Raw genomic sequence first — 57542 nt, forward strand, 5'->3', positions numbered from 1 at the left:
TCCCGGCGCAGCGGCTCCACGACCTCCGAACCGGCGGTGGCACGGGCATTCTCCCGGCGGGCCCGGGTGGCGAAGGCGGCGAGCCCGGCCAGCGCCAGCAGCAGCGCGCCGAAGGCCAGCAGCACCGGCTTGGTGACCGCGAACGGGTTCGCCGGCTCGGCGACCGTGGCCACGGTGTCCGGCGGCATCCGCAAGGTCAGGTCGATCGCGTCACCCTTGCGCAGGTCGGTCTGCTCCAGGAACAGCACGCCGTCGGCCTCGACACGCACGTCGGCGCACGGCCGGGTGTTGCCGGGCGGACCGAGTTTGCAGTCCACGATGGCCATTTCGAAGCTCGGGCTGATCAGGGAGACGCTGATCGAGGCGATGTCGTTGTTCACCACGCCGAGCCAGCGGAACTCCTGCGCACCCGGTGCGTCGGAGACCATGTTGTGGATCGCGTACCCGAACTTCGACTCGCCCGGGTCGGCGTCGACAGTGAACTGATCGTTCGCGATTTTCGTGGTGCCCGCGCCGGTGGCCGTGATGTCGGTGATCTCGAAGGTCCGCACCACGTCGTCCTTCAGCTGCAAGCGCAGCGGCAGCGTCATGGTGAAATCGCCGCCGGGCGGCACCGTGATGGTCTCCTCGACCCGCAGCACACCGTCCCGGGTCAGCGTCAGGTCGGCGACGATGGTCGCACCGGGCCCGGCGGGTTGACCGAAGGCCGGCGGTGCGGCGGCGATCATCCCCAGGCCGGCGAGCGCGAGCGCCCCGGCTCGGAGCCCCCGAAATGTCAGCATGAACGCCCACTTTAGACAGGTTGCTATTCTGCGTCAGCGGAGCGTGACGACGAAACTGAGACGAGGGGGTACGGGGGAGTGAATCAGCCGCCGTACGGGCAGGGCCCGATTCCACCTGGTGGGCAACGTTTTCCGGCGCCCGGATACCGTCCGCAGCCGCCCGGCTACGGCAATCCGCCCGGTCACGGCTACCGTCCGCCCCCCGGATACGGTCCACCGCAGGGTTTTCCCGCGGTGCGACCGCATCAGCAGCCGCCCGCCCGCCGTCCACCGATTCCGCCGCCGCTGCCCTACGGCCCCTCCGGCGGCGCCCCGCGACCGCCGCGCAAACAGCGCGGCGGTGGCGTGCTGGCCCTGCTGCTCGCCGTAATCGTGCTGGTGACAGGCGGTTTGGTGCTGGTGGCGGTGCGCAGCGGTGACGGCGCCGATCCGGTGGTGGCCGCCGACGCGAACCCCGGCACCGCCGGGGACAACCCCCTGCTCACCGACCAGGACGCCACCCTGCTGCCCGCCAAGTGCGCGTACACGCAGTGGAGCACCGACGTCGACACCGCCCGCGCCTTCTTCGAAACCGCGGCCGACTGCCTGCACGACGCCTGGCAGCCGCTGCTGGCCAAGCAGAGCGTCACGCTGGAGGCGCCGACCCTGAACGTCAGCGCCAGCACCGAGGGCATCACCACCCCGTGCACCGGCGCGACCAGCAGCTTCGCCGCCTTCTACTGCCCGGCGAACAAGACCATCTACATGCCGATCAGCCAGTTGCAGACCGAGATCTTCAAGAACAACTGGGTGGTCTACCTGTCGGTGTTCGCGCACGAGTACGGCCACCACGTGCAAGCCACCTCCGGCATCCTGCGCCGCGCCAACGCCGAACGCGTCGACGCGGGCGTCCGCAGCGCCCGCGGCCTGGAACTGTCCCGGCGGGTCGAACTGCAGGCCCAGTGCTTCAACGGCATGTACCTGGGGTCCTCCAACGAGGGCGGCGCCCTGTCCAGCAATCAGATGAACGTGGCCCAGCGCGACGCCAACGGTCGCGGCGACGGCCCCACCGACGCCCGCGACCACGGCACCGCCGAGAACAGCGGCGACTGGTTCGAACTCGGCGTCGACAAGAACCGCACCGCCCAGTGCAACACCTTCACCGCACCGGCCGAGTCCGTCAGCTAGGTCAGCGAACGCGGTCGTAGACCGTGGCGATTTCGCCCAGCTCGCCCGTCTCCTGCCGGGTGAGGGCCCAGGCCGTGCCGGGCAGGCCGTCCTCGAACAGGCGCGCGCCGCCGCCCGCGATCTCCGGGCAGATCAGCAGGTAGAGCCGGTCGAGCAGGTCGGCGGCGAGCAACGCCTGGATGACGCTCGCACTGCTGTTGACGAGGATCTCGCCGGCGCCGGTGGCCTTCAGTTCGGTGATGACGTCCGCGGTGGGCGCGTTCGCGAGCCGGGTGCGTTCCCAGGGCGCTTCGGTCAATGTGCTGGACAGCACCACCTTTTCGGTATCGACCAGCCACTTCGCGTAGCTGCGGTCGCGCGGGTCGGCGTTCTCGTCGGCCGCGACCGTGGGCCAGAAGCCCAGGAAGCCTTCGGCGTTGCGCCGGCCGAGTACCGCTGTCGTCGCGTTCTCGTGGATCCGGGTGAGGTGATTCCGGGCGGTCTCGGTGGTCGCGTAGCGGACGATCGCCCCGGCGTCGGCCGGTCCGCCGGGGCCGCTGTAGCGGCCGTCGAGGGTGAGGGCGATGTTCGCGGACACAATGCGTGTGGTCATGACTGTGCTTCCTTTTCCATGGTGTGTGCCGTTGCGGCGCTGCCGAAACGACGAACGCCCAGCACCGGGCGGGGGCTGGGCGTTCGGTGTGCTTCGAGTCAGTGTGTGTTGCCGAAGACGCTCTTGTTGGACGTATGTCCGTGCACGCCCTCGGCGTACGCGGTCTCCGCGTGCAGGGCGAAGTCGATGCCCGAGGTCTCGTCCTCCTTGGTGATGCGGAAGCCGATCGTCTTGTCGATGAGCTTGCCCAGGACGAAGCTGACGGTGAAGGCGAAGGCCGCGACCGCGAGCACGCCGACCAGCTGCTTGCCGAGCTGGGCCAGGCCGCCGCCGTAGAACAGGCCGTCCACGCCACCGGTCATGACCTGGTTGGCGAGCAGGCCGATCAGGAGGGTGCCGACCACACCGCCGACGAAGTGCACGCCGACCACGTCGAGCGAATCGTCATAGCCCGCCTTGAACTTCCAGCCCACCGCGAACGAACACGCGATACCGGCGATCAAGCCGACAGCGATCGCGCCCAGGGTGTTCACCGAACCGCAGGAGGGGGTGATCGCGACCAGACCGGCCACCACACCCGAGGCCGCGCCGAAGGTGGTCGGGCGGCCGTCGCGGATCTGCTCCACCGCGAGCCAGCCGAGCATGCCCAGACAACCCGCGACCAGCGTGTTCAGGAAAACCGCCGCCGCGGTGCCGTTGGCCGACAGCGCCGAGCCCGCGTTGAACCCGAACCAGCCGAACCACAGCAGGCCCGCGCCCAGCAGCACGAAGGGCAGATTGTGCGGGCGCATCGCGTCGACCTTGAAGCCGATGCGTGGGCCGAGCACGATGGCCAGCGCCAGCGCCGAAGCGCCGGAAGCGATCTCGACGACCAGGCCGCCCGCGTAGTCGAGCGCGCCGAAGTTCAGCAGCCAGCCGTCCGGACCCCACACCCAGTGCGCGATCGGCACGTACACCGCCAGCGTCCACAGCGGCACGAACACCATCCAGCCGGCGAACTTGGCCCGATCCGCGATCGCGCCGCTGACCAGGGCCGCGGTCAGGATCGCGAAGGTCAGCTGGAAGGTGACGAACAGCAGCTCCGGCACCGTCCCCTTCACGGTGTTCGGGTCGATGCCCGCCAGCGCGAAGTGCTCCAGGTTGCCGATCAGGCCGCCGCCGGCGTCCTCACCGAAGGCCAGGGTGTAGCCGGCCAGCAGCCAGACCACCGTCACCAGCGGAATCGCGATGAAGCTCATCATGAGCATGTTGAGTACGCCGGTGGAGCGCACCATTCCGCCATAGAAGATGGCCAGGGCGGGCGTCATCAGCAACACCAGGGCGGTGCTGATGAGCAGCCACGCGGTGGCAGCTGGATCGATTGCGGACACGGAAACTCCCTTCACGCGGAATGCGTTGCAAGGAAATTACCGAATGCTCACCTGTGGTCCACGCCCTACCAGACGATTGTCTCAGTCGGGCGTGTTCGGTTCAGGCCCGGGATTTGCGGGCCAGCGTGCGCAGGCCGCGCTTACCGGGGACCGGCAGGTCGTCCTCCAGGGTGATCCACTCCGCGGTGGTCAGCCACAGCTGCTGGACCCGCGCGTCGGCGGTGTCGTGGAACAGCCGGCGGCCGCGGTCGTCGCGCAGTTCCCGGGCCAGCGTCGACCAGCGGGGCGGGCGCCCGTGCTCGGTGCGGTACTCCGCCAGGAACCCGGCGACCATGGTGCCGATCGTGTTCACCGGCCGCAGCGAGACCCGGTTGCCGTATTTCGCGGCATGAAAACGCCGGGCGGCGCACAGCGACTGCGGGTTGGCGTTGGAGGCGATCCAGCCGGCCCGCTGGGCCCGCTCGATCAGCCACAGATGCTTGACCGCCGTGGGCGCGATCTCGCCGATCCGCTCGGCGATGAGCGCCATCACCGGTTCGGAGGACAGCACGTCGCGGCGCGTGGGGCCGGTGTCGTGCGCGGTCCAGTGCTCGTGCGCGAGGCGGGCGAGGACCTTGCCGAAGTCGTCGATGCTGCGCTGGGCGCGGCGGCCGAGGCGTTCGATCCGCTCGGCCTCGCGGCGCATCTCGTTCTGCGCGGTGAGGGTGCGGATCGCGGCCATGGTCGGCACCTGGCCGCGTTGCAGGAGTTCGAGGATGGCGGCGGCGGTCGCGGGGTCGGCGGCCGCGGCGACCGGCAGCGAATCGCGCTTGAGTGCGAAGTCGTGTGGGCTGATCGCTCGGCTGAGGAGGACGGCCGCGTTGCGGTCCCCGGCGAAGTCGGTGCTGGAGAGCCAGGCCGCGGCGATGTCATCACAGGACGGCACGGGAGAGATTCCTCCGGGGGCGTTTCGGTGCAATCGGAACGAGCAATAGTTCAGGTTGTGCCCCGGCCGGGATGAGGGACCGGCCGGGGCCACCAACCTGATGAAGGTTTGGCTACCGAAGTTGCCGACTGCCACGGTAGCCAGCCGATTGCGTGATGTCATGGGTGGTAATGGATTCGTTACTTCCCAAATTTCCGGCATTAACGGGGCGTGAGTTCGGATAATTGCTGATCGGGTAGGTGCTTTGCCGGTGTAATTCGGATATCGGCCGTCCGTCACGCTGTGGTTGCTGACACATTGCTACTTCTCGCGGTGCGGAGCGGGCCGGAAGAAGGTGCCGCGCATGTAGTGATCTGCATCACATAGGCGGTCGTTTTCGCTGGCCCGATCCGGGGTGCCCTGGCGGGTGTGGGTTTTGTCGGTGGTCGCCGGTAACCTCTGGCCGTGGCTCTGTACCGGAAGTACCGACCGGCAACGTTCGCTGAGGTAGTGGGTCAGGAGCACGTCACCGACCCGATCAGTACCGCGCTCGACACCGGGCGGATCAGTCATGCCTATCTGTTCTCCGGCCCGCGCGGCTGCGGCAAGACCTCCTCCGCCCGCATCCTCGCGCGCTCGCTGAACTGCGCGGAGGGGCCCACCTCCCGGCCGTGCGGCGTCTGCCCGTCGTGCGTGGCGCTGGGCCCGGGCGGGCCGGGCAACCTCGACGTCATCGAGCTCGACGCCGCCAGCCATGGCGGCGTCGACGACACCCGCGAGCTGCGGGACCGTGCCTTCTACGCGCCCGCCGAGTCGCGCTATCGCGTCTTCATCGTCGACGAGGCGCACATGGTCACCACCGCGGGCTTCAACGCGCTGCTCAAGATCGTCGAGGAGCCGCCCGCCCACCTGATCTTCATCTTCGCCACCACCGAGCCGGAGAAGGTGCTGCCCACCATCCGCTCGCGCACCCATCACTATCCGTTCCGGCTGCTGCCCCCGGCCACCATGCGCGGCCTGCTCGGCAAGATCTGCGAGCAGGAGAACGTGGCGGTCGAGGAGGCGGTGTACCCGCTGGTGATCCGCGCGGGCGGCGGTTCGCCGCGCGACAGCCTCAGCGTGCTCGATCAGCTGCTGGCCGGCGCCGGTCCGGAGGGCGTCACCTACAACCGCGCGGTCTCGCTGCTCGGCGTCACCGATGTCGCCCTGATCGACGACGCCGTCGAAGCCCTGGCCGCCGACGACGGGGCCACGCTGTTCGACACCGTCGATCGGGTCATGGAGGCCGGGCACGATCCGCGCCGCTTCGCGGTCGACCTGCTGGAGCGCTTCCGCGACCTGATCCTCATGCGCGCGGTCCCCGACGCCGTCGAACGCAACCTGGTCACCGGCCCCGGCGATGTCCTCGAGCGGATGGGCGGCCAGGCCCAGCGCCTCGGCGCCGCCACCCTGGCCCGCTACGCCGAACTGCTGCACGCGGGCCTCGGTGAGATGCGCGGCGCCACCGCCCCCCGGCTGCTCCTCGAAATCGTCTGCGCCCGCATGCTGCTGCCCTCGGTCTCCGACGCCGAGTCCGCCACCCTGCAACGCCTGGAACGCCTCGAACGTGGCGTCGCCACCGGCACCCCACTCCCCGCGGTCGCCGGCGGCGCGCCCGTGCCGGCCGAAGCCGCCCCCCGCCGCCCCGCGGCCGCCGCCGACCCCAGCCGCCGGCGCGGCGCCGAAGCGCTCGCCGCCCTGCGCGCCAAACGCGAAGGCCCGGCACAGAACGCCGACCAGTCGCCCGCCCGAGGCTCCACTCCGCAGCAGGCGACCCCCACGCAAGGCGCCCAGCAGGGGGCCGCCGCGACAGGTGGGCAGGGCTCCACAGCGGGCGGTCACGTCGCCAGCCAGGGAAGCGCGCAGGGTGCCAGCCAATCGAACGCGCACGGGTCCAACGCGGCCTCCGCGGAAGGCGCTGCCGATACACCACAGCAGGGGGCCGCTGCCGCTCCCGCGCAAGGAGCCACCGCCTCCACAGGTGGGCAGGGCTCCACAGCGGGCGGTCACGTCGCCAGCCCGGGAAGCGCGCAGGGTGCCGGCCAGCCGAACGCACACGGGTCCAACCCGGCCGTCGCGCAGGGCGCTGCCTCCGGCACCCCGCAGCAGGGGGCGGCGAGCGAGCAAGGAGCGCACCAAGCCTCCGCTCCGGGCACACACGGTCCTGGCGAAGCGCAGAGTTCCGGCGTATCGCCCGCGCAGGCTTCCGCCGCGAATTCGCAGAGTTCTGACTCTGGCGCGCAGCAGGCTTCCGCGGGTGGGCAGGCTCCGCAGCAGGCTTCCGCGAGTGGGGAGGGCTCAGCGCCGAGCGCCGCGCAAACTTCCGCCTCGGTGGGCGATTCAGATTCGGTAGACGCACCGCGCTTTGCCGGGGGTGATCCGCAGGACCACGTCCAGAGCGCGGCGGCGCAGGGCTCCAGCGCCAGTGACATGCAGGCTGCTCCGCAGGAGCCGGTGCGGGAGGCCCAGCAGGGCTCCGGTCCGGCCGCGCAGGGCTCCGCCCCTGGTAGCGGCCAGGATTCTGCGTCGGTTGCGCCGAGTGCTGGGCAGCAGGGTGTGCAGAGTGGGGGTGACTCGCCTATTGCGCAGGGTGCTGAGCAGCAGGCGGTGCAGGGTTCTGCGCCGGTATCGCACGCTGCGGGGGAGCAGGTGGGCGATGGAGTGCCACAGCATAATGCCGGGGCGGAGCGGGCGGTTTCCGCGGAAGCGGAAGTGACGCAGACGAGTGCCGCGGCGCCGCAGTCGCCGATCGACGGGACAGGCGCGGGGCCGGAGTCGGCGGCCGCCGCACTCGCGCCCGAGCCGGTGTCAGCTCCGGCGATGGGTGCGGAATCGGATGAGTTGTTGCGGTCGGTGGAGGCCGCGTGGGCGGATATCCGGGCCAAGGTCCGGGAGTTCGGGGCGGCGGTGCAGGCGTTGCTGTCCGGTGCCTCGGTGGCGCGGATCGACGGTGACGTGATCGTGTTCGCGCATCAGCACGCGCCGCTGGCGAAGCGGCTCTCGGAGCCGCGCAATATCGAGGCGGTGCGTTCGGCCGTGCGCGCGGTGCTCGGGCGCGAACACGATATTCGGTGGGAGGCGGGCGCCGCGGTGGCGCGCCCGGCGGCGGCCGCCACCAAGGCGCCGCGTGCGGGCGGGCAGCCCGGTCAGCCGGCGCGGGGTGGTGCCGCCGCGAGCGGACCGGCGGCCCCGCCGCGCTTCTCCCGCCCGAGCCAGGCCAAGAACGTGCAGGCCGGTGCGGCGCAGCGTTCGGGTCCGGAGGTGAAACCGTACGGCGACGACGACATCCCACCCCCGGACTTCCCCGATCTGCCGGACGACCCGGGCCCTTTTGATTCCCCGCCCGAGCCGGGCGGGGAATCGGTCCAGGACGCGGTGCCGCGCGACCTGACGCCGGAGGAGGAGCAGGAGTTCATCGCCGAGGCGGCCGTGCCGGTCGCCCCGGAGGATCGGCGCGACCCGGACGAGGTCGCTCTGGAATTGCTCCGCGCCGAATTGGGCGCCACCCGTATCGACGGCTGAGATCCCGCTGGACCCGGGCGCGCCGGTTCTCCGGCGTGCCCGGTCGGCGGTGAGCCCGGCGCCACATACCCAGACGGTTGACAAGCACCGCCGCGAGGACGTTAAGTTAACCGGAGTTCGCACAGCGCGTAGTATGAACGGGTGGCCGTCGACTCTGGTATGGCGAGGCTCTATCGTGAGCAGTTGCGTGCCCGAATTTGTACAGCGTTATGCGGCACGAACGACGAGCCTGGAGCGTTATCAGCGCGTGGGCTCGGCAAGCGTCGCCAAGTGAATGAAGACGGTCGGTCGTAGCGCCGGTCGGTGCACAGAGCGCTCGGACGGGTGAACTCCCGGCCGCGGCACCCCAAGGAAGGAAACACTCCACATGACCACAGAGGCCTACATTTACGAGGCCATCCGCACCCCGCGCGGACGCGGCAAGAAGAACGGTTCGCTGCACTCGGTCAAGCCGATCGACCTGACCGTGGGTCTGATCCAGGAGCTGCGGAACCGTTTCCCGAACCTCGATGAGGACCAGATCTCGGACCTCATCCTGGGTGTGGTGAGCCCGGTCGGCGATCAGGGCATGGATATCGCCCGCACCGCCGTGACCGTGGCCGGCCTGCCCGACACCGTCGGCGGCTTCCAGCTCAACCGCTTCTGTGCCTCCGGCCTCGAGGCCGTCAACCTGGCCGCGCAGAAGGTGCGCTCGGGCTTCGACGACCTGGTCATCGCCGGCGGCGTCGAGTCGATGTCCCGCGTGGCCATGGGCTCCGACGGCGGCGCTTGGGCCCTGGACCCGGCCACCAACTACGACACCTACTTCGTCCCGCAGGGTGTCTCGGCCGACCTGATCGCGACCATCGAGGGCTTCTCCCGCGATGACGTCGACGCCTATGCCGTGCGCTCGCAGGAACTGGCCGCTGCGGCCACCACCGGCGGCTACTTCGCCAAGTCGATCGTGCCGGTCAAGGACCAGAACGGCCTGATCGTGCTGGACAGCGACGAGCACATGCGTCCCGGCACCACCGCCGCGGACCTGGGCAAGCTGAACCCGTCCTTCGCCCTGGTCGGCGAGATGGGCGGCTTCGACGCGGTGGCGCTGCAGAAGTACCACTTCGTGGAGAAGATCAACCACGTGCACCACGGCGGCAACAGCTCGGGCATCGTCGACGGCGCCGCGCTGGTGCTGATCGGCTCCGAGGAGGCCGGCAAGGCCTCGGGTCTGACCCCGCGCGCCCGCGTCGTCGCGACCGCCACCTCCGGCGCCGACTCCACCATCATGCTGACCGGCCCGACCCCGGCCGCCAAGAAGGCGCTGGCCAAGGCCGGCCTGTCCATCGAGGACATGGACCTGGTCGAGATCAACGAGGCCTTCGCCTCGGTCGTGCTGAAGTTCCAGAAGGACCTCAACGTCCCGGACGAGAAGCTCAACGTCAACGGCGGTGCCATCGCGATGGGCCACCCGCTGGGCGCCACCGGCGCGATGATCACCGGCACCATGGTCGACGAGCTGGAGCGCCGCAACGGCCGCTACGCGCTGATCACCCTGTGCATCGGCGGCGGCATGGGCGTCGCGACCATCATCGAGCGCGTCTAACCCAACCGACGCTGACTTTCACAAGGAGACAAAGAGCTGTGACCGAAAACAACATGATCGGTTGGGAGCAGGATTCGGACGGCATCGTCGTTTTGACGATGGACGACCCGAACCAGGGCGCCAACACGATGAACGAGCTGTACAAGAACTCGATGAGCGCGACCGTCGATCGCCTCGAGGCCGAGAAGGACAGCATCACCGGCGTTGTGGTGACCTCCGCGAAGAAGACCTTCTTCGCTGGCGGCGACCTGAAGAACATGATGAAGGTCGGCCCGGAAGACGGCCAGGGCCTGATGGACGAGCTCTTCAACATCAAGGGCGCGCTGCGTCGCCTGGAGCAGCTCGGCAAGCCGGTCGTGGCCGCCATCAACGGCGCCGCCCTCGGTGGTGGCCTGGAGATCGCGCTGGCGACCCACTACCGCGTGGCCGCCGACGTGCGTGGCCTGAAGATCGGCCTGCCCGAGGTCAAGCTGGGCCTGCTGCCCGCCGGCGGCGGTGTCACCCGCACCGTGCGCATGTTCGGCCTGCAGAACGCGCTGATGCAGATCCTGCTGCAGGGCAACGAGTTCAACGCCACCAAGGCCAAGGAAGTCGGCCTGGTCAACGAGGTCGTCGGCTCGATCGAGGAGCTGGTCCCCGCGGCCAAGGCGTGGATCAAGGCCAACCCCGAGGGTGGCGTGCAGCCCTGGGACAAGAAGGGCTACAAGATCCCCGGCGGCACCCCGTCGACCCCGGCCTTCGCGGCGAACCTGCCCGCGTTCCCGGCCAACCTGCGCAAGCAGATCAAGGGCGCGAACATGCCGGCCCCGCGGGCCATCATGTCCGCCGCGGTCGAGGGCTCGCAGGTCGATTTCGACAACGCGTCGCTGATCGAGTCCCGCTACTTCGTCGGCCTGCTGACCGGCCCGGTCGCGAAGAACATGATCCAGGCGTTCTTCTTCGACCTGCAGTCGATCAACAACGGCGGCTCCCGTCCGAACGATGTCCCGAAGAAGGACATCAAGAAGATCGGCGTGCTCGGCGCGGGCATGATGGGCGCGGGCATCGCCTACGTCTCGGCCAAGGCCGGCTACCAGGTCGTGCTCAAGGACGTCACCATCGAGGCGGCCGAGCGCGGCAAGAACTACTCCGAGAAGATCGAGGCCAAGGCCCTCTCGCGTGGCAAGACCACCGAGGAGAAGTCCAAGGCGCTGCTCGATCTGATCACCCCGGCCGCGGATCCCGAGGCCTTCGCCGGCGTCGATTTCGTCATCGAGGCCGTCTTCGAGAACACCGAGCTCAAGCACAAGGTGTTCCAGGAGATCGAGGACATCGTGGACGCGGACGCCCTGCTGGGCTCCAACACCTCGACTCTGCCGATCACCGGTCTCGCGGCCGGCGTGAAGCGCCAGGAAGATTTCATCGGCATCCACTTCTTCTCGCCGGTCGACAAGATGCCGCTGGTGGAGATCATCCGCGGTGAGAAGACCTCCGACGAGGCGCTGGCCCGGGTGTTCGATTACACCCTCGCGATCCGCAAGACCCCGATCGTGGTCAACGACAGCCGTGGCTTCTTCACCTCGCGCGTCATCGGCACCTTCGTCAACGAGGCGATCGCCATGCTCACCGAGGGCATCGATCCGTCGACCATCGAGCAGGCCGGTCTGCAGGCGGGCTACCCGGCCGCGCCGCTGCAGCTCTCGGATGAGCTGAACATGAAGCTCATGCTGAAGATCGCCAAGGAGACCGAGGAAGCGATCGCCAAGGGCGACGCGACCATGGGCCGCAAGCGGCACCCGGCGATCGACGTGATCGAGTACCTGGTGAACGAGGGTCGTCCGGGCCGCCTGGAGAAGGCCGGCTTCTACGAGTACGACGAGGCGGGCAAGCGCACCGGTCTGTGGCCGGGCCTGCGTGAGCACTTCAAGACCACCGCCGATTTCGGTGTGCCGATCCAGGATCTGATCGACCGCATGCTGTTCATCGAGGCGATCGAGACCCAGAAGTGCTTCGACGAGGGCGTGCTGACCACGACCGCCGACGCCAACATCGGCTCGATCTTCGGCATCGGCTACCCGGCGTGGACCGGTGGCGTGCACCAGTTCGTCGTCGGTTACCCGGGCGGCCAGGCCGGCTTCGTGGCCCGTGCCGACGAGCTGGCCGCGAAGTACGGCGAGCGTTTCCAGGTGCCGGACTCGCTGCGCAAGTAATCCCGCAGTAGCACCAACGGCGTAGCCCGCCACCACGATTCGTGGTGGCGGGCTTTGTCGTTTCCGGAAATGTCGTCATGACATCGTCATGTTTATCCGTGCGATATTCCGGGTAACTCGATTTTCGAAAAATCCCTGGTTAGAGGGTTTTCGGTATGTGCGGTATGGTTCACCTCGCGCTTATCACGGGACAGTAACGAGGGAGAACAAAAGTGGGTATTCGTGCCCTTTGTGTTGCCGGTGCTGCCCTGGGCGTCGCGCTCGCGGTCATGCCGTCGGGGAATGAGCCCACCGTGCACGGCTATCTGTCCGGCCCGGCCAGCCGGCAGGCGCAGTGCGCCGCGGGCGCCACGTCCTGCGGGCAGATCTCCTACGAGCCGCAGAGCGTCGAGGGTCCCAAGGGGCAGCGCAACTGCAGCGCGGGCCGGCCGGACTTCGCCGAACTCGACGACGACGGTAAGTCCTGGGCCGTGCACGAGGTCAGCGGCACCGTCGACTTCACGTGGACGCTGACCGCGCTGCGCCGCACCCTCAACTACGAGTACTACATCGGCGGCCGCCGCGTCGGATTCGTCGATGCCGGCAATGTGGTCCCGGATTCGACGACGCAGACCCACAAGATAGATCTGAGCGGTTTCAGCGGCCGGCAGAAGCTGCTGGCGATCTGGAACGTCGGCGACAGCGACGATGCCTTCTATTCGTGCGTCGACCTGGACCTCGGTACCGCCGATGTGCTGCCGCCGAGTGCGCCGACACTGCATCCGCCGGTCTGATCCGGATTCGGCATTTAATTGGATTATCCAAAATAACTGTTTCCTCCAATTACCCGAATTACTTGCCCCGGTAATCGTGAAAGTCCTATGGTTCACACTGCGTTGATCACAGGACAGTAACGTCGGCCCCTTGCTGTTCCTCCGCCCATCCATATCGATGAGGAGAACACGAGTGGGATTCCGTACCCTTTCCACCCTCGGTGCTGCGCTGGGGCTGGCTCCGCTGCTGATAGCGGTGCTGCCGGCCGCGACGGCCTCCGCCCACGGTTACGTTTCCGGGCCGGCCAGTCGCCAGGCGCAATGCCAAGCCCGGACCGTTTCCTGCGGGCCGGTGCAGTACGAGCCGCAAAGCGTGGAAGGCCCCAAAGGGCAGCGCAATTGCAGTGCCGGTCTGACGAACTTCAAAGAACTCGACGACGACAGCAAACCCTGGACCGTGCACGCGGTGCGTGGCTCCGTCGATTTCACCTGGACGCTGACCGCGCTGCACCGCACCGCGAGCTACGAGTACTACATCGGCGGTACCCGGGTCGGCTACTTCGACGAGGGGAACAAGGTCCCGTCGTCGAATACGCAAACCCACAAGGTCGACCTATCCGGCTTCAGCGGGAAGCAGAAGTTGCTGGCGATCTGGAACATCGGGGATACCAGCAATGCCTTCTACTCCTGCGTCGACCTGAATATCGGCGGCACCTCCACCCCGACGACGACCCGGCCGACCACGCCGCCGACCACGACCCGGCCGACGGATCCGACCACGACGCCGCCGGCCACCACGCCGCCGGCCACCACGCCCAGGCCCACCGACCCGACGACGACGCGCCCCACCGCGCCCCCGACCACCACGCCGAACCCCACCCAGCCCGACCCGGGCGGTTCGGCCTGGCGACCCCATGCCAGCTATAAGGTCGGCGACAAGGTGACCTACCAGGGCGTGACGTACAGCTGCCGGCAGGCGCACACTGTGCACGACCCGAACTGGACGCCGCCGAACACTCCGGCACTGTGGCAGCGGTCCTGATCAACCGCTGACCGAACAAGAGCCCGCCCCGTGTCTGTGGGGGCGGGCTTTTGTGCGGTCCAGGGCCGAAAACCTAAGGGGCGCGCAGTTCTTCGGTGGCCTGGTAGTACGCGTCGGTGGCGCGTTCGAAGTAGTCGAAGAGGACCGCGAGTTGCTCGGCGGTGTAGCTGCCGAGGATCTCGCCGACGGCGCGCCGGACGGGTGCCAGCACGGTGTTCAAATCCTCTGGCGTGCCGACCAATTCGACGGTGACCTTGCGGCGGTCGCCGGGAACGGGGGCGCGGCGCACGTATCCGGCCGCTTCCAGACGGTCGATCAGCCGGGTGGTGGGGCCGGTGGTGAGCCCGCTGCGGGTGCCGAGTTCGCCGGGGGTCAGCGGCCCGGAGAGCTCCAGAATATTCAGCGCGTACAGGTCGGTGGCGCCCAGGCCGACCGTGCGCGCGCCGGCTTGTCCGTGCATGACGACCGCGCTCAGGTAGCGCCGGTACACCTCGCTCGCGTCCGCGCGCATCTTCGGTGTTGACACGGGATACCTCCTCTCGTAATCTCTTCCTCAACGAAGAGACTTCTTAAAAGAAGAAAGCTCTTCTAAGCAGAGAATCTATCACGGAGGCATCATGACCAGCGAATACCGCACCGCCCAGCAGGCAGACACCGCCGCGATCCGAGCCGTATTCGACGAGGTGAACGCGGCCTGGGCTGCCGCCGATGCCGAGGCCTACGGCGCGCTGTTCACCGCGGACGCCACCTACACCGCGTTCTTCGGCACGCAGTACCGCGGCCGGGCCGACATCGTGGCGTCGCACCGGGCCCTGTCCGGCAGCTTCCTGAAGGGCACCGAGCTCGCCGGTGAGCTGATCGAGATCCGTTTCCTCACCGCCGAGGTCGCCGTCGTCATCGCCCGCGGTGACACCTACAAGAGCAAGCGGCCCGAGCGGCTGACCAAGGTGCAGACCTACACGCTGGTCCGCCGCGACGGCCGCTGGCTGATCGCCGCGTTCCAGAACACCAAGCGCAACCCGCTGCTCGAGTTCGTCACCTTCCGCACCACACCCGCCGCCCGCCCGGCCGCCCAGCGCTGAACCCGCTCTCTCCAGAGGAATCATCATGAATGCCACCGATATCCAGACCCCCGCCGCGCCGAAGTCCCGCCGCCGCACGCTCACTCGCGTCCTCGCGGCCACCGTCGTCACACTCGGCGTCGCCGCGGGCGGCGGCTACCTCTGGCTGAACCAGACCTCCGACGTGCACAATCTCGGCGCTGCGGAATGCGCCACGGTGCCACCCTCCGGTGCACCCACCGGCCAGGCCCTCGCCGAGGTGTGCGACCTGCTCGACCGGCTCACCGGCGCCTGGGCCCGTGGTGACGCCGACGCCTACGGCGCCCTGTTCACCGCGGACGCCACCTACACCAGCTACGTCGGCACCTACTACGCCGGCCGCGCGGATCTGACCGAGGGGCACCGGGCGCTGTTCGCCGGTTTCCTGAAGGGCACGAAACTGGCCGATTCCTATCTCGGCGTTCGCTTCTACGGCCCGGACACCGCGGTGGTCACCAGCCGCGGCGACACCTACACCGGCGACCGGACCAGTCCCGAAGACCTGTCCAAGACCCAGACCTACACCCTGGTGCGCCAGGACGGACGCTGGCAGATCGCCGCGTTCCAGAACACCCAGCGCGGCCGGGTGCTGGAACGGGTGTCGTTCCTGGTGGATCCGGACAGCAGGCCCGCTGCCGAACGCTGAAATCTCCACCCGTCGGCAGCGGTACCGCGCTACGTTGGAATAAGCGCAGACAATACGGACACACCGGTGCCTCTGCGGTGAGTCCCGATGTCGGCGCGCGTAACCACGATCGCCGAGGTCGCCGATTCTATGTGAGTTCGAGGTGGTCACATGAATCCACAGACGCGTTCGGGTGCTGGGGAGCCCGAGGCGCAGGCCGCGGATTCGCGTTCCCGCCGCAGCACCGACACCCAGCGGATGGAACCGGTCGCGATCGCCGAGGACCTGGCGGGCATGGGGTTGTCCGGGGCGGTGGAGATCGGCCGGGGCGGATTCGGTGTGGTGTATCGATGCCTGCAGGTTGCGCTGGAACGGGTGGTCGGCGTCAAGGTGCTGTCCTCGGAGATCGACGACGAGAGCCGGGAGCGGTTCCTGCGCGAGGAACAGGCGATGGGCCGATTATCCGGGCACCCGAATATCGTCGACATCCTCCAGGTCGACGTCACCGCCTCCGGGATGCCGATCATCGTGATGCCCTTCTGCACACACGGCTCCTTCGAGCAGCTCATTCGCGATCAGGGCCCGCTGACCTGGTCGGATTCCCTGCGAGCCGGGGTGAAACTGGCCGGCGCGATCGAGAGCGCGCACCGGGCCGGGATCCTGCACCGGGATGTGAAACCCGCTAACGTCCTGCTCAGCGCCTACGGCGAACCCCAGCTCACCGATTTCGGCATCGCCCGCATTCCCGGTGGCTTCCGGACCTCGAGCAGCCTGATCACCGGCTCGCCGGCGTTCACCGCGCCGGAAGTGCTCCGGGGTGACGAGCCGACCGTCCGTTCCGATATCTACAGCCTCGGCGCGACCTTGTTCGCCCTGCTCACCGGGCATGCCGCCTTCGAGCGGCAGGCCGGGGAGAAGGTGGTCGCGCAGTTCCTGCGGATCACCACCCAGCCCGTGCCCGACCTGCGCGACCAGGACATCCCGCCCGACGTGGCCGCCGCGATCGAGCAGGCGATGTCCACCGATCCGTCGCAGCGCCCGGCGTCGGCTTTCGAATTCGGTGAACTCCTGCGGGCGGTGCAGCGGGCGCACGGGGTGGTGCCCGACGAGATGGCGCTGCTGGATCCCGCGGCGCTGCCGGACGAGATCGACTTGGCGAAGGGGGAGCCCGCACCGAGCGGGCCGGAAGGCACGGGCAGCCGACCGGCGATCACCCGGCGCAGCTGGCCGCTGACGCTGCGGCCGGCGGTCTCCCAGCACCCGACCGGCGTGGGCCCGACCTTGCCGCCGACCGCGGCGACCAAGTTCCGGCCGCCGACCCCGGCGCGGGAACCGATGCTGCGGCCCCGCCTGCTGGATACGCTGCGCGCGGGCGGGCGGCGCCGGCTCGCGGTGCTGCACGCGCCCGCGGGTTTCGGCAAGTCGACGGTGGCCGCGCAGTGGCGGACCGAGCTGACCGCGGCCGGTGTGCCGGTGGCCTGGCTCGGCGTCGGCCGCGACGACGACAACGAGGTCTGGTTCCTGGCACATCTGATCGAGGCGATCCGCCGGGTCCGCCCCGATATCGGGGTCGGGCTGGATCAGGCGCTGGAGGAGCGGCCCGCCGACGCCGTCGCCTACGTCGTCGCCACGCTCATCGACGAGATCCACGGCAGCGGCGAGACCATCGTGGTGGTGGTCGACGACTGGCACCGCATCGACGACCCGGGCGCGCACCGGGTGATGGAGTCGTTGCTGGACAACGGATGTCACCATCTGCGCTTCGTGGTGACCAGCCGGGAGCAGTCGGGGCTGCCGACCAGCCGGATGCGGGTGCACGACGAATTGGTCGAGATCGGGTCGGCGGCGCTGCGGCTGACCCTGGCCGAGACCCGGTCGGTGCTGGTGGAGCGGCACGACTTCGAGCTCACCGACGCGCAGATCGAGCAGATACACACCGCGACCGACGGCTGGCCCGCCGCCATCCAGCTGGTGAGCCTGGCGCTGCGCGGCAACGCCGGCGCCGACCAGCTGATCGCGACACTGTGCGAGGGGACGCACGGGATCCGGGAGTACCTCGCGGAGAACGTGCTCGACACCCTCGAGCCGCGCATGCTGGATTTCCTGACCGCCATCTCGGTCTCGGAAAAAGTCTGCGGCTCACTGGCTTCCGCGCTCTCGGAGGACAGCGAGGGGGAGCTGCTGCTGGTCAAGGCCGAGCAGCGCGAGCTGTTCCTGCACCGGATCGAGCACGACCCGGAGTGGTTCCGGATGCAGCCGCTGTTCGCCGAGCACCTGCGCGGGCGGCTGGAGCAGACCGATCCCGCCAAGCTGAAGTCCCTGCATCGCAAGGCCTCGCGCTGGTTCGCCGAGCATCAGCAACTGCGCAAGTCGGTGGATCACGCGCTCGCGGCCACCGACCTCAAGCTGGCGCTGGATCTGCTCGAGGGCGGCGGCATGGACCTGATCGACGGGTCCCGCCTGGCGACGCTGCTCGGTACGGTGTCGAAACTGCCTGCCCAACAGGTGTCTTCGCGATCCAAGCTGCTGATGGCGGTGGCCCGGGCGAATGTGAACCTGCAGCAGTCGGGCGCGGCGCGTACCGCCCTGGGCCGCCTGTCCAGCATTCTGGCGCGCGGGTCGGCCACCGATGCCGAGGTGGCGCAGCAGCGCTGCGAGGCGGCGGTGCTCGCGGCCTCCGATCAGATCGCGGGCGATCACACCGAGGGGGTGCTGGATCGGGTCGCGGACTGTCTGGAGCGCCCCGACGATCTCCCGGCCTGGACGGTGTCGACGGCGGCGAACCTGACGGCCTTCGTGCGGCTGTGCCATTTCGACTTCGACGGTGCCCGCGAGATCCAGGAGTGGGCGCGGCCGTACCACGAGCGGTCCAAGGATCCGCTGGGCGCGGTGTTCGGATTGTGCTCGCAGGGTGCGGCGGCCTACGAGCAACTCGACATCGGGACCGCCACCGAGCGTTTCCAGCAGGCCTGGGACACCGCGCGCGAGCAGGCCGGGCCGCGGTCGCACGCGGCGCGGGTGGCGGCGACGCTGCTCGGTGAATTGAACTATCGCCGGGGCGATCTCGACGCGGCGGACCGCATGTTCGACGAGAGCCACCAGCTGGTCACCCGGGTCGGGCCGGTCGACTTCCTGATCGCGACCTTCGTCATCGGCGCCCGGGTGAAAGCGGTGCGCGGTGATCTGTACACCGCCGCGGCGCGGTTGGACGAGGGCGCGCGGATCGCCGAGGACAGCAGGCTGCCCCGGCTGGCCGCGCACATCCAGGCCGAGCGGCTGCGGCTCGGCCTGGTCGAGGCGCCGGGGGAGGGCGAGCTGGACCGGCTCGGCGTCTTCCACCATTCGCACCGGCTGCGCGGTGTGGCCGCGCTGACCGCCGAGGCGGAGGAGATCGCCGCCATCCGCGGCCTGCTGGTGCGGCGGCAGCTGCGTTTCGACGACAGCGCCGTCCGCCGGGCCCGCGCCCTGCACGGGTGGATGGACGAACAGGCCCGTCCCCGTGCGGAATTGGACACCGCGCTGCTGCTGGCCGAATGCCTGGCCGCCTCCGGCTGGGTCGGCGAGGCCGCCGGTCTACTGCTGCCGGCCGCCGCCAAATGCGCCGAGCTGGGCTGGACCCGGCCCCTGCTGGACGCGGGGCCGGGTGTCGTCGCCATTCTGCGGGTGCTGCGCACCGACATGCATCGGCGGCCGAACGAGTCCGAGGAGGTCACCCTCCCCGCACTGTTCCTCGCCGAACTCCTGGACTGAGCGCTACGGGGTCCACCAGGGGCGCAGCGGCAGGCCGGACTCCCCGTCCGGGCCGAGCTTCACACCCAGGACCTGGTGCAGCTGGACCACATTGCGCTGGAAACCGAGCCGCGAGCCCGCCATGTACAGGCCCCACACCTTCGCGGTGCTCTCGCCGACCTCGGCGACGCAGGCGTCCCAGTTCGCGACCAGGTTCTTGCACCACTCGTGCAGGGTGAGCGCGTAGTGCTCGCGCAGGTTCTCCTCGTGCATCACCTCGAGCCCGATGTTCTGGATCTCGGAGATGATGCGCCCGGACCCGATCAGCTCGCCGTCCGGGAACACGTACCGGTCGATGAAATCGCCGGCCTTGGTGGTGCGGGAGTTGTCGGGGCGGGTGATGCAGTGGTTCAGGAACAGGCCGCCGTCGCGCAGCTTGCTCTTGATGAACTCGAAGTAGAACGGGTAGTTGTGCACGCCGATGTGCTCGGTGAGCCCGATCGAGGAGACCGCGTCGAACCCGGTCTCGGCGATATCGCGGTAGTCGGAGTGGCGCACCTCGGCCAGCTCGGACAGACCCTCCTCGGCGATCTTGGCCTGCGCCCACTCGGCCTGCTCGGCGGACAGCGTCGCGCCGATCACGGTGACGCCGCGCTTGGCGGCGTAGCGCACCATGCCGCCCCAGCCGCAGCCGATGTCGAGCAGCCGGTCGCCCGCCTTCAGGCGCAGCTTGTCGAAGACGAGGCGGTACTTGTTCTCCTGGGCCTGCTCGAGGGTCCAGCTCTCGTCCTCGTAACACGCGCAGGTGTAGGTCATGGACGGGCCCAGCACGTACTCGTAGAACGTGTTGGAGACGTCGTAGTGGTGGTGGATGGCCTCGGCATCGCGCGTCTTGGAGTGCCGCAGGCCTTCCAGTGCGATCCGGCGCCAGCGCGGCAGGGTTTCCTGCGGCGGCGGCGCGACGGGTTTGAGTCGCTCCCAGCCCAGCGAGCGCGCGATGGTGACCAGCGCCAGCGCGGACGGGCGATGGAACCTCAGGCCGTTCAGCGCCTTCAGGATTTCGTACGGGTCACCCGGGTGCACGCCCTCGGCGACCATGTCGCCGGAGATGTAGGCGCGCGCCATGCCGAGATCGCCGGGCGCGGTGGCCAGATAGTTGATACCGCGCGCGGTTTTGATATCGAGCGCGAGCTCCGTGTCCGCCGGACCGGTGGAACTGCCGTCGTAGGCGGTGAGCCTGATCGGCATCTGGCCTTCGATCAGGGTGTCGAAGATTTCAGCAATGCTGAGTTTGGTTCCGAGATCGGTGAAGACATCGGAACGGTCCTTGAATGTCGTCATTTGCGTTGCACCGCCTTCGCATACAAATCCAGCAGCCGCTGGTCCGGGTCGTAGCGTTTCTTGAGCTCGGTGTAGTGCTCGCCGCCGTACAGGGCCGCGAATTCATCTTTGTCGTAATAAGCGTCCGAGTACAGCGACTTATGCCCGTCGAACTCGGTGACTTTGTGCTCGATGGCCCGGTTGGCCGCTCCTTCCGGCCGGCCGGGCACGGTGGGCACCGCGGACCAGAACCCGGCGTTGACGTAGGTGCGGTTGGGCTCCAGCGGGTACAGCGGCCACGGGCGGGCCGTCGTGCCCTCCGGGGCCGCGTCGCGTAACCGCAAGGGGCACAGCCACAGTGGTTCGATCGGGATGTCCTTCAGGAACCACTCGACGAAGTCGGCGGTGCGTTCCACCGGCACCTCGATGTCCTGCACCACGCGTTCGCGCGGGGGATTGCCCTGGCGCGCCTCCAGCTTGTCGCCGATGTGGTACTTGTGATCGAGGGCGATGAGTTTCCAGTAGAAACTGCTCCGGCGGTAGCGCTTCGGCCAGAGTCTGCGGATCTTCGGGTTCTGTGTGCCGAATGCGCGCGAGCACCAGAACCAGTCCGTATCCCAGCGCCACAGATAGTCGTGAATGGTGAGGCGGTCGGTCTTGATGCCCGCGTCGTGCTGGATGGAACGGTAGAAGATGTCCATGTCGGTGTAGTCGCTGACCGGGCCCGGTTCGTCGGTCTGCCGGCCCAGCGTCAGATAACTTTCCTCGGCGGTGAACACCACGCCGTCCAGATAATCGACCCGTTCGCCGTCATAGGACCGTTCGGTGACGATTCGCGCCAGCGTCGATTCCAGCTCGCGCAGGTCGTGGAAACGTATGTGACGTAACGCGACGAACGGCTGCACGGCTTCCAGTTCGATTTTCAGCCGCACCGTGTAGCCGAGCGTGCCGTAGGAATTCGGGAAACCGCGGAACAGGTCGGCGTGTTCGTTGTCCGGCGTCGCGGTGATGATTTCCCCGGCGCCGGTGAGCACGTCCATCTCCAGCACCGATTCGTGCGGCAGGCCGTTGCGGAACGAGGTGGATTCGATGCCGAGACCGGTGACCGCGCCGCCGAGGGTGATGGTCTTGAGCTGCGGCACCACCAGCGGCGCCAGGCCGTAGGGCAGCGTGGCGGCTACCAGTTCCTCGTAGGTCGTCATGCCCGCGACGTCGGCGGTCTGTGCTTCCGGATCCACCTGGATGACCTTCGCCAGGCCGGATACGTCCAGGCCGGGTGCGGGGTTCTTGGCCCGCGCCCGGAACAGATTCGATGTTTTTTTGGCAAGCCGCACGTTGGCGTCGGCGGGTATGGCGCGGTAGCTCGCGAGGAGCCGATCCACACCCGCCTGATGTGCTGCGAAACCCGATTCGTTCAGACTCACTGCCACCCTTCGACGCTAGTACGCACGATGGCCGACAGCCACGGAAAGCCGCCGACGGGCAAGAAATGTCACGCATATGTTGCACCGGGAATGTTTTCGACTTCCCACCGGTTCACCGAACCCGGTTCCTGGGCGGCCCCTGGGCGGCAAGCACCGGGCGTGACAGGGCAGGATAGGACGGACATTCAAGACCGGACAGAGGAGCTCATTGTGGGACAGGTCAGCGCCAGCAGTTCGATCGCCGTCGCGGCGGAGCCGCAGCGCGTGCTCGACGCCATCGCGGACTACCAGACGGTGCGTCCGCGCATCCTCAGCTCGCACTACCACGACTACAAGGTGGTCGAGGGCGGCACCGGCGCCGGCACGGTGGCCGAGTGGACCCTGCAGGCCACCAAGGATCGCTCGCGCAACGTGCAGGCCGTGGTCTCGGTCTCGGACTCCATCGTGACCGAGCGGGACAAGAACTCGTCCATGGTCAACACCTGGACCGTCACCCCCGACGGCACCGGCTCGCAGGTCACCCTGCGCACCACCTGGCAGGGCGCCGGCGGCGTCAAGGGCATCTTCGAGGGCATCTTCGCCCCGCTCGGCCTGAAGAAGATCCAGGCCGAGGTGCTGGAGAACCTGAAGCGCGAGATCGGCTGATCCCTCAGCGCGGGCGCACCGGCCAGCAGACCTCGGTGCGGTAGGCGCTCGGGTCGGCGGTGTCCCCGGGCGAGGTCGGGTACAGCTCGCGGACGGGTTCGGTGAGCGCGGTGTCGTGTTCGGCGACGTAGCTGCCGAGCGCGCCGTAGGTGCGGTCCAGATCGTCGAAGGCGCCGCTGTGCACCGCGACGGCGAAGCGCCGCGCGGGCAGTTCGACGACGGCCAGGCCGTCCGGCACGTCGAAGCGCGCGTCCGGCGGGATCGGGACGAACGCGACGACTCGGCCCCGATCCTCGGCGAAGAAGTCCATGGCGTAGGTGGCGCCGGCGACCCCGGCGGCGCCGACGCCCGCGCCGGCCAGCGTCCGGTACAGCGTGCCGAAGGACGCGGCGCACCACGCGCCGATGTCCGCGCGGGCGACGTCACCGGCCACGGCCAGCGCGGAAAACGCTGGGACGGAACGATATTCGACGCTGACCGGCGCGGACGGCGTGAGCAGCGCGCGCAGCGAAGCCACCACATCGCGGGTGCGCAGCAACTGCGCCTCCATCCGTTCCAGGTGCGCCCGCAGCGCGGCGTCGCGGGAGCCGGCGTCCGCGGCGTCCAGCACGGCCTTGATCTCGGGCAGCGGCATCTCCAACTGCCGCAACCGCCGGATCAGATGCGCCTGCCCCACCTGCTCGGTGGAGTAGCGCCGATACCCGGACCCGGCGTCCACCGCCACCGGTTCCAGCAGCGCGATGTCGTGGTAGTAGCGCAGCGTTTTCACGCTGAGATAGCTGAGCCGGGAGAACTCACCGATCGAAACGGTCGCCGTCATGGGTCCAGCGAACACCCTGCTCGCCGCGAGCGTCGAGTGGCCACGTTCAGTAGAGGACGAAGGCCAGCAGCAGCACGGTCTGCAAAGCTCCGCGCCACCACGAGTACCCGTACCAGACCCCGGGCGTGACCTCGCGGATCTCGTCGTACACCGGCGGCGTCGGCGAGGGCAGGTAGTCCAGCGCCCAGGTTTCGCGGCCGTCGAGGTAGCCCGGCGCGCGATAGACCTCGGCCCGCCAGGCCTCGACTCCCGCCCCGGTCACCCGATTCATCAGCCAGCCGCCGTCGGGCCCGGTGTAGAAGGTCTTGCCGATCCAGGCGCCCGCCGCCGTGCCGCTCGTCGCCGCGGGCCGCACCACCCAGCCGTTCTTCACGCCCTGCGGTACCGCGCCCGCCTCGGCGGCGCGGAAGATCGCGTCCTGCTGCTCGGCGGAGCAGTGGAAACGCAGGGCGGCCACGGTCGCCGCCTTGTCCTGCGGCTCCAGCACGCAGCCCGCGCCGTAATCCACGGCGGGTAAGACCTCGCCCGCGCCCGAATCCGCCGCGGCCACGCCGCTCGGCAACATCAGGGAAAACGCAAGCGCCCCAAGGGAAACAATCCGGGCTGTACTCATAATCCGACTCCGAAAACCGCGCTGTACTTCGAACCGATCGCAGGATATATGCCCTGCGGAGGGCGTCTGAACCTCGAACATCGGAAGGACTAGGCTCGGCGGCAGACAATTTCCTCGACGCGAAGGACAAACCGTGCAACCCGGTGGTCAGTTCGATATGCAGCAATTACTCGCGCAGGCGCAGCAGATGCAGCAGGCGGTGATGGAGGCGCAGGCCGAGATCGCGGCGTCCGAGGTCGAGGGTCAGGCCGGCAACGGCCTGGTCAAGGCCACTATCAAGGCGACCGGCGAGGTGGTCGCGCTGACCATCGATCCGAAGGTCGTCGACCCGGAGGATGTCGAGGGTCTGCAGGATCTGGTGATCGGCGCGATCAACGACGCCATGGCCAACGCGCAGCACCTCGCGGCCGAGAAGCTCGGTCCGCTCTCCGGCGGCATGGGCGGCGGCATCCCCGGCCTCCCCGGATTCTGAGGTAACCGTTGTACGAGGGTCCGGTCCAGGATCTGATCGACGAACTGGGCAAATTGCCCGGCGTCGGGCCGAAGAGCGCGCAGCGCATCGCCTTTCACCTGCTCTCGGTGGAGCCGCCGGATATCGACCGGCTGACCGCCGCATTGCAGAAGGTGCGCGACGGCGTGCAGTTCTGCGTGGTCTGCGGCACCGTCTCCGACAACGAGCTGTGCCGGATCTGCGCGGATCCGCGCCGCGACCGCACGATGATCTGCGTGGTCGAGGAGCCCAAGGACGTGCAGGCGATCGAGCGCACCCGCGAGTTCCGCGGCCGCTATCACGTGCTCGGCGGTGCGCTGGATCCGCTCAGCGGCGTCGGCCCGGATCAGCTGCGTATCCGGGAACTGCTGGGGCGCATCGGTAATCAGCAGGACGGCGTCGATGTCAGCGAGGTGATCATCGCGACCGACCCGAATACCGAGGGCGAGGCGACGGCCACCTATCTGGTGCGCATGCTGCGCGATTTCCCCGGGCTGTCGGTCACCCGGCTGGCCTCGGGCCTGCCGATGGGCGGCGATCTGGAGTTCGCCGACGAACTCACCCTGGGCCGGGCCCTGTCCGGCCGCCGTGCGCTCTAACTGAACATATTGCTACGGAACCCTTTCGGGGGTTGCGCCGGTTCGCCGGCGCGTTACTGTGCGGGTGATGAGCATCGAATTCTTGTTGACCACGCTCGTCATCTGCGCGACCCCGGGCACGGGCGTGCTGTTCACCTTGGCGGCGGGCCTGTCCCGGGGCACCCGCGCCAGCGTGATCGCGGCCTTCGGCTGCACCCTCGGCACCGTCCCGCACATGCTCGCCGCCATCACCGGGCTGGCCGCGCTGCTCAACGCCAGCGCCGTGGCCTTCCAGACGCTGAAGTATCTCGGCGTGCTCTACCTGCTCTACATGGCGTGGAACACCTTCCGCGACAAGGGCGCGCTGGCCGTCCCGGAGCAGCAGGCCGGGCCGGCGCCCTCGGTGCGCAAGGTCATCACCTCGGCGATCCTGCTCAATATCCTGAACCCGAAGCTGACGATCTTCTTCTTCGCCTTCCTGCCCCAGTTCGTGCCGAGCGGCTCGCCGAACGCCCTGATGCGGATGCTGGAGCTGTCGGCGATCTTCATGCTCGCGACGTTCCTGGTGTTCGCCGTCTACGGCGCCTGCGCCGCCGCGGTCCGCAGCCACGTCATCACCCGGCCGGTCGTGGTGACCTGGATGCGGCGGGTGTTCGGGGCCTCGTTCATCGCCCTGGCCGGGCGGCTGGCGGTGCAGAACCAGTAGGTCAGAACTGGACTCGGGACCAGTGCGCCGCGCGCGGCGAGCCGGTGGCCCAGGCCCAGATCAGGTCGCTGACCTCGGCGGGGTCGGCGGTCTCCAGGCCGAAGTGCGAGGCGGCGGACCCGTCGCGGTACTCGACGGTGTACTCGCCGTTCGCGGCCCGGTAGGTCTGGATGTAGTGCTCCGGCGCGCGCTCGGCGATCAGGAACGGATTCGGGTCGGCCAGCTCCGGAACCCACTGCGCGACAAGGGCTTCGGTGAGATAGGGGAACTCGCCCGCGCCGCCGTGCGTGACCGCGACCTCGACTCGGTCCGCCGGGTCGAACAGCCAGGCCAGCTGCGGGTCGTAGAGGGCGTAGTCCCGCGGCGTCGCGAGTTCGAACAGCAGGTTCCGGACGAAGCCGATGGCGTCGTAGGGGCAGGAGACGTGCAGCACCGTGCCGGACGGCGCACCGCCGACGGTGTCGGTGCCGAGGAAGGTGTCGGCTTCGGGTAGTTCGGCGTTGCGCTTGTTCAGTTCCGCGGCCAGTTCCGCGACCACGTCGCTCTCGGGCTGCCCCTGCTGCGCGCTCAGATAATCGTCGACGTCGGCGATAGTGGCGGCTCTGGAGGGCAGTAAGAGGTGGTCGTAGTTCACCAGCCCAGGCTACGGGGCGGGATCGGCGCAGGTCTCAGGCGGTGGAGTGGGACGCGCGGCCCCGGGTGCAGGCGCAGCCGCCGGCGATGTCGGTGCAGTCGACGATGAAGGTGTGGCGGGCGTGCTCCGGGTCCGCGCAGTTCTCGTCGGTGCATTCGGGGCGCTGTGCCAGATGCAGGACGAGGGTGCCGTGGCAGTGGTCGATGGCGGATGCGCAGGAATGGCAAGGCGATAGTCGCATTCTGACCTCCTGGGCGAGATCGGGTGGTCCTACCGTCCTATCACCGACCGCGCGAGTGCGGTGGGACCCCGGGTGCGTGTCGGGGAAGTGCGCAGTTCAGGGGGCTTTCGGCTGGTCGTAGTTGAAGCCGAAGGCGCGCGCGCCGGTTTCGGTGCGCGGACGGTGGCTGGTACCGGGTGCGAAGAAGAGATACGAGCCGGGACCGTAGGTGTGCGCGCCGTCGATGACCGTGCCCTCGACGACGTAGTAGGCCTCGCCGTAACCGGTGTGCTCGTCCACGCCGGGCCACTCGGCGCCGGGTGCGAGATCGATCACCCAGGGGCGAATTCCGGTGGTTCCCGGCAATTCCCGGGCGTGCACGCCCGGCCCGATCTCGACGCGGTCCACGGCGTCGATATGGGTCGCGAGCGTGGGTCCGGTGATCTCGGTCGGCATACCGCGATCATGGCGGAAATCCGGGGCCGGGGAAAGTGCGCGGCCCGAACGCGGAGCCGCGCACTACGTTCGGATGGTCAGCCGAGCCCGTTGAGGCCGACGCCGTTGAGCACCGGGATCTTCTCCTCCAGGGTTTCCGGCTGCTGCCACTGGGTTTGGGCCAGCGTCTCCAGCACGCAGACCAGCAGCAGTTTGCGGCCGCGCTGGCCCGGGGTCGGCTCGATCTCGCGCACGTCGCCGCCCGGAATCTGGGAGCGGATTCCCTTGCGCGGTTCGGGCTCGGACAGCAGCCAGAACAGCTCCGGGCCGACCAGGATCTGCTGGCCGCCGGATTCGTTGAACCAGCGACTGGACCACTCGATCAGCAGTTCCGTGAACGCCTCGCCGCTGCGGGTCCCGTCGGTGAATTGACTCAGTGCGGTCTTCCGGTCGTCGCTGCATTGAATTACCGAAGCCAGCCGCCGCGCGACATCACGGAACTGATCGAAACCCTGGTCCTGCCAAACTGGTTGCGCCATCGTGCTACTCCATCGAAGTAATTGAGCGTGGCTGAGGTGAGCGATACGGCAGAGCGTGAGCGGTACAGCGGCGGCGCCGAGTGTAACGTGCGGCGCCGCCGGTCAGCGATCGGCTCCTGAGCTGCCGGCCGACGAAAAGCTGTGCGGCATCATATTGGCCTGCCGCACCGCCGCGGCGAGGGGGCTGAGGCGCACCGGCGGGCTGGGCACGACGGCGGCGGTCAGCGCCGCGCGCTCGGGCTCGAAGACCTCCTCGCGCGGCCTGCCCTCGGTGTTCGGCTCGATCCAGGTGGCGAGGTGCTGGTCGGTGGTCATTTCCGGTTCGGCGGCCACCGATTTCGGTAGCCGGCTGCGCGCCCACAGCAGCAACGTGAGATGCACCGCGAAGAGCATCGTCAACGGCATGCCCGCGTAGATCGCGACGGCGACCAGGCCGCCGCCGATCTCGCGCGCGTATTGGATATTGCCCGCCACCGACACCAAGGTGGAAAACGCCAGCAGCATTGTCGCGTACCACCAGCCGAGGCTGTTCTTACGGAACGACGCGGTGGCCACAATGGAGCCGATCATCAATCCGTCGATCGCCAAGGGCACATTCGACGCCAGCCGCGGCTCCACGAGATTGTGTACCGCGAGATTGTGCAGTGCCGCGAACGACATCTCGAATGCCTTGAATGCCACCACGGCCGAAACGAGCACCGAGGCGTGCAACGGCCGCAGCCGAAAATCGCCGAACCGGCCGGACAATGGCCGACGACCCGGCTGCACCGGTTGCGCACCGTTCGCGGTTGCCCGCTCCTGTGTGATCGTCGTCATAGGCGATCAGGGTAATCCGCGACTGATCCCAATGTCGGGCCGGGTAGCGGGATTTCGGGAATTCCGCCGTCAGGCGCGCAACCGTTCGCGACGAAGTTGCTCGACCTCGGGCAGCCGCAACGGTTCCAGGTCCGAAACACCCAATGCGCGCGCCAGCAGCAAATCCGCCAATTCCGGATTCCGGGCCAATGCCGGACCGTGCATGTAGGTGCCGATCACCGAACCCTGCACGACACCCTCCACGCCGTCACCGACGCCGTTGCCGACACCGCGGGTGACGCGCGCCAGGCCGGTGGCATCGGCGCCGAGAGTGGTGCCGCCGCGGTGATTCTCGAAACCGGTCAGCGCGGCGGTGAGGCCGGACAGCAGCGGCGTGGTCGTCACCTCGCCGATCGCGCGGACGGCCTGCGGGGCGGTGGTGACGTCGATCATGCCGACGCCCTCGACGCGTTCGCCGGTGGAGGTCTCGTACCAGTGGCCGAGCACCTGGATGGCGGCGCAGATCGCCAGCACCGGAGCGCCTTTCGCGGCGGCCTGCTGCAGGCCGGGATAGCGCTGCAGGTGCCGGGTGGCCAGCCGCTGCGCGGAATCCTCCGCGCCGCCCAGGGTGTAGATATCCAGGGAATCCGGCACCGGGTCGGCCAGCGTGATCTCGACGACCTCGGCCTGGTACCCGCGCATCCGCAGCCGCTGCCGCAGCACCAGCGCGTTACCGCCGTCGCCGTAGGTACCCATCACATCCGGCAGCACCAAACCGATTCGCACGGTCGACTCACTCATTTGCGCGCCTCCAGATCGCGGTTCAAGTCGCGGAACGCGGTGTAGTTGGCCAGCACCTCGACGTGCCCGTCCGGGCAGGAGGCGATGGCGCGCACCGGATCCGGCACCGTGGTGTGCTCGACACCGGCGTAGGTCAGGCGCACCGCGAGGTCGGTGGCGCGCTCACCCGAGGCCACCACCTGCACGCCCTCGAAATGCTCGAACCGCACGTCCCAGAGCCAGGACAGATCCTCGCCGTCGGGCACCTGCCCGTTCACCGCGATCACCAGGCCCGCCGAGGTGGGCTCGATCATGGACAGCGCTTCCTGCCAGCCGGCCGGGTTCTTGGCCAGCAGCAGCCGGGCGTCGTGCGCACCGACCTGCACGGTGCGGTAGCGGCCCGCGATCTCGCGCACGGTGCCGGTGGCCTCGGCGGCCTTGGCGGGTTCGGCGCCGAGCGCGACGGCGGCGGCCACCGCCTGCGCGGCATTGCCCCGATTCGCGCGGCCGGGCAGCGCGAGCGTCAGCGGCAGCCGGACACCGTCGGGACCGAGCAGCTCGTCGCCATCGAGCCACCAATCAGGTTGCGGCCGCTCGAAATCCGTGCCGGTGCTGCGCCAGTGCGCACCCTCCCAGGCGATCGGCTCGCCGCTGCGCGGGCAACTGGTCGCGTCCACGGCCCAGCCGCTGCCGGCGGCCACCCACACCACCTTCGGATGGTCGTAGGCGATCGAGGCGATCAGCACGTCGTCACAGTTGGCGATGACCACGGTGCCGGGATGCCGGGCCAGGCCGGCCCGCAGCTTGCGCTCGATCATGTTGATCTCGCCGACCCGGTCCAGCTGGTCGCGGCTGAGGTTCAGCAGCACGACGGCGGCGGGATTCAGCGCGTCGGTGACATGCGGCAGATGCAGCTCGTCGACCTCGATCGCGGCCAAGTCGACACCCTGGTGCACGCTCAGCGCCGCGACGATGCCCGCATCCATATTGGCGCCGTCGGCCTGGGTGGCGACCTTGCCGAGGGTGCCCAGCGCGGCGGTGGTCATCCGGGTGGTGGTCGACTTGCCGTTGGTGCCGGTGACCAGCACCGTGCGCCGGCCGCGGCCGAGCTGCTCCATGATCGTCGGATCGATTTTCAGCGCGATCAGGCCGCCGATCATCGAACCCTTGCCACGCCCGGCTTTCTGTGATGCCCACGACGCCGCCGCCGCCGCTCGCAGGGCGATCCGCCCACGCACCGTTATGTCTGCCACGGGGCGAGTCTAGGAGGTATCGGAATCCGGTGCCGCGCCGCACTTCGATATCGCGTCAACCCTGATAGAGCTTGGGCTCGTAATTCTCCGGGGCGTAATACTGCTCGAGCTGCTCGACGGTTTCGGTGACATCGGGCTGCAGATCTTTCACCAGCTGGGCCGGCGAGGGCAGGTCGCCGGTCGACCACCGGTCCGGTTCCCAGAGGTGACTGCGCATAAAGGCTTTGGCGCAGTGGAAGAAGATCTGCTCGATCTCGACTTCCACGGCCAGAATCGGCCGGTGCCCGCGCACCACCATGTCGTCGAAATAGGCGGCTTCGCGCACCAGGTGCGCGCGGCCGTTGACGCGCAGCGTTTCCTTACGGCCGGGGACCAGGAAGATCAGTCCCACATGGGGATTGCTCAGGATATTGAGGTAGCCGTCGGCGCGGCGATTACCGGGACGTTCCGGAACGGCGAGGGTGTGATCATCGAGGACGCGCACGAAACCCGCCGGATCACCTTTCGGGGAGGCATCGCAATTGCCCTCGGCATCGCTGGTGGCGAGGATCAGGAAGGGGGAGGCGGCGATCCAATCGCGGTCCCGGGCATGCAGGGTGACGCGTTCCTTGCTGACCGCGCGAGGGACCGGGTCCCCGAGCAGGCGGCGCAGCTCGGCCGGGTCGGTGATCGCGGTCTTCTCGGTGATCTCGCCCATAAGCCATTCAAGCAACAATCACAGGGGCGTGTCGAACATATTCGGCTGTCCGCTCGCGTACCGGCCCGCGTCGACCAGCCGCAGCGGCTCCAATTCCGCGGCCCGGTACAGCGTGTACTTGCGGCAGCGTTCGGCGTTCGAACCCGCCACGTCGAGCAGGGCGTTCACCGCGGCGCGCGCGGATTCGTTGGCGCCCTCCATGGTCGCGAGGTCCACGTTGGTGCGCACGTAATCGCCTGCCAGGAAAAGGTTTTCGAGCGCGCCGTGCGGTTCGGGGCGGCAGTCCCAGGAGCCGGCGGTGTTGATCAGCAGCGGGTCGGCGTTGGCGTTGCGCCCGTTCTGCCAGGTGATGCCCGGGTCCAGGAACCAGGAGTGCAGGGCGTCCTCGCGCAGCGCCTCGCCGACGTGCGCGCGCATCTGCGCCCACACCTCGCGGGCGATCTCCTGGTGCGTGCACTCCTTGGCCGGTTTGCCGTACAGCACGCCCGGGGTGTTCCAGTCGGAGATGTCGACCGACAGGCAGTCCTGCACGGTGCCGTCACCGAAACCGGCGAGCTTGGAGCTCCACAGCTGGTTCTGGCTGATCGAGGTCAGCGACCACGGTGCGTCCACGTAGGCGGTGTGGCCGCGCGAGATCTCGGAGGGTGTGCGCAGATAGAACTGGATGCCGGCCATCCAATCCACGAAAAGCCGGTCCATCGCGGCCAATTCGGGCCGCACCGCGAGCACGTCGGGTGACCAGAGGGCGCGGGCGTGCTCGGCGGGCAGCGCAACCACGAAATAGTCGGCCTCGATGCTGCGCTGCGCGCCGCCCTCGACGATCTGCGCGGCGGTGATCCGCCGGTCCCGGACCTCCAGCCCGCGCACCTCCGCGCCGAGCGCGAACCGCACGCCCAGCTCGGACAGCCGGCGCGTCCACGGATCGATCCAGGCGGCGTTGGTGGGGCCGTTCAGCACCCGATCCAGCGCGCCGTCGTTGCCGACCTCGAACGGGTTGCCCAGGAACTGCTCACCCATGTTGCCGATGGTGCGCACGCTGGCGATGTTCTCCTTGGCCGCGACCATGATGCTGGTCAGCGCGCGGGAGATGAGGGCACGGAACTCGTGCGACCGGCGATTGCCGCCGACGTAGTCGAACCAGGACATGTGCTCCCACTGCCCGAACCGCCGGGCATCGGAGCTGGTGTTGTACACGAGCAGCCGGTTGGCGAAGTACAGCCCCTCGGCCGCGGGCATTTTCAGCGCCGTGGATAGCGCGGCGCCGACCGTTTCCTGGAACGCCGCGGGCGTGGGCTCGATCCGGGCGCGCAGGCCCAGCGGGAGCCGGAAGTCGTCGCCGTCCCGGCGGGCGAAGCGGGCCTCGGAGACGGTGACCAGATTGTTCCAGACGCCATTCGCGTTGCCCGCGACCGGAATTCGGCGCATGGTGTCCGGAATGTGCTGGTAGAAGCCGGGAAAGAAGCGAAAGCCGTGCTCACCGGGCAGATCGGGCCGGCCGCCGGATCCGGTGCCGGGCACCGGAACGCTGCGGGCCTTACCGCCCAGCGCTCTTCGCTCGTAGACGGTGACCTGGAATCCGCGCTCGGCCAGCTCGTGCGCCGCGGTCAGGCCGGCGACCCCGCCGCCGAGCACCGCGACCCGCGGGCCACTCGGATTCGCCGCCGCGCGCCCGGCTCCGGCCGCGCCGGTAGCTGTAGCAACCCCCACTGCCGCCGCCCCGCGCAGCATCGAGCGCCGCGAAACGGTCCATCGCTGATCTGCCATGAGCTTCTTCGCTGCCTAGCCTCGCCGCTGCTACGTCCCCTGCCGCACCACTGTAAAGCGACGATTGCGAAGCCTGGAGACCCACCCTCTCGAGACCTCATCGCACCCGGCCGCGCCGGGGATGGATAAGGAGGCGCAGCCGATGGGGTGGGTAAATACAGCGCTCCGGCCGATCACAGGGGTACGGCGACAGACATTACCGGCCGTGGCGTCAGGCGTGAGCAGATTCGTGGCATACCGAACACCGCCGCGACAGCCGAACCTACTTGTCGCCCGGCCCCTTCCACTGCTGGGCGCCGGAGCCGTCACACGGACGCAGCGCCGCGAACTCGCCCTTCGCGGTCAGGCAGCGCCCGGTGGCCTTGTTCGTGATCGGCCCGTTCGGCGCCCGGTTCCACTCCTGCGCGGGGGAGCCGTCGCAGGTGGCGGCCTCCACCTCGGACGAACCGGTCGCGCTGAGACAGGCGAAGTCCGAACGCACGGTGTGGTCGGCCGCGGCCACCCACGCCTGGTTGCGCTTCTTCTCGCACTTGCCGATCCGGAGTTCGCCGGTCGAGGTGCCGGCGGTCAGGCAGTTGCCGCCGGTGGTGGTCAGGCGCGCGCCGACCGAGTTGCCGACGCCGAGGCGGTGCGTGCTGTCCTGCCCGGTGTGGTCGGCGCCCGCGACGACCTGCACCTGGTCCGGGCAGCCGCCGCCGATCGCGGTGCTCGCCACGGTGCCGGTCACGCTGCCGGCATTGGCCCGGGGTGCCTCGAAGTGGGCCACCGAGTACGGCTCGTCCAGGCAGGTGGCGGCGCGGTTGTTCCAATCCCAGTACTCCACCCAGTTCGTCACCCCGTCGGGCTTGATGGTGGCCCCGGATCCGACCTTGATGCTGCCGATGGTCATGGTGTGGTGCTCGGTCGCGTCCTCGACGCGGGCCTGGTACCAGCCGTCGCCGTCGGGCGCGATGTGGAACAGGTAGAGGTGCCCGGGGGCGAAGCGCTTGTCGATTCGGCAGCTGCGGCCCGGTGCGCCGTCGGTGTCGGTGCGGCAGTAGGCGCCGTTGTCGCCGGGGCGCGCGTCCTCGGCGCCCCAGAGCGAGAACAGGAACATGCCGCGGCCGTCGACATGGGCCTGCATCCCGGCGTAGCCGCTGTGCGTGGTGAATCCGAACTGGTTGGACCAGAACACATTTCCCAGACCCGGGTCGGTCGTCACGGTGACGCCGAAGGTGAGGTCGGTCAGGGGTTGGTCGCCCATCCGGTAGGACGCGGAACTGCCCGGCGTCGCGCCCTGCTCCGCGGTCGGCGGCGCGCCGATCTCCTGGGGCGGCTGCGGCGATTGCGCGGGCCGCTGCACCCGGGGCGGTGGTGGTGGCGGCTGGTCCGGCTCGCCGTCGGCGATGGCGCAGGCGCCGGTCGAGGCGACCAGCAGTGCCGCCGCGACGCCGGCGCAGGTTCGCGTGGCCGGAATTCGTTGGCGCATCGGGTGATGCTAAACCGCTATGACCGATATGGCCGGTTGCCCCGCTGGCGGGTGGGCCGGCGGGGCTCGGCGTCAGGCTTTCGCGAGGGCCGGGCTCGCCTCGACGTCGGCGGCCGGTGTCGGGTCCAGCGCCGCGGCCTGCGCCGGCGCCACGGCCTTCGCCCGGGCGCCGGCGGTGGTCGCGGTGAAGGCGCCCGCGATGACGATCAGGCCGCCGACCACCTCCCAGGCCGAGGGCCGCTCACCCAGCGCGGCCCAGGCCGCGGCCATACCGACCACCGGGACCAGCAGCGTCAACGGTGCCACGGTGCCCGCGGGGTAGCGGCTCATCAGGTAGGTCCACATGCCCGAGCCCACGATGGTGGCCAGCACGGCGATGTAGGCGACGGCGATCAGCGCGTGCCACCAGCTGGGTGCGCCGAAATCGGTCAGCGCGTGCAGGCCGGCGGTCGGCCCCTCGGCCAGGACCGACAGGGCGAACAGCGGGATCGGCGGCACCACGGCCATCCACAGCGTCAGGTGCATCGTGTTCACCCCGCCCCCGGCGGCGGCCTTGCGCGAGCCCAGGTTGCCGAACGCCCAGCCCAAACCGCCGGCCAGGGTCAGCAGCAGCGGCAGCAGCGCGGCCGACTGCGCCCGGTCCACACCGATCACCACCATGCCCGCCACGGCCACGCCCAGACCGGCCAGCTGGATCGGCCGCAGCCGCTCGCGCAGGAAGATCGCGCCCAGCACCACCGTGAACGGCGCCGAGGATTGCAGCACCAGCGAGGCCAGGCCGGTCGGCATCCCGGCCCGCATGGCGCTGAACAGGAACGCGAACTGCAAGGTGCCGAAGCCGAACCCGTAGAGCAGCAACCACCGCAGCGGCACCTGCGGCCGCGGGACGAACAGCACCACCGGAATCGCGAGCACCGCGAAGCGCAGCCCCGCGAAGAAGAACGGCGGGAAGTGGTCCAGGCCCACGCGGATGGCGGTGAAGTTCACGCCCCACAGCAGGACGACGGAGAGGCCGATCAGGCGGTCGCGATTGTTCACGCCCCAATAGTCTGATTCGCAAAGCTTCAGAACAATCGAAATAAATTGGACTATCAATACAGTAGTGCTTCACTATGCAGGTCGGAAGCACGCGTGATCCCGGGGAGTGAGGTCTGTCATGTCGCAGCTGGCGGTGGATCGCCTGCGGGTCCTGCGCGAATTCGCCGATCGCGGCACCATCGGCGCGGTTGCCGAGGCGCTGTCGATGACACCCTCTGCGGTATCGCAGCAGCTGAAAGTATTGGCCAGGGAGGCCGGGGTGCAGTTGCTGGAACCCGACGGCCGGCGCATCCGGCTCACCGACGCGGGCCACGCGCTGGTCGTGCGCGCCGACGAGGTGCTGGCCGCGCTGGACCGCGCGGTCGCCGAGATGGCGCACTACCGCGCCTCACCGCGGGGGCGGGTCCGGGTCGCGCTGTTCCCGTCCGGTGCGGCGCTGCTGCTCCCGCACGTGCTGCCCGCGCTGGCCGACAGCGGCGTCGACATGGTGGCCAGCGACGAGGATCTGCCGCCCTCGGAAGCCTCGCGGCTGCTCGCCGACTACGACGTCGTCCTGACCCACCGCGACGAACGCGCGCCCAGTCTCGCCGGCCCGCGCATCGCGACCCGCGTACTCATGCGCGAGCCCACCGATGTCCTGGTCGCCCCGGATCATCCGCTGGCCGGCCGCACCGAGGTGAGCCCGGCCGAACTGGCCGACGAGACCTGGATCAGCGTGCGCGGCGGCTTCCCCGTCGACGACGTGCTGCGCTCGATCGCCAACCTCACCGGCGTCCGCCCCCGCATCGCCCAGCGTCTGAACGACTTCCGCGTCATCGAGACCCTGGTCCACTCCGGCTACGGCATCGCCCTGATGCCCCGCTTCGCCGTCGCCCACCCCGACCTGGTCCTGCTGCGCCTGTCCGGCGTGCGCGCCGCCCGCCTCTACGAGCTGGCCACCCGCCCGCACGCCGAGAAACGCCCGGCGATCGCCGCCGTCCTAGCGGCTTTCGAAACCGCTGCGCGTCGCATCACCGCGGACTGACCCTGCCGCAACGCGAACGCGGCCCGGCAGCGAACTGCCGGGCCGCGTTCACGGATGTGTGTGTCAGTGCCGGCCCATGGGCGGACCCGGACGGTACTGCTGGGACCCGATGTAGCCGAAGTCGTCGGCGACCATCGCCGCCAGCTCCAGCAGGGCGCGCCGGGTGGGCTTGCTGACCAGTTCCAGGTCGATCTCCGCGCCCTCGGCGAGGTGGTCGTCGAAGGGCACGACCTGCACGGCGCGGGTGCGGTCCAGGAACAGCTTGCGTAGCTGGTCCAGGTCGACGGTGGAGGCGCCGCGCCGGGAAGCGTTGACCACCACCACGGTGCGCTCGACGAGCTTGCCGTAGCCGTGGTGGTCGAGCCAGTCCAGGGTGGCCGAGGCCGACCGCGCGCCGTCGATGGCGGGGGAGGTGACCAGCACCAGGGAGCTGGCCATATCCAGGACGCCGGACATGGCCGAGTGCATCAGGCCGGTGCCGCAGTCGGTCAGGATGATGTTGTAGAAGGACTGCAGGATGCCGATGGCCTTGCGGTAATCGGCCTCGCTGAACGCCTCGGAGACCGCGGGATCCTGTTCGGAGGCGAGCACTTCCAAGCGGCTCGGGGCCTGCGAGGTGTGCGCCCGCACGTCCGAGTAGCGCGAGATGTGGTCGTCCTCGAGCAGGTTGCGCACGGTGGAGCGGGTCTGGCGCGGCACCCGGTGCGCGAGCGTGCCGAGGTCGGGGTTGGCGTCGATGGCGATGACGCGGTCACCGCGCAGCGAGGAGAAGGTGGAGCCGAGGCCGACCGTGGTGGTGGTCTTGCCGACGCCGCCCTTGAGCGACAGGATCGCGATCCGATAGTCGCCGCGCACCGGCTGATTCACGCGCTCGACGAGGTCGCGATGCACCACGTCGGCCGCGGACTCACCCGGGTTGATCATGCCGCCGGACGCCGTGTGCACCGCGCGCCGCCAGCCGCCGCGCGGCGCCTTCCGCGCGCGCTTGAGCAGATTCAGGTCGTTGACCGAATGCCCGGACTGACCCGGCTGACTCATGTGCTGCGGCTGGAACGGCTGCCCCTGCCCGGGCGGCGGACCGCCCTGCCAGGGCTGGCCGGGACCCGAATACCCGCCCGGGCCTTCGGGACCGGGGTATCCACCCGGACCCTGCGGCCCGCCGGGGCCCTCCGGCCCGCCGTACCCGCCTGGACCTTGCGGCCCGCCGGGGCCTTCAGGCCCGCCGTACCCACCTGGGCCCTGGGGCCCTTCCGGGCCGCCGTAGCCACCCGGACCCTGCGGCCCGGCGAATCCGCCCGGACCCTGCGGCTGCTGGAACATCTGCTGCTGCTGGGGCGGCGGACCGCCCTGCCAGGACTGACCGGGCCCGTTCGGATCGCCCATCCCCGGCGGCTGGAACGAAGGCTGCATCGGCGGCGGTGGCGGCGCCCAGCTGTAGATGGGGCCGTCCGAAGGCTCCTGCGGCGCACTGACTTCGGGCGGCGCGCTTTCCTGCGGGACGCGCCGGACCAGCCCGTCGGGGCCGATCTCCTGGCGGTAGTCGTCACCGTAGCGGGGGCCGGTGTGGTGTTCGGGCACCTGCTGCCCGCCGGTCGGGTACTGGCTGGGCGGCGCGAATTGGCCGCTGCCGGCGGCGAACTGCTGCTGCTCCGGCGGCGCGTAGCCACCCGGCGGCTGCGGCGGCGCGAAACCGTCCGGCGGCGGGGGCGGCGCGAAACCGTCCGGCGGGCCGTAACTCTGGGGGCCGCCACCGGCGTAGGCCGGCTGGTCGGACGGACCGGCCGCGAACCCGGCGAACTGCCCGGGCTCCGGCTGCGCGCCGGAATCCGGCTCCGCTTCGGGGTTCTCGGGCGTCTCGGTGGATTCGGCGGCGACCGGCTCGGACGCGGGCTCGGCGGCAGGCTCGGAGGGCTCCTCCGGCGCCGCGGGCGACTCGCTGGTCTCCTCCGCCATGTCTGTGGCAGGCCCAGCCGCCGGACTCTGCAGCCAGGGCGGAGAGGTCGGGTTGTGGTCGTTGTTTGTCACAGTTCCCCCATCTGCTCGTATCGAGCAGAGAGCTCGGCGCTTGAGTGCGAATCCACGCTAGCACGCGGTTCAGCGGCCCGCGCCTGCGTATTGGCGGTGGTATATGCAAGTGCGAAAGGCCCGGACGCACTGGGCGTCCGGGCCTTTCGCACTCGATCAGGACGCGGCGCGGTTGACCGCGGAGACCACCGCGCGCAGCGACGCGGTGGTGATGGAGGTGGCGATGCCGACGCCCCACACGACCTTGTCGCCGACCGCGCATTCCACGTAGGCCGCGGCCTGCGCGTCGTCGCCGGCGGACATGGCGTGCTCGGAGTAATCCAGCACCCGCACCTCGTAGCCCACGGTGCTGATGGCCTCGACGAACGCGGCCAGCGGGCCGTTGCCGGCGCCGGTGATCTCCTGCTCGACGCCGTCGACCTTCACCACGGCCGTGATGGAATCCACGCCGCCGTCGGTCTCGGACGCGGTGACCTTCTGCCGGATCCGCTCCAGCGGCCGGATCGGCGACAGGTACTCGTCGGAGAAGACGTCCCACATCTCCTTCGGGGTGACCTCGCCGCCCTCGCCGTCGGTGATCTTCTGGATCGCCTGGGAGAACTCGATCTGCAGCCGGCGCGGCAGCACCAGCCCGTGATCGGTCTTCATGATGTAGGCCACACCGCCCTTGCCGGACTGCGAGTTGACCCGGATGACGGCCTCGTAGGTGCGGCCCACGTCCTTCGGGTCGATCGGCAGGTACGGCACCGCCCAGGTGATGTCGTCGATATCGGAATCGGCCGCGTCGGCGGCGGCTTTCATGGCGTCCAGGCCCTTGTTGATGGCGTCCTGGTGCGAACCGGAGAACGCGGTGTAGACCAGATCGCCGCCGTAGGGGTGACGCTCGTGCACGGGCAGCTGGTTGCAGTATTCGACGGTGCGGCGGATCTCGTCGATATCGGAGAAGTTGATCTGCGGATCCACGCCCCGGGAGAACAGGTTCATGCCCAGGGTGACCAGGCAGACGTTGCCGGTGCGCTCGCCGTTGCCGAACAGGCAGCCCTCGATGCGGTCGGCGCCGGCCTGGTAGCCCAGTTCGGCGGCGGCCACCGCGGTGCCGCGGTCGTTGTGCGGATGCAGCGACAGCACGATGGACTCGCGGCGGGCCAGGTTGCGGCTCATCCACTCGATCGAGTCGGCGTAGACGTTCGGCGTCGCCATCTCGACGGTGGCGGGCAGGTTGATGATCATCGGCTTGGCCGGGGTGGGCGCGATGATCGCGGTGACCGCGTCGCAGACGTCCTTGGCGTATTCCAGCTCGGTGCCGGTGTAGGACTCCGGGCTGTACTCGTAGCGCCAGTCGGTGTCCGGGTAGCGCTTCTCGATCTCCAGGCACAGCGTCGCGGCGTCGGTGGCGATCTTCTTCACGGCGTCGCGGTCGGCGCGGAAGACCACCTTGCGCTGCAGGATCGAGGTGGAGTTGTAGAAGTGCACGATCACGTTCGGGGCGCCGGCGCAGGCCTCGAAGGTGCGCTCGATCAGCTCGGCGCGGCACTGGGTCAGCACCTGGATGGTGACGTCGGCGGGGACGGCCCCGTCCTCGATGATCTCGCGCACGAAGTCGAAATCGGTCTGGCTGGCGGCCGGGAAGCCGACCTCGATCTCCTTGTAGCCCATCCGGACCAGCAGGTCGAACATGCGGCGCTTGCGGGCCGGGCTCATCGGGTCGATCAGGGCCTGGTTGCCGTCGCGCAGGTCGACCGCGCACCAGGCGGGCGCCTTGTCGATCACCTTGTCCGGCCAGGTGCGGTCGGGCAGCGTGATGGGCTCGACCTCTTCGGCGAAGGGCCGGTACCGGAAGGCCGGCATCGAGGAGTTCTTCTGGGTGTTCCAGGCGGGCTGGTCGGCGGGGGCGGGCTTGGCCGGCGCGGTGATGGTGCGCGAGCTACCCGATACGAAGGCGTCAGCGGAAGACATGCGATTTCTCCAGGGTGTGGTGGATCCCGTTAATGGGTCGACCGACGCGGCAAAACCCCGCGACGGGGGGCCGGTCTGGTCAGACCCCGTCGCGGCGGTCGAGAAGAAGCGCCCGCTGCATGATGATCGCGAGTTTACCGTGCGGTGACATGGCGGGGAAAGTCCGGTCCCGGTTGCTGACCGGAAGCGGACAAAACGATAGCGTCGCTCACGAAACGAACGCTTGTACGGGGCCGGGCCCCGACGGGACGTGAGGAAACGTCACATGACCTTGCTGGAAATGCTCGCTGTCTTCGGCGCCGGAATCGCCGCGGGCTGCATCAACACCATCGTGGGATCGGGCACGCTGATCACCTTCCCGGTGCTGCTCGCGTTCGGGTTACCTCCGGTGACCGCGAACGTGTCCAACACCATCGGCCTGGTGCCGGGTGGGATCAGCGGCGCCCTGGGCTATCGGAAGGAACTGGCCGGGCAGGGCGGGCGGCTGCTCAAGCTCGGGTCGGCCTCGCTGGTCGGCGGCATCACCGGTGCCGTGCTGTTGCTGCGGCTGCCCGCCGACGCCTTCAAGGCGATCGTGCCGGTGCTGATCATCGCCGCCCTGATCCTGGTGATGGTGCAGCCGCGCCTGGCTCGCTGGGTCAAGGGGCGGCGCGAACGCAACGATGTCGCCCCGCCGCTGCACGGCGGGCCGATCCTGCTGGCCGGGATTTTCGCCGCGGGCGTCTACGGCGGATACTTCGGCGCGGCGCAGGGCGTGCTGCTGATGGGTCTGCTCGGTGTCTTCGTGCACGAGGACATCCAGCGCCTCAACGGCGTGAAGAATGTGCTCGGCCTGATCGTGAACGCGGTCTCGGCGATCATCTTCATCGTGATCGCCACCGTCGACTGGCGGGCCGCGGCGCTGATCGCGGTCGGCTCCATCATCGGCGGTCAGATCGGCGCGACCGTGGGCCGGCGCCTGCCCGCCAACGTGCTGCGCGGCGTGATCGTGGTGGTGGGCGTCATCGCGGTCGTCCGCCTGCTGATGACCTGAACGAGGAGAGTGGAATGGCTCTGGAGATGCGCGGCGCGTGCGAGCGCTGTGAGTCGGTGGTCGCCGCCGACGGTGTCGCCTGGATCTGTAGTTACGAGTGCACGTTCTGCGAGGACTGCACCGCCGCGCTGCGGCGGGTCTGCCCCAACTGCGCCGGCGAGCTGGTGCGCCGGCCGACCCGAGTGGCGCGGTAGGTCTCGGGGTGCGGTCGGGAGGATTTCGTCATTAAGGATGACGACGCCGAAGGGCTGTGGGGCACACCATGATCCGTATGCGTGCAAGCAAGCTGGTGACCCTGGGTGTGCTCGCTGTCGCGCTGCCCCTGCTGAGCGGCTGTGGCCTGCCGGAGCGGCAGACGGCGCTGAACGAACTGGCCGCGCAGGCCGACGCCGCGCCGGTGCCGGAGCTGGCCTGGGCGCCGTGCGCGGACCCCGAGCTGCGCAAGTTCCAGTGCGCGGTGGCCAAGGTGCCGCGGGACTACGGCCAGCCGCACGGCCCGGCGCTGGAGCTGGCGGTGGTGCGCCAGCCCGCCGCCGATCCGGAGCGCCGGATCGGCACGCTGTTCACCGCGGTCGGCGGCCCCGGCGGCTCGGGCCTGGACTGGGCGCGCAAGGGCGCCACGCTCTACGCCGGTGAGATCAGCCGCCGCTTCGATGTGGTGACCTTCGACCAGCGCGGGATCGGGCGCAGCGCCCAGGTGCGCTGTTTCGCCAATGCCGCGGAGCAGCAGCGGTTCTGGCTGGGCGCCACCATTCCGCCGGTGAACGCGCAGCAGGAGGCGGCCGCCGAACAGGCCAGCCGCGCGCTGGCGGCGGGCTGCGCCACCCACAGCGCCGACCTGCTGCCGCATCTGACCACGGTGGACGCGGCCCGCGACCTGGACCTGCTGCGCCGCGCGCTCGGCGAGGACAAGATCTCCTACGCCGGCGGCTCCTACGCCAGCTATCTGGGCCAGGTGTACGGGGCGCTGTTCGGTGATCGGGTCCGGGCGCTGCTGCTCGGTTCGATGATCGACCCGGAGATCTACACCGGGGATACCCGCGCCCAGGTCACCGCCACCGCCGTCGGCACCGAGGAGGTGTTCGGCGAGTTCCTGCGGCTGTGCGCCGAGGCGGGGCGGTTGCGATGCAGTTTCGCGGGCGGCCCGGAGCGGACCGAGGAACGCCGGGGCCAGGGCACCGCGCTGCCGAGCGAGCCGCGCACCAGCACGCCGACCACGAGCAACCCCGCCACCACCAGTCCGGCGCTGGAGGCGAAGAAGGCGCTGCAGCAGCGGGATTCCGCGCTGCTGGAGCGGCTGGCGCAGGGCCCGATCACGGTGGGGGAGCGCGAACGCGAGATCCAGGTGCATCACACCGAGGTCATGCAGGCGCGTTCGCTGCTGCTCTACGACGCGGATCAGGGCTGGCCGGCGCTGGCGCAGCTGCTCACCGAGCTGGAACGCGGCGCGGCTGGCAATTCCGAGACGGTGCGCAAGATTCTCGGTGGCGGCGGCGTGAGCTGGGACTTCCTCGACTCCTATACCGCGATCACCTGCGCCGACAACAGCACCCTGCGCCGGCCGGAACAGTGGCCGACCCTGGCCGCTGAGTTCACCGGCGCCGCAAAGATGTTCGGCCCGTTCTGGCTCTATCAGCACCAGCCGTGCGCGGCCTGGCCCGGCCCGGCCGAGGGCTATCCGCAGCGCTACACCGGACCCTGGACGCTGAGTTCGGACAAACCCGCCCTGCTGATCAACAACCGCTACGACCCGGTCACCCCGCTGGGCTTCGCCCAGGGCGCCCAGCAGGCCATGGTCAACGCCCGCCTGGTCGTGGTGACCGACGGTTACGGCCACGACACCGGCGGCGACTGCGTCGACCGGTTGCAGCAGCGCTACCTCGTCGACCTGCAGCTCCCCGCGCCCGGCGCCACCTGCACCCTGGACACCCGGCCCTTCGCCGGCTGATTCCCCGGTGAGCCGCCGGAAATTGGCGGCTCGAGCTGTTGGGATCGGCCACCCGCACCGGGTAATCTGCGCTCGGCCATGCGTGATGAGGGAGGTGGCCTGGTGCGAAGACGTGCGTTGTTCAAGGCGGCGGGTGTTGCCGCGGTACTCGGTGCCGCGGGTCCGGTCCTGCGCGCGGGCACGGCGGCCGCCGCGAACCCGTCCGGGCCCGGGCAGTTCCGGCAGTGGGTGCCCGAGATCTTCGCGCCGCTGGCGGATCCGCCGGAGCACACGCCGGCCATCGTGGTCGGCTCCGGGTTCGGCGCCGCGGTCACCGCGCTGCGACTAGCCCAGGCGGGCGTCGCGAATACCGTGCTCGAGCGCGGTTCCCGCTGGCCCAACGACCCGTGGCGCGAGATCTTCACCGGTGACGACCTGCCCGACGGCCGCGGCTTCTGGCATCGCACCAGCTTCACCGGCGTCACCAAGGTGCCGATGACGTTCACCAAGTTCGGTGGCGTGCTGGACTGCACGAACTACCCGGGCATCGATGTCTGGCGCGCGGCCGCGGTCGGCGGCGGTTCGGTGATCTTCACCGGCGCCATGGTCGCCCCCGAGAAGCGTTTCTTCGATCATGTCTTCGGCGGTGTCGTCGACCACGGCGAACTGGATCGCGTCTACTACCCGCGGGTGCGGGAGATGTTGCGGCTCAGCCCGATTCCGGCCGATATCTACAATTCCTCGCCGTTCACGCACTCCCGCGCCTGGGACGATCAGGTGCGCAAGGCCGGCTTCCAGCCGCAGGCCAACGACTCGATCTTCAACTGGGATGTGCTGCGGGCCGAATTGTCCGGCGGCGCACGATCTTCGGCGACCAGCGCGCGCAGCAATCTGGGCAACTCCAACGGCGCCAAGTTCGATCTGAACCAGAACTATCTGCGCTACGCGCAGGAGACCGGCCGGTCGGCGGTGTATCCCGGTCATCGCGTCGACACCATCGCGCAGGAGGTGTCCGGCCGCTTCGTCGTCACCGTGACGAAGCTGGCCCCGACCGGTGAGGCCCTGGCCACCCGCACGCTGACCTGCGATCAGCTCTTCCTCGGCGCGGGCTCGATCGGCACCTCCGAACTGCTGGTGCGCGCGCAGGGCACCGGCACGCTGCCCAACCTCAACGAACACGTCGGCGACGGCTGGGGCACCAACGGCGACGTCGTACTCGCCCGTGGCGCCAGCAATCTGGCGGGCCTGGGGCAGGGCGTGCCGAGCGCGAGCCGGATCTTCGACGAGTCCGGCCTGCCGGTCACCCTGGAGAACTGGTACATCCCCGGCATCCCGTTCGAGACCGGCGCGCTCGCCTCGCTCGGCATGGTGCTCGATTCGGCCCGCACCCGCTTCGGCTACAACAAGGCCGCCGACTCGGTGGGTCTGAGCTGGTCCACGCGCAACCGCGAGGACGTGGTCGGCGTGGCCCGCGCCGTGGATCACCGGATCGCCGAAAAGGCCGGTGCCATGGTCGAATACAGCGCGCTCGGCTACGACGCCAACGCGATGTTCACCGCACATCCGCTCGGCGGCGCGGTGCTGGGCCGGGCCACCGACGGCTACGGCCGGGTGCACGGCCACCCGGGGCTCTACGTCATGGACGGCGCGGCGATCCCGGGCAGCACCGGCACGGTCAACCCGTCGCTCACGATCACCGCCCTGGCCGAACGCAATATCGAGGCTATCGTCCGCGCGGGCCGCTGACCGGGTAGCGCGTTAGGACGCCGAAGCAGCGCTCGCGCATTACCCTCAGCGGGACCGGTCGCATCGAAGGGATCCTTGCTGTGGGTGCTCGTGTTGTCTACCCGCGGAAGCCATTGCCGCTGTGGGCCGATGTCCTCATGCTGGCGCTGGCCGTGGTGTCGGTGGCGCTGCTGGTGTGGATCACGGTGGCAACCGTCGACGAGAACACCCGGCGCACCGTGGTTTTCCTCGATTACGTGATCTGCGGGGTGTTCGCGCTCGAGTTCGTCTGGCGCTGGGGCCGGGCGGGCTGGCGCTGGACGTTCCCGTTCCGCTACTGGTACGACGTCCTGGGCCTGATCCCGGTGACCAGCCCGTGGCTGCGCGGTTTCCGGTTGCTGCGCATCGCGGTGCTGGTGGCGCGGCTGGTCCGGGCGGCGGATCGCGCGTTCACCGAGAAGATCGTCACGGCGGTGGTGAATCGCTTCCTGCCCACGATCATCGAGCTGACCCGGCGGCCGATGACGATCGCGGTGATGGACGAGGTCGCCCACGTGCTGCGTACCGGTCATTACACCCGCAATATCGCGGCGGCGCTGGCGGAGAACCGCGTCGAGATGGACGCGATGATCGTGGAACTGATCAAGAGCGATCCGCAGGCGGGCAAGGTTCGCTATATCCCGTTCCACGACGAGATCCTGCGGCTCATCGCCGACACCGTGTTCCGGATCCTGTTCGGGGTGCTGGCCGATCCGCGCACCGACGAGCTGGTCTCGGACGCGATCCGCGAGAACGTCGATCAGATCCGGCAGGCGGTGCACGACGGAGTGCGCGTCGAACCCTCCGCCTACGGCCCGACGCCGGCCGAGCACACGGTGGCGCACAAGCTCCGCGTGCGGGACTGACTCACGACTCGTGTGCGTGCCGGATCTGCTCGCGCGGTTGCGCGTTGCGCACCGTCTCCCATCCGATCAGGGCGATCAGCACGGCGCACAGCACCGCGAGGGACGCCAGCGCGGGCAGTGCCGTGGCGGGCGCGATCAGCGCGAGCAGCACCAGCACCGCCACCACGTGCGACACCGTGACCCGGCCGGTCGCGGCGTATTTGAAGCCGACCAGGCCGGTCAGATACAGCACGACGCCGCCGTACAGCGCGAACAGTGGGATGCCGTAGAGCGCGTCGGTGAGGGAGTGGTGTGAGGCGTCGCTGACGTAGGTCAGCACCTTCTTCAGGCCGAGCGAGATCCCGATGATGCCGACGATCATCGGGAAGTGCCAGTAGGTGTAGCCGTCCCGCGCGATCCGGACCTGCTGTTCCCCCTCGGCGCGCGCCAGCGCGTGCTCGGCGGAGAGCGCCGCCACATCGAAGTAGGCCCACCACAGCAGCCCGGACACGGCCAGCCCGAGCAGCGAGCCGAGGGTGATCGGCCAGGAGATCGGCTGCCCGCTCACCCCGATGCCGATCGAGACGATGGATTCGCCGAGGGCCACGATGATGATCAGCCCGTAGCGCTCGGAGAAGTGCCGCGCCGAGCGCACCCGCCATTCCAGTCCGGCCACCCGGGTCCACAGCATGTCGCCGACGATGGCGGCGATCCACAGCCCGATCTGCAGCGTGCCGTGCGTCATCGCGGCGATGATCAGCAGCGTGGTGCCGATGGCGATGGACCCGATTCCCCACTTGGTGACCTGCGCGCGCAGCGTCGGATCGTCGCCGGTCCCCAGGATGTACACGCCGACGTGCACCACCCGAACCACCAGGTAGGCCAGGGCGAACACCAGCGGGCCGTGCCAGCCGCCGGGCCCGTCCTGGAACGCCTCGGGGATGGTGAGCGCGGCGATGAACGCGCCGCCCATGGCCACGAACATGGCGAGCCGGGTGATGCCCTCGTCGGCGCGCACGGTGTTGGCCAGCCACGAGTAGGCGATCCAGGCCCACCACATCACCGCGAGGACGAGCAGGGCCCGCAGGATGTTCTGCGCGCTGGTCGGTTTCGCGGCGATCGCGGTGACCATGGTGAAGGCGAACACGAGGACCAGGTCGAAGAACAATTCGAGCTGGGTTACCGAACTGCCTTCGGCCATCGGCTGGAACCGAACGCGCTTGCTACCGATCATGGGCCTATCGTCGCACCCCGGCGGCCGGCGCGCGGACCGGAAATGTTGCGGCCGGGGCGATTTCGCTCACGGCGTCAACGGCTAGACCTGGTCGGTGTACGCCGGGTCCAGATAGGTCCCGTAGTCGTCGGGTTCGGGGACGGTCTCGGCGAACTCGATGAAGTTCTCCACGATGGTCTCGTGCCAGCGCTGCTGGGTCCGCTTCATCAGCAGCCCGGGCAGCGGGATCTTGGTCTGGAGTTCGGAGTGGTACCAGACCTGGGTTTCCTCGTCGCTCTCGGCGACCTCGAACCAGCCGCCGCCGCGAATTCCGCGCGAACTGTCGATGATCTGCCAGGTGACCCGGTCTTCGGTCCAGTGCCACTCCAGCACCTGCAGGTCGGAGCTGCCGTGTACGTCGGCGGTCACGTAGATCTTGGTCGGACGCTGATTCTTGTCCCGGGTGGCGACCCGGGCGTCCTGGTAGGCGGACCATTCGGGCAGCATGTCGACGTTCGCCAAGGCTTCGAAGACATGCGCCGGTGTCGCGTCGACAGTGAAGTGAATATCTATTTTCGTGCGCATGCCAAACCTCCGCCCCCCACAAACCAACTCGGCCGATTGTGCACAGGCGTACACCGAACGTCAACCAAGCAGTCTCTTCCCCTTTACCGCGCAATCCAGGGGCAAAACCCGAAGTGGTCGGGTGCGAGCGGCTTCGGCGCGGTGCGGTGCGCAGCCGGAAGCGTTAATCGCTCGCGGTGATCACCCGGTGCACCGCCGCCTCGATCAGGGCGGCGCTCTCTTCTTCGGTGAAGACCTCGGGCAGCGTGAGCCGGTCCACGATCAGCCAGTTCAGCGCCAGGTAGAGCAGCAGCACCGACTCCTTGTCGCCGGGCAGGCCGGAGTCGAGGTGGTTGCGCACGTTGAAGTCGATGTCGGCACGCACCCGCTCGGTCATCACCTTGCGCAGCTCGGGCCGCCGGGTGGCTTCCAAACGCAGTTCGAGCTGGGCCAGGTAGCCGGTGCGGAACGCCTCGATCCGGCCGACGACCTCGCGCATCAGCGCGACGACGTTCTCCCGGGTCTTGGGCCCGTCGGTGAGCTGGGACATGGTCTCGGCGCTGGGTTGCAGCCGCTCGTAGAAGCGTGCCCCGGCCTGGGTGAGCAGGTCGTCGCGGTTGGCGAAGTAGTTCGAGGCGGTGCCGGCGGGTACGCCGGCCGCCTTGTCCACCGCGCGGAAGGTCAGGCCGCGGGCGCCGTCGTCGGCCAGTACCTCGATCGCCGCGTCGACCAGGGCTTGTCGTCGTTCCGGGTTGGTCCGCACTTGACACCACTCCATCCGTAGTACTACATTTCAAAGCACTTCAGGCAGAGTACAACAGATTGGGCGGTCTACCAATGCGCAAGCTTGTCTACTACGTGGCCGTATCGATCGACGGGTATATCGCGGGTCCGAACGGCGAATTCGACTTCTACCCCTTCGACCCGAAACAGCTGGCCGAGCTCAACGCGGAGTATCCGGAGTTCGTCCCCACCCACCTGCGCGACCACGTGGGGATGGCTGTGGATGAACCGAACCGGCACTTCGACACGGTCATCGCCGGGCGCGCCACCTGGGAGCCCGCGCTGGCGCAGGGCATCACCAGCCCGTACGGCCATATGAAGCAGTACGTGGTCTCCACGTCGCTGCACTTCGAGGATCCGAAGGTCGAGATCGTCACCCGTGATCCCGTCGGCCTGGTGCGGCGGCTCAAGAAAGAAGAAGGCCTCGACATCTACCTCTGCGGCGGCGGCAACCTCGCGGCACAACTGCTCGGCGAGGTCGACGAGATTATCATCAAGAGCTACCCGGTGGTCGCCGGCGGCGGCATCCCGGCCTTCGCGGGCGCGTTCTCCCCGACGCTGTTCACCCCGGTCGAGCGCAAGGAATACGACAATCACGCCCTGGTCACCTGGTTCACCCGCGCCTGAGACCGAGCATTAGTTTTTCCGAAAGCAGGACCCCTTCATGCGAAAGCTCACCTACTTCGTCGGCATGTCCCTCGACGGCTACATCGCCGGTCCTGGTGACGACATCTCCTTCTACGAGGCGTCCCCGGACTTCTGGGCCTGGCTCGCCGCCGAATACCCCGAAACCCTGCCGGCGCATGTCTGGCCGCACTTCGGCGTCGCGGCGGGCACCGTGCCCGCGCACTTCGACACCCTGGTCATGGGCCGCGGCACCTACGAGCCGGGCCTGGCCGCCGGCATCGCCAGCCCGTACCCGCACATGCGCACCCAATACGTGGTGTCCGGCTCGCTGGGCGCGATCGACGCCCCCGGTGTCGAACTCGTCGAGAACGACCCGGCCGACCTGGTGCGCCGCCTCAAGAAAGAGGAGGGCCTCGGCATCTGGCTCGCGGGCGGCGGCAATCTCGCCGCACAGCTCACCGACGAGATCGACGAGCTGATCATCAAGAGCTACCCGACCATCGCGGGCGCGGGTACGCGCGCGTTCACCGGGCACTTCAACCCGACCCAGTTCCAGCTCGACCGCCGCCAGGACTTCGAGAACGGCACCCAGGTCAGCTGGTTCCGCCGCAAGCCCGCTTAACCGGCGAGGAACGACAGGCGCACCTGGCGGTCGGGGTTGTCGACATTGAGGTCGACGAAGGCGATCGACTGCCAGGTGCCCAGCGCCAGCTGCCCGCCGAGCACCGGCACCGTGGCGTACGGCGGAATCAGCGCGGGCATCACGTGCGAGCGCCCGTGCCCGCGCGAACCGTGCGCGTGCTGCCAGCGGTCATCGGCGGGCAACAGGTCGCGCAGCGCGGCCAGCAGATCGTCGTCGCTGCTCGCGCCCAGTTCGATGATCGCGATCCCCGCCGTCGCGTGCGGCACGAAAACATGCAGCAGACCGTCACCGCCCGCCTCGCGCGCGAAAGCCGCGCACTGGGGTGTGATGTTCTGCACCACTTCCTTTTTGCCCGTCCGCACTTCGATGAGTGAGCTCTTCATGCGCTCTATCATTCCCCGCTTACGGTGGGAATCGAGCCGCCATGCCCAGCGGTGCCGAGTCCATGTACGAATGTGCGGATTTCCACAGCTCGAGGAGGTAGCGGGAAATCCCGTGCACCCAGGCCGGTACTCTTGGTGGCTGTTACCAGCTGTTAGTCGATCTTGGAGGACCTTCTCGTGGCTCTCGTGGTTCAGAAGTACGGAGGATCCTCGGTGGCGACCGCCGAGCGCATCCGGCGCGTCGCTGAGCGGATCGTAGAGACGAAGAAGCAAGGCCACGATGTGGTGGTCGTCTGCTCCGCGATGGGTGACACCACCGACGAATTGCTCGATCTCGCCCAGCAGGTGGCGGTCACGCCGCCGCCGCGCGAGATGGACATGCTGCTCACCTCCGGTGAGCGCATCTCCAATGCGCTTGTCGCCATGGCGATTCACTCGCTCGGCGCCGAGGCGCGCTCGTTCACCGGCTCGCAGGCCGGCGTGATCACCACCGGTGCGCACGGCAACGCGAAGATCATCGACGTCACCCCGGGCCGCCTGCGGGAAGCGCTGAACGAGGGCACCATCGTGCTCGTCGCCGGCTTCCAGGGCGTGTCCCAGGACAGTAAGGACGTCACCACGCTCGGCCGTGGCGGCTCCGACACCACCGCCGTCGCGCTGGCCGCGGCGCTGGAGGCCGACGTCTGCGAGATCTACACCGATGTCGACGGCGTCTTCACCGCCGACCCGCGCATCGTCGCCGACGCCCAGCGCCTCGAGCAGGTCTCCTACGAGGAGATGCTGGAGATGGCGGCCTGTGGCTCGAAAGTCTTGATGCTGCGCTGCGTCGAGTACGCGCGCCGCTACAACGTGCCCGTGCATGTGCGCTCGTCCTACACGGACAAGCAGGGCACCTACGTTTACGGATCGATGGAGGACATCCCCTTGGAGCAAGCAATCCTCACCGGCGTCGCGCACGACCGCAGCGAGGCCAAGGTGACCGTGGTCGGACTGCCGGACGTTCCGGGCTACGCCGCCAAGGTGTTCCGCGCCGTCGCCGATTCCGAGATCAACATCGACATGGTCCTGCAGAACATCTCCAAGGTCGAGACGGGCAAGACCGACATCACCTTCACCCTGCCCAAGTCCGATCTGACCCGCGCGGTGGAGCACCTCACCAAGCAGCAGGACGAGATCGGCTTCTCGCAGATCATCTTCGACGACCACATCGGCAAGGTGTCCCTGGTCGGCGCTGGTATGAAGAGCCACCCCGGCGTCACCGCCAAGTTCTGTGAGGCGCTGGCCGCGGCCGGCATCAACATCGACCTCATCTCCACCTCCGAGATCCGCATCTCGGTGCTGGTCAAGGACACCGAGCTGGACCAGGCCGTGCAGGTGCTGCACAAGGCCTTCGATCTGGGCGGCGACGAGGTCGCCGTCGTGCACGCGGGAACGGGGCGATAGGCCATGGGAGTTCGCGTAGGCGTAGTGGGCGCGACCGGTCAGGTCGGCGCCGTCATGCGCAAACTGCTGGAGGAGCGCAACTTCCCGGCCGACGAGGTGCGGTTCTTCGCGTCCGCGCGCTCGGCCGGTAAGAAGCTGCCGTTCCGCGGCCAGGAGATCATCGTCGAGGACACCGAGACGGCCGACCCGTCCGGCCTGGACATCGCGCTGTTCTCCGCGGGCGCCACCATGTCCCGGGTGCAGGCGCCGCGGTTCGCCGCCGCCGGTGTCACCGTCATCGACAACTCGTCGGCCTGGCGCAAGGATCCCGAGGTCCCGCTGGTCGTCTCCGAGGTCAACCCGGAGGCCACCCGCAACCTGATCAAGGGCATCATCGCCAACCCGAACTGCACCACCATGGCGGCCATGCCGGTGCTCAAGCCGCTGCACGAGGCCGCGGGCCTGCAGCGCCTGATCATCTCCAGCTACCAGGCGGTGTCGGGCAGCGGCCTGGCCGGTGTCGAAGAGCTGGTCTCGCAGGTTCGCGCCGTGGTCGACGACGCCGAGAAGCTGGTGCACGACGGCAGCGCCGTGCAGTTCCCGGCCCCGAACAAGTACGTCGCGCCGATCGCGTTCGACGTGATCCCGCTCGCGGGCGCGCTGGTCGACGACGACTCCGGCGAGACCGACGAGGATCAGAAGCTGCGCAACGAGAGTCGCAAGATTCTCGGCCTGCCCGAGCTGCTGGTCAGCGGCACCTGCGTGCGCGTTCCGGTCTTCACCGGGCACTCGCTGTCGATCAACGCCGAGTTCGCCGATCCGCTGTCGGTGGCGCGCGCGAAGGAGATTCTCGCGAACGCTCCGGGTGTGCGCCTGGTCGACGTGCCCACCCCGCTGCAGGCCGCCGGCGCCGACGATTCGCTCGTCGGCCGGATCCGGCAGGATCCGGGCGTGCCGGACGGCCGTGGCCTGGCGCTGTTCGTCTCGGGTGACAACCTGCGAAAGGGCGCCGCGCTCAACACTATTCAGATCGCCGAGGTGCTGCTCAGGGGGATGGCAGCCGGCGAAGCCGGCGGGGTGGGTGAACTCAGCCAGCGCTGATCAGACCGCACACGAACGGGCCGCTCGGAATCCGAGCGGCCCGTTCGTTGTTGGCGGCCGATTCAGCGGATTCCGGGCGCGTTCGGGCCGAGACACACCAGGACCGCGCAGCCGGGCGCGGTGTCGGCGAACGGCGGGGCCAGCGGATAGTTCAGGCAGGCGAAGACCGTGCAGCCCGGGTAGGCGGACGGGCCGAGGCCGAACACCGCGATCAGGATGTCGGTGTCGAAGTACCGGCTCGGGTCGATGCGGATCGGCGGTTCGACGTAGGGCCCCGGGTCGGTCGCGCCGGGGAATGCCCCCATCAGCAGGCGGAAGAACTCGTGCGGCAGTTCTTCGAAGTTCTGCAGGATGCCCTGCAAGCCGTACTTGCTGACATTGCCGAAGACACCGGTCCACAGCACCGTGAGATCCAGGCTCGGAATGAAGAAGATGTTCTGCAAGCCGAGCCCGGACATCCCGTAGGTGTCCGCGGGCAGGAAGTCGGGCATCTCCGCGCAGCCCGCGCCGATCCAGAACAGATAGCCGTAGCAGCGATTCGTCGCCGACGGCGCGAGCGCCTTGGCCAGATACGCCTCGGACAGGATGCGCCGCTCGCCCCAGCGGCCCTCGTTGTGCACCAGCAGGCCGATCTTGGCGAAATCGTTCGGCGGGAGCATCAGGTGCGCGTACCCGTAGGTGTGCCCGGCGCGGTCCCGAGCCCAGTAGTAGTCGCCGGGCGCGATGCCGAGCGGGCCGAACAGCTCGCGCTGGGCGAACTGCTGCAGCGGTTCGCCCACCGCCAATTCGATGACGTAGGAGAGCAGGTCGACGTTGCGCTGGCTGTAGCTGAACGTCGTGCCCGGCGGATTGTCCAGCGGTACGCCCAGGGCCTGCACCGCACTGTTCGGATCGACCGGGATGACCCCGGTGATGCCCTCGGTGAAGACGCCGGTCCGCATCCCGGAGGTCTCGGTGAGCAGGTTCTCGGCGGTGATCGAACGCCGCAGCTCGTCGCCGAGCCCGGCGGGCAGATAGCTCCCGATCGGCGCCTCGAGATCGAGTTTGCCCTGATCCCAGGCGATTCCGGCGAGCATCGAGACGACGCTCTTGGTGGAGCTCCAGATGTTCCAGGCGGCATTGCCGCTCTGCTCGTTCGTCGGTCCCTCGCCGATCAGGCAGTTGTGCCGGAAGACCTGCACGTTGAATCGATTGCGGCCGGCCGCGAATTCCAGTGCCGCGCGCACCGCCGCGGCGTCCATGCCTACCTGCTCGGGTCTGGCGCGCTCCAGCTCCCGCGCCGAGGTCACCGAGCACTGTGTCTCGGCCGTCGCCGCCGCGGGCGCGGCCTGCGCGCTCGGTGTGAAGACACTGCCGCCTACCAGCGTTACCGCCGCGAACCCTGCCACGATTCCACCGAAGCGCCCCATAGCAATTGAGGCTAACGGGTGCGGACCCCGCTCCGGCGGATTACTCAGTCGTCCCGGCGCGCTCACGGCGCAGGAAATACCATCCGGCTCCGAGTGCGAGCACGCTCAGCCCGGCGCCGGCGGATTCGCGCGGCAGACTGCACCCGACCAGCACGCAGCCGGCCGTGCCGAGGATCGTCACCCAGCGGGCCGGGCGCCCCTCGCCCGCGCCCAGCGTCCCCGCCGCCACATTCGCGATCAGGTAGTAGACCAGCACGGTGAACGACGAAAAGCCGATGGCCGCACGCAGATCGAAAGTCGCGGCGGCCACCGCGACGACCGCGCCCACCACGAGTTCGGCCCGGTGCGGCCCGCCGAAGCGCGGATGCACCGCCGCCAGCGCGCCGGGCAACCAGCGATCGCGCGCCATCGCCAGCACGATCCGCGAGACCCCGAGCAGCAGGGCGAGCAGCGAGCCGGTGGCCGCGAGTACCGCGCCCACCCGCACCACCGGCGTCAATTCCGGTGCGCCCGCCACGGATACGACCCGGGCCAGCGGGTCCGCGCCCTGTGCCAAGCCGGCCGATCCGAGTGTGTTCAGCGCGGCCACCGCCACCAGGACGTAGACCGCGAGCGCCACCCCGAGCGCGATCATGATGGCGCGCGGGATGGTCCGCGCCGGCGCCCGGACCTCCTCGCCGAGCGTCGCGATGCGCGCGTACCCGGCGAACGCGAAGAACAGCAGCCCGGCGGCTTCCAGGACGCCGCCCGGGCCGACGCGCTCCGGCAGCGCCGGTGCGGTGGCGTGCGGTCCGAACAGGCCGACGCCCACCACGACGGTCAGCACCGCGAGGACCGCGGCGACGATGATCCGGGTGGCCAGCGCGGATTTCCGCACACCCAGATAGTCGAGCGCCGTGATCGCCACCACGGCCGCCACCGCCACCGCGCGCGCCTGGTCCGGCCAGGCATAGCTGCCGACCGTCAGCGCCATGGCCGCGCAGGACGCCGTCTTGCCGACGACGAACCCCCACCCCGCCAGATAGCCCCAGAACGGTCCGAGTCGTTCGCGCCCGTACACATAGGTTCCGCCCGAGACCGGATACCGGGCCGCCAGCCGGGCCGAGGACATGGCGTTGCAGTACGCGAGCACCGCGGCGATACCGAGGGCGAGCAACAGCCAGGATCCGGCCGCCGCCGCGGCCGGTGCGAGGGCCGCGAAGATTCCCGCGCCCACCATCGACCCGAGCCCGAGCACCACGGAGTCGCCGAGCCCGAGTCGCCGGCGCAGCTGATCGTGTGTGCTCACAGCGACATCCTGTCTGGTCCCGCGCGGCGCCGCGACTCGGCCGGATACGGCGAACGCCGCCGGATCCGTGGATCCGGCGGCGTTCGATCGTGCGAGCCGACGTCCCACAAGCGCCTCACGGCGGGTGGTCGCTCGTAGCGACTGATGGGGTGGGGCCCGGGGCTGTCCGGACGTCGGCAAACGGTTACAACGACGACCACCGGGCCGCTATTCCGGGGCCTGATTGTGTCCCGTCTCACCGCAGTTGACCAGCGGAAACGATTCGGTATCGGAAATCGGCGCCGCCGCGTACCGATCGGTCTGCAAATTAGGATCGCGGAATCGGCAACCGAGATGAGGTGGTCTGGTGAGCGAGGGTTCGATGGTCGGAACGCGCCTCGCGCGGGCCATTCACCTGGAACAACTCGGCCGGTACCAGGATGCCCGCACGCTGCTCGCCGAGGAACTGGCCAGCGATCCGGACAACGCCACCGCCGCGGCCTACCTGGCCGACTCCTGCCTGTCCCTGGGCGACTACCGGGCCGCCGCGGCCGCCGCCGACGCGGCGCTGCGGGTGAAACCGGATTCCGAATTCGGGCTGCGCGCCCGCGCCCTGGCCTGGAGCGGGCTGGGTGAGCCGGACACCGCCGCGGCCGCGGCCCGGCGCGCGGTCGAGATCGGCCCGGACTCGGCGGCCAACTATCGCGTGCTCGCCACCGTCACCCGGTCCGATCCGGAAGTGGCCCTGCCCGCCGTCACCCGGGCGCTGGAGCTGACACCGGACAACGCCAACCTGCACTGGTTGCGCGGCTCGATCCTGCTGCAGCAGAGCAAGGCGGGCCTGCGCACCTCCAGCCAGGCCGCCGCCGCGTTCGGCCGGGCCCTCGACCTCGATCCGGAACATCCGGCGGCCGCGCACGACCTGGCGATCGTGCGCCTGCGAGCCGGCCGCCTGGGCGCGGCGGCCGACGGCCTGCTGCGCGTCGGCGAGCTGGATCCGGCGACCATGGGCCCGCTGGTCCGGCGCAATGTCGGCTTGATCGTCCATCGGGCGCTGGTGCGACTGCACCTGCTGATGTTCCTGGTCGTGGGTGCGGTGCTGCTGTTCGGCTCCGCCCCGGAGGCGGCCTCGGCGCGGACCGTGGACATCGTGACCCGCCCCGGCCGGTTGATCGGCGTCGTCGGCCTGGCCGTGGTGGTGGCCGCCGTGGTGCTGGGCCTGCGTTCGCTGCCGCGCCGGCAGTGGCCCAGCGTCTGGTCGGCGTTCCGCGCGGATGTCGTCTCGGTCGCGCGGGTGCTGCTGCTGTGCGTGGTCTTCCTGCTCGTGCTGCTCGCCGTCGTCACCGGGTCGGCGGACCCGATCGGTATCGCGATGCCCAGCGTGGTCTTCGGCGCGCTGGCCCTGCAAATCCTGCGCTGGACCATCCGAGCTGTGAAGGAGAGACGCCATGTTCCGGCCTGAGGACGACCCGGTGCTCACCGAAATGCTGTCCGCCCTCGAACACAGCCCCGAGGTGCTGGCGCTGCGGGTGCGGGTGATCGAGTTGCAGGTCGAGCGCGGCCTGTTCACCGAGGCGCTGGCGCAGTGCGGCGCCGCGCTCACCCAGGAACCGGGCAACGCCCAGGTGCTGGGGCTGCTGCAACAGTGCACGATCGCCCTGGCCAGCAATAATTCCGGAGCGCTTCCGGTGATCGCGCCGCCGGAGCAGAACCTCGACGAGTACGACTTCTGGGCCGCGGCCGAGCGCCAGGTCGGCGACATCATCGCCCCGGCCTTCGTCGATCCCGGCGTCACCGAGTTCGCCACCGATCGCGACGCCGGTACTGTCGCCAGGCCGGCCGTCACGCTCGCCGATGTCGGCGGCATGGCCGAGGTGAAGCGGCAACTGGAGCTCTCGCTGCTCGGGCCACTCCGGAATCCCGCGCTGGCCAAGGCTTTCGG

53 protein-coding genes (2 of these 53 only partly in view) are annotated in these 57542 nt (G+C 69.1%); 25 read left to right on the top strand and 28 right to left on the bottom strand.

Going from position 1 to position 57542, the window contains the following annotated elements:
* Positions 1-782 carry the 5' portion of a DUF2207 domain-containing protein gene (locus tag AB0H76_RS25655; protein WP_357328814.1) on the bottom strand. It extends 829 nt beyond the left edge of the window, so only the first 782 of its 1611 coding nucleotides appear in the window; the start codon lies at positions 780-782; the stop codon falls past the left edge of the window.
* A gap of 234 nt (positions 783-1016) precedes the next feature.
* Between AB0H76_RS25655 and AB0H76_RS25660 the strand changes: the two genes are divergently transcribed.
* Complete coding sequence (locus tag AB0H76_RS25660; protein ID WP_357328817.1) at positions 1017-1949, top strand: neutral zinc metallopeptidase; 933 nt, start codon at positions 1017-1019, stop codon at positions 1947-1949.
* Position 1950: 1 nt separating this feature from the next.
* On the opposite strand, the gene AB0H76_RS25665 is transcribed toward AB0H76_RS25660, so the two are convergent.
* The 3 genes from AB0H76_RS25665 to AB0H76_RS25675 form a co-directional block, all read right to left on the bottom strand.
* On the bottom strand, positions 1951-2541 hold the full coding sequence (locus tag AB0H76_RS25665; protein WP_357328819.1) for a dihydrofolate reductase family protein: 591 nt from the start codon (positions 2539-2541) through the stop codon (positions 1951-1953).
* 98 nt (positions 2542-2639) lie between these two features.
* Positions 2640-3911, bottom strand: coding sequence for an ammonium transporter (locus AB0H76_RS25670; protein WP_357328822.1), 1272 nt, complete (start codon positions 3909-3911; stop codon positions 2640-2642).
* A 100-nt stretch (positions 3912-4011) separates the two neighbouring features.
* Positions 4012-4836, bottom strand: a complete 825-nt coding sequence (locus AB0H76_RS25675) for a hypothetical protein (protein ID WP_357328825.1) — start codon at positions 4834-4836, stop codon at positions 4012-4014.
* Positions 4837-5280: 444 nt separating this feature from the next.
* On the opposite strand from AB0H76_RS25675, the gene AB0H76_RS25680 reads away from it, so the two are divergent.
* From AB0H76_RS25680 to AB0H76_RS25700, 5 genes are all read left to right on the top strand, one after another.
* On the top strand, positions 5281-8376 hold the full coding sequence (locus tag AB0H76_RS25680; protein WP_357328828.1) for a DNA polymerase III subunit gamma and tau: 3096 nt from the start codon (positions 5281-5283) through the stop codon (positions 8374-8376).
* Between the two features lie 367 nt (positions 8377-8743).
* Entirely contained in the window at positions 8744-9958 is a 1215-nt protein-coding gene (locus tag AB0H76_RS25685; protein ID WP_357328831.1) for an acetyl-CoA C-acetyltransferase, read from the top strand.
* A gap of 38 nt (positions 9959-9996) precedes the next feature.
* On the top strand, positions 9997-12147 hold the full coding sequence (locus AB0H76_RS25690) for a 3-hydroxyacyl-CoA dehydrogenase NAD-binding domain-containing protein (protein ID WP_357328834.1): 2151 nt from the start codon (positions 9997-9999) through the stop codon (positions 12145-12147).
* A gap of 212 nt (positions 12148-12359) precedes the next feature.
* Complete coding sequence (locus AB0H76_RS25695; RefSeq protein WP_357328837.1) at positions 12360-12920, top strand: lytic polysaccharide monooxygenase auxiliary activity family 9 protein; 561 nt, start codon at positions 12360-12362, stop codon at positions 12918-12920.
* Between the two features lie 172 nt (positions 12921-13092).
* A complete protein-coding gene (locus tag AB0H76_RS25700; protein ID WP_357328840.1) occupies positions 13093-13941 on the top strand; it encodes a lytic polysaccharide monooxygenase in 849 nt (282 codons plus the stop codon).
* Positions 13942-14014: 73 nt separating this feature from the next.
* On the opposite strand, the gene AB0H76_RS25705 is transcribed toward AB0H76_RS25700, so the two are convergent.
* The gene (locus tag AB0H76_RS25705; protein ID WP_357328843.1) at positions 14015-14467 is read right to left on the bottom strand and encodes a MarR family transcriptional regulator; all 453 of its coding nucleotides are present in this window, start codon (positions 14465-14467) and stop codon (positions 14015-14017) included.
* A 91-nt stretch (positions 14468-14558) separates the two neighbouring features.
* Here AB0H76_RS25705 and AB0H76_RS25710 point away from each other — a divergent pair, with 91 nt between their 5' ends.
* The 3 genes from AB0H76_RS25710 (at position 14559) to AB0H76_RS25720 (ending at position 19416) form a co-directional block, all read left to right on the top strand.
* Positions 14559-15023 carry an SgcJ/EcaC family oxidoreductase gene (locus tag AB0H76_RS25710; protein ID WP_357328845.1) on the top strand — a complete coding sequence of 155 codons (465 nt, stop codon included), beginning with the start codon at positions 14559-14561 and terminating at the stop codon, positions 15021-15023.
* 25 nt (positions 15024-15048) lie between these two features.
* Positions 15049-15687 carry an SgcJ/EcaC family oxidoreductase gene (locus AB0H76_RS25715; RefSeq protein ID WP_357328848.1) on the top strand — a complete coding sequence of 213 codons (639 nt, stop codon included), beginning with the start codon at positions 15049-15051 and terminating at the stop codon, positions 15685-15687.
* Positions 15688-15837: 150 nt separating this feature from the next.
* Entirely contained in the window at positions 15838-19416 is a 3579-nt protein-coding gene (locus AB0H76_RS25720) for a protein kinase (RefSeq protein WP_357328851.1), read from the top strand.
* Between the two features lie 3 nt (positions 19417-19419).
* Here the strand turns inward: AB0H76_RS25720 and AB0H76_RS25725 are convergent, their stop codons facing one another.
* Positions 19420-20736 carry a class I SAM-dependent methyltransferase gene (locus tag AB0H76_RS25725; protein WP_357328854.1) on the bottom strand — a complete coding sequence of 439 codons (1317 nt, stop codon included), beginning with the start codon at positions 20734-20736 and terminating at the stop codon, positions 19420-19422.
* Positions 20733-22145 carry an FAD-binding oxidoreductase gene (locus AB0H76_RS25730; RefSeq protein WP_357328857.1) on the bottom strand — a complete coding sequence of 471 codons (1413 nt, stop codon included), beginning with the start codon at positions 22143-22145 and terminating at the stop codon, positions 20733-20735. The genes AB0H76_RS25725 and AB0H76_RS25730 overlap by 4 nt, the downstream gene beginning before the upstream one ends.
* 204 nt (positions 22146-22349) lie before the next feature.
* On the opposite strand from AB0H76_RS25730, the gene AB0H76_RS25735 reads away from it, so the two are divergent.
* On the top strand, positions 22350-22784 hold the full coding sequence (locus AB0H76_RS25735) for an SRPBCC family protein (protein ID WP_357328860.1): 435 nt from the start codon (positions 22350-22352) through the stop codon (positions 22782-22784).
* A 4-nt stretch (positions 22785-22788) separates the two neighbouring features.
* Here AB0H76_RS25735 and AB0H76_RS25740 read toward each other — a convergent pair whose 3' ends face one another.
* Complete coding sequence (locus AB0H76_RS25740) at positions 22789-23604, bottom strand: MerR family transcriptional regulator (protein WP_357328863.1); 816 nt, start codon at positions 23602-23604, stop codon at positions 22789-22791.
* Positions 23605-23650: 46 nt separating this feature from the next.
* Positions 23651-24169 carry a hypothetical protein gene (locus AB0H76_RS25745; RefSeq protein ID WP_357328866.1) on the bottom strand — a complete coding sequence of 173 codons (519 nt, stop codon included), beginning with the start codon at positions 24167-24169 and terminating at the stop codon, positions 23651-23653.
* A 181-nt stretch (positions 24170-24350) separates the two neighbouring features.
* On the opposite strand from AB0H76_RS25745, the gene AB0H76_RS25750 reads away from it, so the two are divergent.
* The 3 genes from AB0H76_RS25750 to AB0H76_RS25760 all read left to right on the top strand — a co-directional run bounded on the left by AB0H76_RS25750 (position 24351) and on the right by AB0H76_RS25760 (position 25991).
* Complete coding sequence (locus tag AB0H76_RS25750) at positions 24351-24689, top strand: YbaB/EbfC family nucleoid-associated protein (RefSeq protein WP_357328868.1); 339 nt, start codon at positions 24351-24353, stop codon at positions 24687-24689.
* Between the two features lie 8 nt (positions 24690-24697).
* On the top strand, positions 24698-25306 hold the full coding sequence (gene recR, locus AB0H76_RS25755) for a recombination mediator RecR (protein ID WP_357328871.1): 609 nt from the start codon (positions 24698-24700) through the stop codon (positions 25304-25306).
* Positions 25307-25373: 67 nt separating this feature from the next.
* Positions 25374-25991, top strand: a complete 618-nt coding sequence (locus AB0H76_RS25760) for a LysE family translocator (protein ID WP_357328874.1) — start codon at positions 25374-25376, stop codon at positions 25989-25991.
* A gap of 1 nt (position 25992) precedes the next feature.
* On the opposite strand, the gene AB0H76_RS25765 is transcribed toward AB0H76_RS25760, so the two are convergent.
* The 11 genes from AB0H76_RS25765 to AB0H76_RS25815 form a co-directional block, all read right to left on the bottom strand.
* On the bottom strand, positions 25993-26625 hold the full coding sequence (locus AB0H76_RS25765; RefSeq protein WP_357328877.1) for a hypothetical protein: 633 nt from the start codon (positions 26623-26625) through the stop codon (positions 25993-25995).
* Positions 26626-26659: 34 nt separating this feature from the next.
* The gene (locus tag AB0H76_RS25770; protein ID WP_357328880.1) at positions 26660-26866 is read right to left on the bottom strand and encodes a hypothetical protein; all 207 of its coding nucleotides are present in this window, start codon (positions 26864-26866) and stop codon (positions 26660-26662) included.
* 96 nt (positions 26867-26962) lie between these two features.
* Positions 26963-27301, bottom strand: coding sequence for a cupin domain-containing protein (locus AB0H76_RS25775; protein ID WP_357328883.1), 339 nt, complete (start codon positions 27299-27301; stop codon positions 26963-26965).
* A gap of 77 nt (positions 27302-27378) precedes the next feature.
* On the bottom strand, positions 27379-27819 hold the full coding sequence (locus tag AB0H76_RS25780; protein ID WP_357328886.1) for a hypothetical protein: 441 nt from the start codon (positions 27817-27819) through the stop codon (positions 27379-27381).
* Positions 27820-27921: 102 nt separating this feature from the next.
* Positions 27922-28635 (bottom strand): DUF2637 domain-containing protein, encoded by a 714-nt coding sequence (locus tag AB0H76_RS25785; RefSeq protein ID WP_357328889.1) that lies wholly within the window; start codon positions 28633-28635, stop codon positions 27922-27924.
* 69 nt (positions 28636-28704) lie between these two features.
* Positions 28705-29415, bottom strand: a complete 711-nt coding sequence (locus AB0H76_RS25790) for a glutamine amidotransferase (RefSeq protein WP_357328892.1) — start codon at positions 29413-29415, stop codon at positions 28705-28707.
* A complete protein-coding gene (locus AB0H76_RS25795) occupies positions 29412-30647 on the bottom strand; it encodes a MurT ligase domain-containing protein (protein WP_357328895.1) in 1236 nt (411 codons plus the stop codon). The genes AB0H76_RS25790 and AB0H76_RS25795 overlap by 4 nt, the downstream gene beginning before the upstream one ends.
* Before the next feature lie 55 nt (positions 30648-30702).
* On the bottom strand, positions 30703-31344 hold the full coding sequence (locus AB0H76_RS25800; RefSeq protein ID WP_357328898.1) for a pyridoxamine 5'-phosphate oxidase family protein: 642 nt from the start codon (positions 31342-31344) through the stop codon (positions 30703-30705).
* Positions 31345-31362: 18 nt separating this feature from the next.
* Complete coding sequence (locus tag AB0H76_RS25805) at positions 31363-33108, bottom strand: FAD-dependent oxidoreductase (protein ID WP_357328901.1); 1746 nt, start codon at positions 33106-33108, stop codon at positions 31363-31365.
* 262 nt (positions 33109-33370) lie between these two features.
* On the bottom strand, positions 33371-34576 hold the full coding sequence (locus tag AB0H76_RS25810; protein ID WP_357328904.1) for an RICIN domain-containing protein: 1206 nt from the start codon (positions 34574-34576) through the stop codon (positions 33371-33373).
* A gap of 72 nt (positions 34577-34648) precedes the next feature.
* Positions 34649-35614 carry an EamA family transporter gene (locus tag AB0H76_RS25815; RefSeq protein ID WP_357328907.1) on the bottom strand — a complete coding sequence of 322 codons (966 nt, stop codon included), beginning with the start codon at positions 35612-35614 and terminating at the stop codon, positions 34649-34651.
* Positions 35615-35741: 127 nt separating this feature from the next.
* Here AB0H76_RS25815 and AB0H76_RS25820 point away from each other — a divergent pair, with 127 nt between their 5' ends.
* A complete protein-coding gene (locus AB0H76_RS25820; protein WP_357329900.1) occupies positions 35742-36638 on the top strand; it encodes a LysR family transcriptional regulator in 897 nt (298 codons plus the stop codon).
* 63 nt (positions 36639-36701) lie between these two features.
* Here the strand turns inward: AB0H76_RS25820 and AB0H76_RS25825 are convergent, their stop codons facing one another.
* A complete protein-coding gene (locus AB0H76_RS25825) occupies positions 36702-38591 on the bottom strand; it encodes an AAA family ATPase (RefSeq protein ID WP_357328910.1) in 1890 nt (629 codons plus the stop codon).
* Positions 38592-38819: 228 nt separating this feature from the next.
* Entirely contained in the window at positions 38820-40619 is a 1800-nt protein-coding gene (leuA, locus tag AB0H76_RS25830) for a 2-isopropylmalate synthase (protein WP_357328913.1), read from the bottom strand.
* A 265-nt stretch (positions 40620-40884) separates the two neighbouring features.
* Between leuA and AB0H76_RS25835 the strand changes: the two genes are divergently transcribed.
* The 5 genes from AB0H76_RS25835 (at position 40885) to AB0H76_RS25855 (ending at position 46209) form a co-directional block, all read left to right on the top strand.
* Complete coding sequence (locus tag AB0H76_RS25835) at positions 40885-41652, top strand: sulfite exporter TauE/SafE family protein (RefSeq protein WP_357328916.1); 768 nt, start codon at positions 40885-40887, stop codon at positions 41650-41652.
* Between the two features lie 14 nt (positions 41653-41666).
* Positions 41667-41846 carry a DUF1272 domain-containing protein gene (locus AB0H76_RS25840; RefSeq protein ID WP_357328918.1) on the top strand — a complete coding sequence of 60 codons (180 nt, stop codon included), beginning with the start codon at positions 41667-41669 and terminating at the stop codon, positions 41844-41846.
* Between the two features lie 77 nt (positions 41847-41923).
* The gene (locus AB0H76_RS25845; RefSeq protein ID WP_357328921.1) at positions 41924-43600 is read left to right on the top strand and encodes an alpha/beta hydrolase; all 1677 of its coding nucleotides are present in this window, start codon (positions 41924-41926) and stop codon (positions 43598-43600) included.
* 102 nt (positions 43601-43702) lie between these two features.
* Complete coding sequence (locus tag AB0H76_RS25850) at positions 43703-45325, top strand: GMC oxidoreductase (RefSeq protein ID WP_357328924.1); 1623 nt, start codon at positions 43703-43705, stop codon at positions 45323-45325.
* Between the two features lie 80 nt (positions 45326-45405).
* Complete coding sequence (locus AB0H76_RS25855) at positions 45406-46209, top strand: ion transporter (RefSeq protein WP_357328927.1); 804 nt, start codon at positions 45406-45408, stop codon at positions 46207-46209.
* 1 nt (position 46210) lies between these two features.
* On the opposite strand, the gene AB0H76_RS25860 is transcribed toward AB0H76_RS25855, so the two are convergent.
* The 3 genes from AB0H76_RS25860 to AB0H76_RS25870 all read right to left on the bottom strand — a co-directional run bounded on the left by AB0H76_RS25860 (position 46211) and on the right by AB0H76_RS25870 (position 48743).
* Positions 46211-47422 (bottom strand): low temperature requirement protein A, encoded by a 1212-nt coding sequence (locus AB0H76_RS25860; RefSeq protein ID WP_357328930.1) that lies wholly within the window; start codon positions 47420-47422, stop codon positions 46211-46213.
* An 81-nt stretch (positions 47423-47503) separates the two neighbouring features.
* Positions 47504-47986, bottom strand: a complete 483-nt coding sequence (locus AB0H76_RS25865) for an SRPBCC family protein (protein WP_357328932.1) — start codon at positions 47984-47986, stop codon at positions 47504-47506.
* Positions 47987-48149: 163 nt separating this feature from the next.
* Positions 48150-48743 (bottom strand): TetR family transcriptional regulator, encoded by a 594-nt coding sequence (locus tag AB0H76_RS25870; RefSeq protein WP_357328935.1) that lies wholly within the window; start codon positions 48741-48743, stop codon positions 48150-48152.
* A 59-nt stretch (positions 48744-48802) separates the two neighbouring features.
* On the opposite strand from AB0H76_RS25870, the gene AB0H76_RS25875 reads away from it, so the two are divergent.
* Together AB0H76_RS25875 and AB0H76_RS25880 are read left to right on the top strand one after the other, a co-directional pair.
* Positions 48803-49375, top strand: coding sequence for a dihydrofolate reductase family protein (locus AB0H76_RS25875; RefSeq protein ID WP_357328938.1), 573 nt, complete (start codon positions 48803-48805; stop codon positions 49373-49375).
* Positions 49376-49412: 37 nt separating this feature from the next.
* Positions 49413-49997, top strand: coding sequence for a dihydrofolate reductase family protein (locus AB0H76_RS25880; RefSeq protein WP_357328941.1), 585 nt, complete (start codon positions 49413-49415; stop codon positions 49995-49997).
* On the opposite strand, the gene AB0H76_RS25885 is transcribed toward AB0H76_RS25880, so the two are convergent.
* The gene (locus AB0H76_RS25885; protein WP_357328944.1) at positions 49994-50401 is read right to left on the bottom strand and encodes a secondary thiamine-phosphate synthase enzyme YjbQ; all 408 of its coding nucleotides are present in this window, start codon (positions 50399-50401) and stop codon (positions 49994-49996) included. The two genes, AB0H76_RS25880 and AB0H76_RS25885, sit on opposite strands and share 4 nt — an antisense overlap.
* Positions 50402-50578: 177 nt before the next feature.
* Between AB0H76_RS25885 and AB0H76_RS25890 the strand changes: the two genes are divergently transcribed.
* Positions 50579-51844 (top strand): aspartate kinase, encoded by a 1266-nt coding sequence (locus AB0H76_RS25890; RefSeq protein ID WP_357328947.1) that lies wholly within the window; start codon positions 50579-50581, stop codon positions 51842-51844.
* A gap of 3 nt (positions 51845-51847) precedes the next feature.
* The gene (locus AB0H76_RS25895) at positions 51848-52924 is read left to right on the top strand and encodes an aspartate-semialdehyde dehydrogenase (RefSeq protein ID WP_357328950.1); all 1077 of its coding nucleotides are present in this window, start codon (positions 51848-51850) and stop codon (positions 52922-52924) included.
* A gap of 62 nt (positions 52925-52986) precedes the next feature.
* Here the strand turns inward: AB0H76_RS25895 and AB0H76_RS25900 are convergent, their stop codons facing one another.
* Positions 52987-54333 carry a serine hydrolase gene (locus AB0H76_RS25900; protein WP_357328953.1) on the bottom strand — a complete coding sequence of 449 codons (1347 nt, stop codon included), beginning with the start codon at positions 54331-54333 and terminating at the stop codon, positions 52987-52989.
* 40 nt (positions 54334-54373) lie between these two features.
* A complete protein-coding gene (locus AB0H76_RS25905; RefSeq protein ID WP_357328955.1) occupies positions 54374-55621 on the bottom strand; it encodes an APC family permease in 1248 nt (415 codons plus the stop codon).
* Positions 55622-55967: 346 nt separating this feature from the next.
* Between AB0H76_RS25905 and AB0H76_RS25910 the strand changes: the two genes are divergently transcribed.
* Both AB0H76_RS25910 and AB0H76_RS25915 read left to right on the top strand, forming a co-directional pair.
* Positions 55968-57062, top strand: coding sequence for a tetratricopeptide repeat protein (locus AB0H76_RS25910; protein WP_357328958.1), 1095 nt, complete (start codon positions 55968-55970; stop codon positions 57060-57062).
* Positions 57049-57542 carry the 5' end (the start) of an ATP-binding protein gene (locus AB0H76_RS25915; RefSeq protein WP_357328961.1) on the top strand. The gene runs 757 nt beyond the window's last position, so the window shows 494 of its 1251 coding nt (coding positions 1-494); it begins with the start codon at positions 57049-57051; the stop codon falls past the right edge of the window. Before AB0H76_RS25910 ends, AB0H76_RS25915 begins: the two co-directional genes overlap by 14 nt.

Origin of the sequence: Nocardia sp. NPDC050712 (assembly GCF_040654295.1) — a bacterium.
In the GTDB taxonomy this organism is placed as follows: domain Bacteria; phylum Actinomycetota; class Actinomycetes; order Mycobacteriales; family Mycobacteriaceae; genus Nocardia.

Bases quoted from the DNA above. Each gene is read 5' to 3' on its own strand.
- AB0H76_RS25845 (WP_357328921.1), top strand. From the start codon at position 41,924: ATGCGTGCAAGCAAGCTGGTGACCCTGGGTGTGCTCGCTGTCGCGCTG.
- AB0H76_RS25720 (WP_357328851.1), top strand. From the start codon at position 15,838: ATGAATCCACAGACGCGTTCGGGTGCTGGGGAGCCCGAGGCGCAGGCC.
- AB0H76_RS25710 (WP_357328845.1), top strand. From the start codon at position 14,559: ATGACCAGCGAATACCGCACCGCCCAGCAGGCAGACACCGCCGCGATC.
- AB0H76_RS25865 (WP_357328932.1), bottom strand. From the start codon at position 47,986: ATGCGCACGAAAATAGATATTCACTTCACTGTCGACGCGACACCGGCG.
- AB0H76_RS25805 (WP_357328901.1), bottom strand. From the start codon at position 33,108: ATGGCAGATCAGCGATGGACCGTTTCGCGGCGCTCGATGCTGCGCGGG.
- AB0H76_RS25685 (WP_357328831.1), top strand. From the start codon at position 8,744: ATGACCACAGAGGCCTACATTTACGAGGCCATCCGCACCCCGCGCGGA.
- AB0H76_RS25885 (WP_357328944.1), bottom strand. From the start codon at position 50,401: ATGAAGAGCTCACTCATCGAAGTGCGGACGGGCAAAAAGGAAGTGGTG.
- AB0H76_RS25825 (WP_357328910.1), bottom strand. From the start codon at position 38,591: ATGGCGGAGGAGACCAGCGAGTCGCCCGCGGCGCCGGAGGAGCCCTCC.
- AB0H76_RS25835 (WP_357328916.1), top strand. From the start codon at position 40,885: ATGACCTTGCTGGAAATGCTCGCTGTCTTCGGCGCCGGAATCGCCGCG.
- AB0H76_RS25775 (WP_357328883.1), bottom strand. From the start codon at position 27,301: ATGCCGACCGAGATCACCGGACCCACGCTCGCGACCCATATCGACGCC.
- AB0H76_RS25780 (WP_357328886.1), bottom strand. From the start codon at position 27,819: ATGGCGCAACCAGTTTGGCAGGACCAGGGTTTCGATCAGTTCCGTGAT.
- AB0H76_RS25895 (WP_357328950.1), top strand. From the start codon at position 51,848: ATGGGAGTTCGCGTAGGCGTAGTGGGCGCGACCGGTCAGGTCGGCGCC.
- AB0H76_RS25840 (WP_357328918.1), top strand. From the start codon at position 41,667: ATGGCTCTGGAGATGCGCGGCGCGTGCGAGCGCTGTGAGTCGGTGGTC.
- AB0H76_RS25715 (WP_357328848.1), top strand. From the start codon at position 15,049: ATGAATGCCACCGATATCCAGACCCCCGCCGCGCCGAAGTCCCGCCGC.
- AB0H76_RS25665 (WP_357328819.1), bottom strand. From the start codon at position 2,541: ATGACCACACGCATTGTGTCCGCGAACATCGCCCTCACCCTCGACGGC.
- AB0H76_RS25785 (WP_357328889.1), bottom strand. From the start codon at position 28,635: ATGACGACGATCACACAGGAGCGGGCAACCGCGAACGGTGCGCAACCG.
- AB0H76_RS25790 (WP_357328892.1), bottom strand. From the start codon at position 29,415: ATGAGTGAGTCGACCGTGCGAATCGGTTTGGTGCTGCCGGATGTGATG.
- AB0H76_RS25880 (WP_357328941.1), top strand. From the start codon at position 49,413: ATGCGAAAGCTCACCTACTTCGTCGGCATGTCCCTCGACGGCTACATC.
- AB0H76_RS25760 (WP_357328874.1), top strand. From the start codon at position 25,374: ATGAGCATCGAATTCTTGTTGACCACGCTCGTCATCTGCGCGACCCCG.
- AB0H76_RS25740 (WP_357328863.1), bottom strand. From the start codon at position 23,604: ATGACGGCGACCGTTTCGATCGGTGAGTTCTCCCGGCTCAGCTATCTC.
- AB0H76_RS25745 (WP_357328866.1), bottom strand. From the start codon at position 24,169: ATGTTGCCGAGCGGCGTGGCCGCGGCGGATTCGGGCGCGGGCGAGGTC.
- AB0H76_RS25875 (WP_357328938.1), top strand. From the start codon at position 48,803: ATGCGCAAGCTTGTCTACTACGTGGCCGTATCGATCGACGGGTATATC.
- AB0H76_RS25860 (WP_357328930.1), bottom strand. From the start codon at position 47,422: ATGATCGGTAGCAAGCGCGTTCGGTTCCAGCCGATGGCCGAAGGCAGT.
- AB0H76_RS25870 (WP_357328935.1), bottom strand. From the start codon at position 48,743: ATGGAGTGGTGTCAAGTGCGGACCAACCCGGAACGACGACAAGCCCTG.
- AB0H76_RS25900 (WP_357328953.1), bottom strand. From the start codon at position 54,333: ATGGGGCGCTTCGGTGGAATCGTGGCAGGGTTCGCGGCGGTAACGCTG.
- AB0H76_RS25810 (WP_357328904.1), bottom strand. From the start codon at position 34,576: ATGCGCCAACGAATTCCGGCCACGCGAACCTGCGCCGGCGTCGCGGCG.
- AB0H76_RS25725 (WP_357328854.1), bottom strand. From the start codon at position 20,736: ATGACGACATTCAAGGACCGTTCCGATGTCTTCACCGATCTCGGAACC.
- AB0H76_RS25800 (WP_357328898.1), bottom strand. From the start codon at position 31,344: ATGGGCGAGATCACCGAGAAGACCGCGATCACCGACCCGGCCGAGCTG.
- leuA (WP_357328913.1), bottom strand. From the start codon at position 40,619: ATGTCTTCCGCTGACGCCTTCGTATCGGGTAGCTCGCGCACCATCACC.
- AB0H76_RS25770 (WP_357328880.1), bottom strand. From the start codon at position 26,866: ATGCGACTATCGCCTTGCCATTCCTGCGCATCCGCCATCGACCACTGC.